Raw genomic sequence first — 54,655 nt, forward strand, 5'->3', positions numbered from 1 at the left:
TCGAAACCGGCGAGCAGCACGATCGGCGCGCGCTCGAGGCTGTCGTAGTCGACGGTCACGCCCTGCCCGGCAACGCGGGCGGCCAGGAAGTCCGCCTCCTCCGCCGAGTGCGCCCGGGTGCGGAAGTCGATGTCGTTGCTGCCCAGGGCGATTCGGGTGAACTTGCTGTAGGCGTAGGCGTCCTCCTCGGTGACGCGCCCGCCGACCAGCACGCCCGCGTTGCCGAACGCCGCGGCCAGCCCGCTCGCGGCGGCGGCCAGCGCCTCCGACCAGGACGCGGGTTGCAGCGTGCCGTCCCAGCCGCGCACCAGCGGGGTGGTGACGCGGTCGCGCTCGGTGGCGTAGGTGAAGGCCCACCGGCCCTTGTCGCAGTTCCATTCCTCGTTCACCTGCGGATCGTCACCGGCCAAGCGGCGCAGCACTTTTCCGCGCCGATGGTCGGTGCGCTGGGCGCAGCCGGAGGCGCAGTGCTCGCACACGCTGGGGCTCGAGACCAGGTCGAACGGGCGGGCCCGGAACCGGTAGCTGGTGCCGGTGAGCGCGCCGACCGGGCAGATCTGCACGGTGTTGCCGGAGAAGTAGGAGTCCAGCGGTTCGGCCTGCGCGATGCCGACCTGTTGCAGCGCACCGCGATCCATCAGTTCGATGAACGGGTCACCGGCGACCTGCTGGGAGAACCGGGTGCAGCGAGCGCAGAGCACGCAGCGCTCCCGGTCCAGCAGCACCGCCGTGGACAGCGGAATCGGCTTGGGGTAAGTGCGTTTCACGCCGTCGAAGCGGGTCTCCGGGCGTCCGGAGGACATCGCCTGGTTCTGCAGCGGGCATTCCCCGCCCTTGTCGCAGACCGGGCAGTCCAGCGGGTGGTTGATGAGCAGCAGCTCCATCACACCCTCCTGGGCCCGGTCGGCGACCTCGGAGGTGAGCTGGGTGCGCACCACCATGCCGTCGCTGACCACCTGGGTGCAGGAGGCGACCGGCTTGCGCTGGCCCTCCACCTCGACGATGCACTGGCGGCAGGCGCCGACCGGCTCCAGCAGCGGATGGTCGCAGAAGCGCGGGATCTGGATGCCGATCAGCTCGGCGGCCCGGATCACCAGGGTGCCGGCGGGCACGCTGACCGAGGTGCCGTCGATGACGACGGTCACCAGGTCGGCGGGCATCAGCCCGCTGTCGTTGGAGCTCACTGTGGCGGTCATTTCGCCACTCCTTCCGCCCAGGCGGTGCTGCGCGCGGGGTCGAACGGACAGCCACCAGAGGTCAGATGCTCGACGTACTCCTCGCGGAAGTACTTGAGCGAAGACACAATTGGGCTGGCCGCGCCGTCACCCAGCGCGCAGAACGACTTGCCGTTGATGGTGTCGCTGATATCGAGGAGCTTCTGCAGATCCGATTCGGTGCCCCGGCCCGCCTCGACGCGTTTGAGCAACTGGACCAGCCAGTAGGTGCCCTCGCGGCAGGGCGTGCACTTGCCGCAGGACTCGTGTGCGTAGAACTCGGTCCAGCGCAGCACGGCGCGCACCACGCAGGTGGTGTCGTCGAAGATCTGCAAGGCCTTGGTGCCGAGCATGGAGCCGGCGGCGGCGACACCCTCGTAATCGAGGGCGACGTCGAGGTGCTCGTCGGTGAACAGCGGCGTCGAGGAACCGCCGGGCGTCCAGAACTTCACCGTGTGCCCAGCCCGCACCCCGCCCGCGTAGGTCAGCAGCTCGCGCAGCGTAATACCCAGGGGCGCTTCGTATTGCCCCGGCCGCGCCACGTGACCCGACAGCGAATAGAGGGTGAAGCCGGGTGACTTCTCGCTGCCCATGGACCGGAACCACTCGATGCCGTTGACCAGGATCGGCGGCACCGAAGCGATGGACTCCACATTGTTGACCACGGTCGGGCAGGCGTAGAGACCCGCGACGGCCGGGAACGGCGGGCGCAGGCGCGGCTGACCGCGCCGCCCCTCCAGGGAATCCAGCAGCGCGGTCTCCTCGCCGCAGATGTACGCGCCCGCGCCCGCGTGCACGACCAGGTCCAGGTCGTAGCCCGAACCCAGGATGTTGCGGCCGAGATAGCCCGCGGCATAGGCCTGTTCGACCGCGGCCTGCAAGCGGCGCAGTACCGGAACCACCTCGCCGCGCACGTAGATGAACGCGGTGGCGGCCCGGATCGCGTACGAGCCGATGATCACGCCCTCGATCAGCGCGTGCGGGCTCGACAGCATGAGCGGAATGTCTTTGCAGGTGCCGGGTTCGGACTCGTCGGCGTTGACCACCAGGTAGTGCGGCTTGGTCACGCCGTCGGGGCCGGGGCCCTGCGGGATGAAGCCCCACTTCAGGCCGGTGGGGAAGCCCGCGCCGCCGCGGCCGCGCAGCCCCGCGTCCTTGACGAGCTGGATGACCTGATCCGGATCCATCCGCAGCGCTTTGCGCAGCCCCTGGTAGCCGTCGTGCCGGGAATAGGTGTCGAGGGTCCAGGACTCGGGATCGTCCCAGTAGCGCGACAGGACGGGAGTCAGAGCCGTGGTCATGCGTTCTCCTCCCGGGCGACCTTCAGGCCGGCCAGCGTCGCCTCACCCGCCGCGCCGTCGAGCACGCCGGGGCGCTCGTCGGGGAAGCCGGCCAGGATGCGGGCGGTCTGCTTGAACGTGCACAGCGTGGCGCCCCGGGTCGGTGTCACCTGCTGGCCGGCGCGCAGCGCGTCGACCAGGGCCTGTGCCGATTCCGGGGTCTGGTTGTCGAAGAATTCCCAGTTCACCATCACCACGGGGGCGAAATCGCAGGCCGCGTTGCACTCGATGTGCTCGAGGGTGACCGCGCCGTCCTCGGTGGTCTGGCCGTGCTCGATTCCCAGATGCTGTTCCAGCAGCGCGAGAATCGCGTCGCCGCCCATGACGGCGCACAGGGTGTTGGTGCAGACGCCGACGTGGTACTGCCCGGTCGGGGTGCGCCGGAACATCGAGTAGAAGGTGGCGACCGCGGTGACTTCCGCACCGGTCAGGCCCAGCAGATCGGCGCAGAAATCGATGCCGGTGCCGGAGACGAATCCCTCCTCGGCCTGCACCAGGTGCAGCATCGGCAGCAGCGCCGAGCGGGCCACCGGGTACCGGGCGATGATCGCCTTGGCATCGGTTTCGAGCCGCTCCCGCACAGACAGCGGGAACGGCTCCGGTCGCGTGGACAGTTTGAGCAGGATCTCGGTCATCGGTCGACACCACCCATCACCGGGTCGATGCTCGCGACCGCGGCGATCACGTCGGCGATCATGCCGCCCTCGCACATCGCCGCCACCGCTTGCAGATTCGTGAACGAAGGATCGCGATAGTGCACGCGATAGGGCCGGGTGCCGCCGTCGCTGACCATGTGCACGCCGAGTTCGCCGCGCGGGGATTCCACGGCCGTGTACACCTGGCCCGCAGGCACCCGGATGCCCTCGGTGACCAGCTTGAAGTGGTGGATCAGGCCCTCCATGGACGTGCCCATGATCTTGCCGATGTGCTTGGGGGAGTTGCCGAGTCCGTCCGGGCCCAGTTCCAGGTCGGCCGGCCAGGCGATCTTCTTGTCCTGCACCATGACCGGGCCCGGCCGCAGCCGGTCCAGGCACTGCTCGACGATCTTGAGCGATTCCTTCATCTCCTCCACCCGGATCAGGTAGCGGCCGTAGCAGTCGCACCCGGTGGTGGTGGGGATGTCGAATTCGTAGGTCTCGTAGCCGCAGTAGGGCTGCGACTTGCGCAGGTCGTGCGGCAGACCGGTGGCGCGCAGGCAGGGCCCGCTGATGCCCAGGGCCATGCAGCCGGTCAGGTCCAGGTAGCCGATGTCCTGGGTGCGGGCCTTCCAGATCGGGTTCTGGGTGAGCAGATGCTCCATGTCCCGCAGGCGTTTCGGCAGCAGGTCGAGCAGCTCGCGGACCTTCTGCACGCCGTCGTCGGGCAGGTCCTGGGCCAGGCCGCCCGGCCGGATGTAGGCGTGGTTCATGCGCAGGCCGGTGATGGTCTCGAAGACGTCCAGGATCAGTTCGCGTTCCCGGAAACCGAACAGCATCGGGGTGAGCGCACCCAGCTCCATGCCGCCGGTGGCCAGCGCCACCAGATGCGAGGAGATGCGGTTGAGTTCCATCAGCAGGACGCGCACGGTGGTGGCGCGCTCCGGGATCTGCTCGGTGATGTCGAGCAGCGATTCGACGGCGAGACAGTAGGCGGTCTCGTTGAAGAACGGCGACAGGTAGTCCATCCGGGTGACGAAGGTGACGCCCTGCGTCCAGTTCCGGAATTCGAGGTTCTTCTCGATCCCGGTGTGCAGGTAGCCGATACCGCAGCGGGCCTCGATGACGGTTTCGCCCTCGATCTCCAGAATGAGCCGCAGCACGCCGTGCGTGGACGGGTGCTGCGGGCCCAGGTTGACGACGATGCGTTCCTCGGCCATGCCCTCGACGGTCTCGGCGACCTGTTCCCAGTCCTGTCCGGCGACGGTGACCGTGGGGAGAGTGTCGATGTCGTTCACTAGCTGTATGCCCTCCGCTCGTCGGGCGGCGGGATGCGCGCGCCCTTGTATTCGACCGGGATCCCGCCGAGCGGGTAGTCCTTGCGCTGGGGATGACCGCGCCAGTCGTCCGGCATGGTGATGCGGGTCAGCGACGGATGACCGTCGAAGAGGATGCCGAAGAAGTCGTAGGTCTCACGCTCGTGCCAGTCGACGGTGGGGTACACGGCGAACAGCGACGGGATGTGCGGATCCGCGTCGGGCGCGGAGACCTCGAGGCGCAACCGGCGGTTGTGCGTGATCGACAGCAACGGGTAGACCGCGTGCAGTTCGCGGCCGGTGTCCTCGGGATAGTGCACGCCGCTGACGCCGGAACAGAACTCGAAACGCAGTGCGGGGTGATCCCGCAGGACCTGCGCGACGGCGACGAGGTGTTCGCGCCGGACGTGCAGGGTGAGCTGGCCGCGGAAGACGACGATCTTCTCCAGCGCGGTTTCCAGCGCGAGCGCGCCGGCCGCGAGGGCGTCGCGCAGCGCGGCGACCACCTCGTCGAAGTAGCCGCCGTAGGGCGGATGGCTGCCGCCGGGCAGGGCGACCGGGCGGACCAGGCGGCCGTAGCCGGAGGTGTCGCCGGTGTCGGTGCTGCCGAACATGCCGCGGCGCACACCGATCACCTCGTCGCCGCCGGCCTGCGGCTGGTCCGGCGGCAGCGTGCCCTCCGGTCCCGCGGTGGCGGCGGCGTCGGTCTCGGAACGGTTCTGGGTGTTCTGCGGGGTATCGAAGGTCATCGCAACAGACCCTCCATCCGGATGGTCGGGGTCGAGGCCAGCGCGGCCTGCTCGGCGGCGCGGATCGCTTCCTCCCGGTTCACGCCGAGCGGCATCTCCTGAATCTTGGTGTGCAGCGTGATGATCGCGTTCATCAGCATCTCCGGGCGCGGCGGGCAGCCGGGCAGGTAGATGTCGACCGGCACCACGTGGTCGACGCCCTGCACGATCGCGTAGTTGTTGAACATGCCGCCGGAGGAGGCGCAAACGCCCATGGCCAGTACCCATTTCGGCTCGGGCATCTGGTCGTAGACCTGGCGCAGCACCGGCGCCATCTTGTTGCTGACCCGCCCCGCGACGATCATCAGATCGGCCTGGCGGGGCGAGGCGCGGAAGACCTCCATGCCGAACCGGGCGAGGTCGAAACGGCCTGCGCCCGTAGCCATCATCTCGATGGCGCAGCAGGCCAGGCCGAAGGTGGCCGGCCACAGCGAACCCTTGCGCAGGTAGCCGGCGAAGTCTTCCACGGTGCTCAGCAGGAACCCGCTGGGCAGTTTTTCTTCGAGACCCATTGTCTTTTCAGTCCCAACTGAGCCCGCCACGGCTCCACTCGTAGGCATAGGCGACGGAGACATTGACGATGAACAGGGCCATGGCGGTGAAACCGAAGACGCCGAGGGCGTCGAAGTGCACGGCCCACGGATACAGGAACACGATCTCGATGTCGAAGATGATGAAGAGCATGGCGGTGAGGTAGTACTTCACCGGAAAGCGCTGGCCCGCAGCATTTCCGGGGCCACCGGAGACGGCGTGCGGTGTCGGTTCGATACCGCATTCGTAGGCCTCCAGCTTGGACCGGTTGTAGCGTTTCGGTCCGATCAGGGAGGCCATGATGATCGAGAAGATCGCGAAAGCCGCGGCTATCGCGCCTAGTACGAGGGTGGGCATCTCGAAATTCACGGGATCGGTTCCCCTCCTTGTGAGCTGGGACGGGTGAATGTCGACCGGTCGGTCGGGGCGGGTTTCATGCCGTGCCCGCGCTCGTGTGAGCTACGGCACAGAGTACAACTGAACCCGGGGCAGGCTACTCGATTGGTTCCCGGGTTTGATCGATATCGGAACTGCGATTCATGACAGAAACGGTGGTAATCCGCCCGCGTTGTCACGTGACGAACTCCGAGGTGGTTCCGGGGTGTCGGGAATGCCGTTGCTACTCACCGGTATCGGTGTTACCGATGAGTTGCGTACGGTGCGATCGATCATCGCCGCGCACTGCCACCCCCATTGACCGAGGTTGCTCATAGGTCGCTGGCGGGTGGCCGCGAGCGCGGCGCTGATCGTGAAATGCCTTGCGGCTATAGAAAGCCGGAGACTAGGCCGCCGCGCGGCTGCGCAGCAGGGACACCACGGCGTCGGTGAGCGCGATCGGATCGATCGGATGCGACACCGCGGCCTCGGCCCGCGACCAGTTCGCCAGCCAGGCGTCGTCGGGGCGGCCGGTGAGGACGAGAACCGGTGGGCAGTGCTCGATTTCGTCCTTGAGCTGCTTGGCGATGCCCAGGCCGCCGGTCGGGGCGGATTCGCCGTCGAGGATGGCCAGGTCGATGCCGCCCGCGTCCATCCGCTGGATCACCACCGGGCCGGTGGCGACCTCGACGTAGTCGAGTTCCGGTAGTTCCGGGTGCGGGCGTTTGCCCAGCGCCATGGTCACCTGGCGCCGGGTATCGGCATCATTGCTGTAGACCAGCACCCGCAAGGGGGCGGAACGGTTCGCGTCGGCCACGCAGGGATGGTACGTCCGGGAAAGCTCGCGGCGTGGCAGGTTCGGGAGAATCCGCGTGCGCGTCGCGGTCCGGGGCCGTTAGATGCCAAGCGTCCCTTAGGTTTCTGCCGGTACGATCCGGCGCAGGCGGCGGGGCTGGTCCCGGGATACGAGGGGACGGTGGCGGCGATCGAGAGCAGGCCCGACATCGAGGTGCTCGCGGGCACGCATCTGGTCGCCGTCACGAGCGGTGTGCTCATCGTGGTCGCCAACCGCGCGGACGCGCCCGCCACCCGGTCCTCGGCGGCCGGTGCCACCCTGCTCGAGGTGCGGGGGCTGGTGCGGGCGGCCGCGAAATCGGAGAAGCAGCGCAGCGGAAAGGCGTTCGCGCGCCTGGCCACCACCTGGCTGGTCGGACTCGGTGCCGAGGACGCCGTCGACTTCGGCGTGCTCACCCCGACCAGCACCGGCGTGGCGGTGTTCCTGCACGGCCGGGTCACCGCGGTCCTGGCGGGCGGCGAACGCGCGGAGGTGCTGCGCGGCGGCGAGGCCGGATTCACGGTGGACCGCTTGGTGTTCCCGGCGCCCGAGATCGGCGTCGGCGTCTTCGTGGACGAGGGCGACCAGGAGTTCGACCTGCCCGGGGTGCGCGGCGTCTGCGCCTTGGCCGAGGGCGCGGTGCCCGGTTCGGGCGGCGTGCTCTGGTACGGGCAGCCGGTCTATCGCGCGCCCGCCGAGCGGGCGACCACCCGCGATCCCGCCCGGCCCGACGCGGATCGCGCGGTCGCGCGGGCGCGGTCGCTGTCCAAGCCGCGTCCCGAGCCGCTGCCGGACGCGACGCCCACGCCCACCGCGCTCCCGATCGTCGCGCGCGAACTGTTCGGTGACCTCGCGGCGCCCGTGGTCGGCGGACCGGCGATCGTCAAGGGCTACAAGTGCGACCGGCAGCACCACAACGATCCGCGCGCCACTTTCTGCGCGGTCTGCGGCATGCGGATGGACCCGGACGCCGGTGTGCTCACCGACGGCGTCCGCCCGCCCCTGGGCCTGCTGCTCTTCGACGACGGCACCATCATCATCCTGGACGCGGACTGCGTCCTGGGCCGCGAACCCGAGTACTCGGACGCCGTCCGGCGTGGGGCGCGCCCGGTCCGCCTCGACGACGCCTCCGGCGGCATGTCGCGCACGCACGCCGAGATCCGTTTGGCCGACTGGGAAGTCAGTGTCCTGGACTGCGGTTCCGCCAACGGCACGCACGTGCGCGCGCCGGGCCGGGCGGACTGGATTCGCGTCCCGCCGGGCCGCCCGCTACCGCTGCGGCCGGGCGCCCAGATCCTGCTGGGCGCCCGCACCGCCACCTTCGACTCTCAGCACGGGTCGGTCTGAGCGCCGCGATCAGCCGATGCTGAAGGGCTGGCCCCACAGCACGACATTGCCGATGTAGTTGGTGCTGTCGATCTCGGCCGCCACGAACGAGCGGGCCTGGGCGTAGCCGCCGCAGCCGTCCACCGCGAAGGTCTCGTCGATCCAGGTCACGCTGGTGTGTGGGCCGGGAATCTTGTTGTAGCGCTTGTGCGATTCCTGGCCGTAGTCGTCGGGCATCTCCAGGTCGAGCATCAGGCGCGCGATGGCCTTTCCGGGCCCGAAGGTGATGCCGGCGCCGAAGGACTCCGTCGGCGCGATCGGCACCGTGTTGTTGGACAGGGTCGCGCTCTCGTTGTTGCTGCCGGTGATCCCGCCGATGTCCACCTGGCAGCCGACCACATAGCCCGGGCTGATCTTGATCGTCGCGGTCGAGGCGCTCGGCCCCGCGAGATCCACACTCGCGCGGGCGGTTACCCACACGTTGCGATGCACCGGCGTCGCACCCAGCGACGGGCTGACCTTGGCCGACTCGCGTTCGACGGTGACCGTCACGGTGGTGCCGTCGGCCAGTTCGCGCGTGATCGTGCCGCCGGGCAGCGGCACGAAGGTGTCGGCGGAGGCCACCGCCGTCTGACCCATCCCGAACACCGTCGCGGCCAGTGCCGCACCGAGAACCTTGCCGAACATGGGATCCCTTCCGTCGGAGCGGACCGTCAGCCGATGCTGAACGGCTGGCCGTAGAGCGTCGCTTTCACGTATTCCGGGCCGATGATCTCCACCACGGAGACCTGCCGGGCCTGCGCGTAACCGCCGCAGCCCTGAACCTCCATCGGCACATCCTGGTAGTTGATCGTGTAGGTGCCGCTCTTGACGAGCTCGATGTTGTTGATCGCCACCCACTGGATCTGCCCCGGGGCCAGCGGAAAGCTGAAACCGCCGGTGAGGCTGGGGGTCGCGCTGAGGGTGAACGCCGTGTTCGCGGTCAGGGCGGCCAGCGCCACCTGGCAGCCGACGATGTATCCGACGGTCAGATTGGACGAACCGTGGGTGCCCGAGTTGTTGGTACCCGGGTAGTTCTCGGGACCGTTGTTGGGGCCGACGACACCGTCGGGCGTCTCCACCTCGGCCGTCACGTCCCCGGACAGCCACGAGCTGCGCCCGGCGCCGTTGGCGGCGATGGACGGCGAAATGACCGCGCGCTCACGACGACTGGTGATCTTGATCCCGGGGCCCTCGATATGCCCGTCGGGCAGCGGCACCACGACATCGGCGGACGCGCCGCCCGGCGGGGCGACGAGTGCCACGGCGACGGCCGCCACCACCCACTTGCTCCATCGATACTTGCTCATTCACCCCTCGCTCATTGTCGCGCGGCCGCACACGCCCGAATCGGGCGGCGACCGCGCTGCGCCAACATTCACTGAGGTAAAGCATGAAAAGTGCCAGGACAGCCGAGGAAAAGGCGCGAAAGGCATGCGCCACTCCGGCGTCGGCGAATGAATCTAACCACAGATCTCGGTGAACAAGCGTTTGGCCCGAAACCGGCGGGTCCGCGCGGGAAAACGTTGCCGAACAATTGGACTGATAGCGGTAAATCGGCAATCGCTCACACACGGGGTCGTCGTTCCACCACCTCCACCATCTGCCGGCCCAGATAGTCGAGGTAGCGCGCGATCCCCTCGAGCCGGGCGCCCGCCGGGGTTGTCGCGCCGAGGAGTTCGGCGCCGCGGCGGGCGGCCTGGACGCGCACTTCGGCGGCGCGGGCCAGGTTCAGGGTGGTGCGGTACCAGGTGTCGTCGTCGATGCGGTAGTGGTCGCGGCGGCGCGAATCGCGTTCCCGGCGTAGGAGATCGCGTTGCTCGAGGGCGCGGACGGCGGTCGAGATGGAGGCGGGGCTGACTTCGAGGCGGTGGACGAGTTCGGCGGCGGTGAGGCTGCCGGAGTCGGTGAGATGCAGGCAGGTGAGGACGCGGGCTTGCATTCGGGGCATGCCGTCGTACACGAACAGGTCGGTGAAATGGGCGGCGAATTCGCGCAACGCGTCGTCATCGAAGTCCGCGGTGACGGGTCGGCGCGGCGAGGCCGTCGTGCCGCGGCGAGCGCGGGCGGCGGTGGCGCGGTGCGCTCGGTCGGCGCGGTACCGGCCGGGGCCGCCGTTGCGGGTGACCTCACGGCTGACGGTCGAGGCGGGTCGGTCGAGCCGGCGGGCGATCTCGGCGTATCCGAGGCCCTCGGCCAGTCCGGCCGCGATGCCTTCGCGCTCGTCCAGGGTGAGCCGGCCTCCGGGCATCGGGTGTCTGCCTTCCGGGTTCGTCGGATGGTGTCAGTATGCGTTCAGCGGCATCTCATTGCACGGCCAGTTGTGAGTCAGTGCATTCGGCGGCAAGGTCATTGCACGGATCGCATCGCATCTGCCTGCGATGATGGCGATTCGAGGCCGCACTCCCATTGAGTAGAACCTGAATGCACCCTAGCGTTCGGCACATGCTGAAACCCTCCGCCGGTCCGGAACCGTTGACCCGCATGGTGTTTCCGGACGGCCATCGCGGCTGGCTGGCCACCGGGTACGGCACCGTGCGCGCGATCCTGGCCGATCCGCGCTTCAGCGCACGCGCCGAGCTGACGCACTCGGCGCTGGCCGCTCTCGGCCCGTTGCCCCCGGCCCCGCCCGGCGTCTTCCTCAATCTCGACGCCCCCGAGCACACCCGCTACCGCACGCTGCTGACCGGCGCCTTCACCGTCCGGCGGATGCGGCTACTGGCCGGGCACGCGGGGGAGATCAGCGCCGAGTGTTTGGACGCGATGGAACACGCGGGCGGCCCGGCGGACCTGATGACGTCGTTCGCCCACCCGGTCCCCGCGCTGCTGACCTGTGAACTGCTCGGCGTGCCGGAAGCCGATCGACATCTGTTCCAGCGGTTGGTGGCCGATCTCGTTACCACGCTGAATGATCCGGACGTGCCCTTCGATCAGGGCTTCGCCGCACTCGAAGCGGCTCAGGAATACCTCCGGGACCTGGTCGACGCCAAGCGCGTCGCGCCGACCGACGACCTGCTCGGCGAACTGACCCGAACCGATCTCTCCGGCGCCGAACTCACCGGCGTCGCCGTCCTGCTGCTGATCGGCGGCTTCGAGACCACCGCGAACGCCCTCGCCCTCGGCACCGCCACGCTCCTGCGCCACCCCGAGCACCGAGCCACCCTGCGCACCAACCCCGACCGGACGGTCGAGGAGCTGCTCCGCCACCTGGCCATCATCCACACCCTGACCCGCGCCGCCCGGACCGATGTCGAACTCGACGGCCACACCATCGAAACCGGTGCGACAGTGGCTCTTTCCCTGCACACCGCCAACCGCGATCCCGACCGATTCACCGACCCACACCGTTTCGACCCCCTGCGCACACCAGGCCCCCACCTGAGCTTCGGCTACGGCATCCACCGGTGCCTGGGCCGCCAACTGGCCCGAGTCCAGCTACGCACCGCCCTCCCCGCGCTCTTCTCCCGCTTCCCGACCCTGCGTCTCACGATCCCGCCGGATCAGATCCCCCTGCGCCCGGACACCCTGGGCGTGCACCGCGTACGCCGACTTCCGGTCACCTGGTAGCGGAGTGAAATCGGTTTCCGCTCAACGATTGTCGATCAACTCGACCTGCGGCGCGATGGCCCGCAGCGTGGCCGCCAACTGCGCGGTGTCGAGTTTCCACCCGTTGATGGTTCGCCCGCATTCCAGCAACCGCGCGTCTGGTGCACCGCTGATCGCCGCTGCGGCAGAGTGCACGCGCCGACCTGTTGCTCCGGCCGGTGTGCTCGGCAGCGGTGGCGCGTCGACGCTACGGAGCACGCCGATCCAAGCAATCCCGGCGGCGCTGTGCTGACGCCACAGCACGACCGCCTGCACCTCGGCCCACGGAATCCGCAGTGTCCCCGACTCGTAACGCAGCGGCTGACCGCCGAGCGTGATCCCGGCCTGGTCCACTCGCAGGGCAACCTTGCGCGACAACGCGACCGCCACAAGCAGCAACCCCCCGCCGCCGAACAACAGCAATGTCGCGATCCGCAGCACCGGCGACATGCCCGGCACCAGAATCGCGGCCGCCACGAACAGCGCTGAACTCAGCACCACCGCCATAGTTTTCAGATCGAAGCCATAACGCTCTTGATAAATCATCCCCATAAATCCGGTTCGGAACCGGACCCTCCTCCCGATCCAAGATTAGCGCGAGTTCAGGCCGGCTCGACGTAACCTCGAGGCGCTGGGGGTGCGCGTCAGCCGCGGCCGATATAGGGCATGCCGGTCGCCATGACCGTCAGGAACGGGATGTTGGTGCTCGAGGGGAGGTCGATGGTGTGGGTGACGAGGCGGGCGACGTCCTCGGCGGCCATGGTGGGTTCGGGGCGGACGGTGCCGTCGGCCTGCAGGGCGCCGGCGGCGATGCCGGCGGTGAGATCGGTGGCCGCATTGCCGATGTCGATTTGGCCGACCGCGATGTCGTGGTTACGGCCTTCCAGGGCAAGGGCTTTGGTGAGGCCGGTGATGGCGTGCTTGCTGGCGGCGTACCCGACGGTGTGCGGGCGCGGGGTGTGCGCGGAGATCGATCCGTTGTTGATGATCCGCCCGCCGCGCGGCTGCTGATTCTTCATCTGCCGGAACGCGGCCTGGGCGCAGAGGAAAGAGCCGGTGAGATTGGTGTCGATCACGCGCCGCCAATCCTGCACCGACACTTCGTCGATGGGCTGGGTCGGGCCGAAGATGCCCGCGTTGTTGACGAGAACATCCAGCCGCCCCCAGCGTTCGGCGATCTGCTCGAACAGGGCGGTCACCGCGTCGGGGTCGGTGACATCGCAGGGGAGGGCCGTCACCGTGCCCGGCCCCGGCGCGGCCGCGACGGTGTCGTCGAGCGTCGCCGCGGTGCGCCCGGTGCCGACGACCTGATGCCCCGCGGCGGTGAGGGCGACGGTGATGGCGCGGCCGAGTCCGGATCCGGCGCCGGTGACGAGAACGATCTTCGAGGTGGGCACGAGCCGAGGGTAGTGGATTCCGGAGCCGGATCAGGGTGTGCGGGCCCGCAGATAGACGTCCAATTCGGCGGCCCCCGCGAGCAGCGCGCGGCCGCGCGCGGTGAGCCGGGCCTGCCAGTCGCGCAGCGTCGATTCCAGCGGACCGACACCGCCGGCCGCGCGGACCTGGGCGATGAGCGGTGCGATCTGCTCGAGCCGGTAGCCGCCGCGCCGCAGCTGGTGGGCGAGCCGGGCATCGCGGACATCGGTGGCGGTGTAGACCCGGTAGCCGGTGTGCGGGTCGCGGCGCGGCTGGATCAGACCGGCGTGCTCCCACTTGCGCAGGGTCGCCGGGCGAAGGCCGAGTTTCCCGGCCAGCGGGCCGATGAAGGTGTCACCCCGCTCCTGCGGGACCGGCGCGAGATCGCGGAGTGCGGTGTCGACGGTGCGCAGGGTGCGGCGATCGTCCATCAACTGGCCGTGACTCTCGTCGACCAGGCGCAGCGCCTCGTCGACCGCGCCGCGGTTGACGGCCCGCAGGATCGCGGCGGCCGCGCTGTGGCCGTGCCCGGGCACCAGCGCGAGGAACGTGCGCAGGGCTTGCGCGTGCAACGGTGTGTAGGTGCGGTAGTCGTGCGCGGTGCGTTCGGCGGACGGGAGGATGCCCGCGTCCTCGTAATTGCGGACCGCCTGCGTGGACAGACCGTGCTCCCGCGCCAGCTCCACCGGCCTCATGGATTACCCCTCTATTTGAAGCTTTCAGGGCTATTGACCAGCTGGTTCCGCCATAAGTCTCAACCGGCTGTTCAACGATACCGTTGAAGGCATGGATATCGACGACTCGGCAAGGCCGCTCGACGGAGCGGCCATCTCGGAATTCCTGCGGTCGCGTCCCACCCCGCCCCGGGTGCTCGGACTCGGCGAGGCCCGGCATTTCGTGCCGGAACTGGGCGCGGCCCGCAACGAGATCTTCCGGCACCTGGCCGAACACGAGGGCTACCGCACCTTCGCGCTCGAAAGTGATTGTCTCCTGGGTTTATTGGTGGACGACTACCTCCTGACCGGCACCGGCACCCTGGAGGACGTGATGGCGCGCGGCTTCAGCCACGGCTTCGGCGCGGTCCCGGCCAACCGCGAACTGGTGCGCTGGATGCGGGCCTACAACGCCGAACACGACGAGAAACTGCGGTTCGCCGGAGTCGACGGACCGCTGGAATACTGGGCGGCCAGCCCGCGTCAGGCCCTCACCGGCCTCTACGCGCTCCTCGAGGGCCCGATGCTCGAAGCGGTGGTGAGCGCGCAGACCCTGGACGCGCTGCTGGGCCCGGACGACCCCTGGTCGAACGAAGCCGCGGCCATGGACCCGGCCCTGTCCATCGGCCGCTCCGCCGAAGCCGTGCGCCTGCGGGTGATCGCCGACGACCTGGTGGCCCTGGCCGAGATGCAGTCACCCCAGCTGAGCGCCGCCGATCGGGAGCTGGCGGCGCTGTACGGCCGCACCGCCGTCGGCCTGCTGCGCTACCACTACTGGATGGCCGACGCCTCCCCGGCGCGCTGGACCCGGCTCTCGGCCCTGCGCGACGCGATGATGGCGGCCAACCTGCGCGCCGCCGCCGCGAACGGCCCGGTGCTGGTCTTCGCCTCGACCCTGCATCTGCAACGGACCAGGAGCGTCATGGCCTTCGGCGATCACCAGCTGGAATGGTGGAGCGCGGGAGCGATCGCCGAAACGACGCTGGGCGACGAATACGCCTTCCTCGCCACGGCTTTCGGCACCGCGGGCACCGACACCCCGCCGCCGGACACCGTCGAGGGCCGGCTGTCGGCACTCCCGTGGGAACGCGCTCTGATCGACACCGGCCGCCTGGCCGAGCGCGACCCGAAACCACGCACCTCGGACGACTTCGCCTATTTCCCCTTGGACCCGACTCGGCTCGGCACCCTCGACGGCATCGTCTTCCTGGCGCGGGCCACCTTCGACATGCCGTGGTGACTCAGAGTTTCACGACCTGCCGCACGATGGTGTGGCCGAGCCGGGCCGCGAGTTCCTGCTGGAACTCCTCGGTGAGCGGCGGCCAGTCCCAGAATTCGAAGGCGAGGGAACTCAGCGCGAAACCGGAGGACCAGCGCCACTCGGGAATCGGGCTGGTGGTGTCGCAGGCGGCGCAGCGGGCTGCGCCGACGCCCGTGCGCTGCCAGGCCTCGATGCCGGCCGCCAGCGGCTCCCAGGCCGCGCGGTCGGGTTCCCACTGGCCGGACGGGAAGTCGATGATGACGGTATCGGCCGCGCAGGCCGGGCACTTCGCGAACTCGGGGGTGTCCATACCCTGGCCCTCGGCGAACGTGTTGCGGCCCAGGGCGACGGCGACCGGGCCGGTGCCCCAATCCTCGAGGGTGATCCGGCGCCAGTTCGGGCCGGGTGCGTAGCCCTCCTCCGCATAGTCGCTGTATAGCTGCTCGCGCGTCATCTCGCGGGTCAGGATGCCCTCGGCCACAAGCCAATCGATGATCCGGGTCGCGAGCCGGGCCCCGTCCGCTTCGGTGGCCTCGAGGTCGACGATCCGTTCGCAATACACACCCATGCCCTGCATCTTGCCGGAGTGCGCCCGGTCCGTCACGGGGGGTAGAACGCGTCCCCGCCGACCTGGCCCGGGTCCAGCATGTGGGCCAGGAACAGCCGGGTGGTGGGCGTCGGGGTGCCGGTGGTGATGGCGTGCCACGGGCGATCGAGCGGCGTGCCGTCCACCGGGAGCACGGCCAGGGTCCCGGATTCCAGGTCCTGTCCGACGGCGTCGTTGTGAATCAGGGTGACGCCCAGGCCTTCCCGGGCCGCGGCGAGGACCGCGCCGTGCGAGCCCAGGGTCAGGGTGGGCGGGTAGATATCGAGGTGATCCAGCAGTTCCTGGGTGGCGTCGCGGGTGCCCGAGCCGCGCCCGCGCAGCAGCCAGGTGCTGCGCAGCGGATGCCGGTCGGGCGTGCCGACCACCACCAGCCGGCTCGGCCGCCGCGCCCGGGTGACCAGCCCGGCGTCCCGCGGCGGCCGGCCCGCGATCACCAAATCGCTTTCGTGGTGCTGCAATTCGACGAACAGCACGTCGCGCGGCTGCACCGACAGGCTGAGTTCCACGTCGGGATACCGCCGCCGGAACGAGGCCAGCGGGCGCAGCAGCACGTACTCACCGGCGGTGGCGACGACCCCGATCCGCAGCCGCCCGGTCTCGGCCTGCTGGACCGCGGCGTGCGCCTCCTTCATCAGGCCCAGAATGCTGCGGCAATACCCGGCATACACCCGCCCGGCCTCGGTGAGCGCGATCCCGCGGCCGGTCTTGGCGATCAGCTTGGCGCCCATCTGTTTCTCGATGTGCGCGACCGCGGCGGAGACGGCGGCCTCGGTGACGTGCAACTGCCCGGCGGCCTTGCGGATGCTGCCCTGGCGCGCGACCACCAGGAAGGTTTCCATCCGTGTCGCGCTGACCGTGCCCATGCCCTCGACGGTAGCAAAACTTAAAGAAAGCATTGAGTATTCGCAGGAACAATCAAATTGTTTGTGAACTACTCCGGCCTCATCCTGGAATTCCCCACCGACTCAGGAGGATTCATGGCCGAAGGAACCGAACGGGATCGCTGGGATCCGGGCGTACAGTCCTACGCGTCGATGGGATATTACGCGCCCGATTATCAGCCCTCCGATACCGATGTGCTGGCGGTATTCCGGGTGACGCCGCAGCCCGGCGTGGACCCGATCGAGGCCTCGGCCGCGGTGGCCGGCGAATCCTCCACGGCGACCTGGACGGTCGTGTGGACCGACCGGCTCACCGCGCACTCGAAGTATCAGGCCAAGTGCTACCGGGTCGAGGAGGTGCCCGGGCGGCCGGGGGAGTACTTCGCCTATGTCGCTTACGATCTCGACCTGTTCGAGGAGGGTTCGATCACCAACCTGACCTCCTCGGTGATCGGCAACGTCTTCGGCTTCAAACCGCTGCTGGCGCTGCGCCTGGAGGACATGCGCATCCCGGTCGCCTACGTGAAGACCTTCCAGGGCCCGCCGCACGGCACCGTCATGGAGCGCGAATATCTCAACAAATACGGGCGCCCGCTGCTGGGTGCGACAGTGAAACCGAAACTCGGCCTCTCCGCGCGCAATTACGGCCGGGTGGTCTACGAGGCCTGCATGGGCGGGCTGGATTTCACCAAGGACGACGAGAACATCAACTCCCAGCCGTTCATGCGCTGGCGCGACCGCTACCTCTACGCCATGGAGGGCGTGAACCGGGCGATGGCCGACACCGGCGAGATCAAGGGCCACTATCTCAACGTCACCGCCGCCACCATGGAGCAGATGTACGAGCGGGCCGAATTCGCCAAGGAACTCGGCAGTGTCGTCATCATGATGGACCTGACCGTCGGCTACACCGCGATGCAGTCGATGTCGCACTGGGCCCGGCGCAACGGCGTGCTGCTGCACCTGCACCGGGCCGGGCATTCCACCTTCACCCGGCAGAAGACGCACGGGGTGAGTTTCCGGGTGCTGGCGAAATGGTGCCGGCTGATCGGGGTGGATCACGTACACGCGGGCACGGTCGTGGGCAAACTGGAGGGTGATCCGGCGACCACCAGGGGCTTCTATGACACCTTGCGGGAGAACCACATTCCCGCCAACCCGGCCAACGGCATCTTCTTCGATCAGGACTGGGCCAGCTTGCCCGGCGTCATGCCGGTGGCCTCCGGCGGCATCCACGCCGGCCAGATGCACCAGCTGCTCGACCTGTTCGGCGACGACGTGATCCTGCAGTTCGGCGGCGGCACCATCGGCCATCCGCTCGGCATCGCCGCCGGCGCGGAGGCCAACCGGGTCGCGCTGGAGGCGGTGGTCAAGGCGCGCAACGAGGGCCGCGATCTGCTCAAGGAGGGCCCGGAGGTGCTGCGCAAGGCCGCCGAGTGGTGCCGCCCGCTCGAGGTCGCGCTGTCCACCTGGGGCGATGTCACCTTCGACTACACCTCCACCGACGCACCCGACGCGGTGCCCACGGCCACCCACTGAAAGGCCACGCCATGTATCTGCGTCACGGAACCTTCTCGTATCTGCCCGAATTCACCGATGCCGACATCGCCGCGCAGGTGCGCTACGCGCTGCTCAACAACTGGCCGGTGTCGGTGGAGTACACCGACGATCCGCACCCGCGCAACGCCTACTGGCAGATGTGGGGCCTGCCGCTGTTCGATCTCGACGAGCCCGACGGCGTGCTCGCCGAGATCAACGCCTGCCGAGCCACCTTCCCGCGGCACTACGTGCGGGTGCTGGCCTACGACGCCCGCTTCGGCCGCCAGACCACCGCGCTGAGCTTCCTGGTGCAGCGTCCGGCGAACGAACCCGGTTTCGAGCTGACCCGCACCGAGGGCTCGGACCGCCGCCAGACCTACGGCCTGCGTTCCTATGCCACCGGTCAGCCGCAGGGCGCGCGGTATGGCGCCTGAGGGCAACGGATTTCGACTGCACCGGCCCAGCGCCGAGGGGCCCGGGCCGGTGCAGACCGCCACCGAGGAACCGCCGCCGATCCTGGACGACGACGCGGTGCTGGATCTTTCGACCGATATCGCCGGCGACGACGTCGAACTGACCCTGCACCGGCTCGACCAGGAACTGGTGGGCCTGGCCAATGTGAAGCTGCGGGTCCGCGAGATCGCGGCGCTGCTGATGATCGACCGGGCCCGGCAGCGTTTCGGGCTGGAATCGGCCCGCCCGACCATGCACATGAGCTTCACCGGCGGACCCGGCACCGGCAAGACCACGGTGGCGCTGCGCATGGCCGAGCTGCTGCACACCCTGGGCTACATCCGTAAACCCAAGGTGCACACGGTGACCCGCGACGATCTGGTCGGCCAGTTCATCGGCCACACCGCCCCCAAGACCAAGGAGGCCATCGCCAAGGCCGCGGGCGGCGTGCTGTTCATCGACGAGGCCTACTACCTGTTCCGCCCGGAGAACGAGCGGGACTACGGGCAGGAGGTCATCGAGATCCTGTTGCAGGAGATGGAGAACGAGCGCGCCAGCCTGGTGGTGATCTTCGCGGGCTACCCGGACCGGATGGAGCGTTTCTTCGGCGCCAATCCCGGCCTGTCCTCCCGGGTGGCCCACCACCTGGAATTCTCCGACTACACCCACTCCGAGCTGCTGGCCATCGGCGGACTCATGGTGGCCGAGCAGAACTTCCGCTTCGACGACGCGGCGCAGTCCGCGTTCTCGGAGTATCTGTCGCGGCGGATGGAGCGCCCGCGCTTCTCCAACGCGCGCAGCGTCCGCAACGCCCTGGACCGGTGCCGGCTGCGGCAGGCCAAACGGCTGGTCGAACTGCACCGTCCGCTCACCAAGACCGACCTGATGACGCTGACCGACCGGGATGTCTACGGCAGCAGTGTCTTCGGAGGTCAGAGCCCGTAGAAACCGAGCCTATGCCAGAAGGATTGAAGACCCTCACCCGCTACACGATCGAGGAGGAGCACCGGCACCCGGGCTCCTCCGGTGAATTCTCCGCCCTGGTGAACGTGGTGGCCACCGCCACCAAGATGATCGCCAATCAGGTGACCCGGGGCGCGATCGTGGGTTCCCTCGGCGCGGCCGAACCCGACAACCTGCCGCCCACCGTGCACCGCAAACTCGACGCCATCGCCAACGACATCATGGTGTCGGAAACCCTGTGGACCGGCCATCTCTCGGCGTTGCTCTCGGAGCAGATCAGCGCCGTGCGCGCGGTGCCCGCGCGGCGGCGCGGCAAGTACCTGCTGGCCTTCGACCCGCTGGACGGTTCGTCCAATATCGACGTGAATCTGCCGGTGGGCACGATCTTCAGCGTGCTGCGGGCCCCGGCCACGGCCGGGGACGAACCGTGCGACGCCGACTTCCTGCAACCGGGCACCCAGCAGGTGTGCGCCGGGTTCACCCTCTACGGCCCGGCCACCATGCTGGTGCTCACCACCGGCCGCGGCGTGGACGGGTTCACCCTGGACCGCGACATCGGCGCCTTCGTGCTGACCCACCCGCGGATGCGAATCCCGGAGGAGACAACGGGTTTCGCGATCAACGCCGCCAACGAGCGGTTCTGGGAACGGCCGGTGCGCCGCTATGTGCACGAGTGCCTGGACGGCGTGGACGGCCCGCGCGCGCGGGATTTCAACATGCGCTGGGTGGCCTCGCTGGTCGCGGACACCTTCCACATCCTGACCCGCGGCGGGGTCTACCTGTACCCGTACGACACCCGGGTGCCGCAGCGGCCCGGGCAGGTGGCGCTGCTCTACGGCGCCAACCCGATCGCGTTCATCGTCGAGCAGGCCGGCGGCTGGGCCACCACCGGCGGCGAGCGGGTGCGCGAGGTGGCGCCCACCCACGTGCACCAGCGGGTGCCGCTGATCTTCGGCTCCCGCAACGAGGTGCAGCGCATCGAGCACTACCACAGCGAACCCGAGGAGGGGCCGCGCTTCGACAGCTCCCTGTTCGGGAACCGCTCACTGTTCCGACCCGCGGGCCGTGCCAAGCCCGGGTAAGCCAGGAGGTGCCATGTCGGTCAAACATCCCGTCGTCGCGATCACCGGATCCTCCGGTGCGGGCACGACCAGCGTCACCCGCACGTTCCAGGAGATCTTCCGGCGCGAGGGCGTCTACGCGGCGATCGTGGAGGGTGACTCGTTCCACCGCTACGACCGCAACGAGATGAAACTGGCGATGGCCGAGGCCGAGCAGAATCGCAACTTCACCTTCTCGCATTTCGGCGAGGAGGCGAATCTGCTCAAGGAACTGGAGACCCTGTTCCGCGAATACGGCGAGACCGGGGTGGGTTCGGTGCGCAAATACCTGCACGACGAGCACGAGGCCAAGCCGTTCGGCCAGCCCGCGGGCACCTTCACCCCCTGGGAGGATCTGGCGCCGGGCAGCGATCTGCTGTTCTACGAGGGGCTGCACGGCGCGGCGATCACCGACGGGGTCAATGTGGCGCGCTACGCCGACCTGCTCGTGGGCGTGGTCCCGATCGTCAATCTCGAATGGACCCAGAAGGTGATCCGGGACAAGACCGAACGCGGCTATTCCAGCGAGGCGGTGATCGACACGATCCTGCGCCGCATGCCCGACTACGTGAAATACATCTGCCCGCAGTTCTCCCACACCTACGTCAACTTCCAGCGGGTCCCCACCGTCGATACCTCGAATCCGTTCATCGCACGGACCATTCCGACCGCCGACGAGAGTTTCGTGGTCATCCGCTTCGCCGACCCGAAGGTGATCGACTTCCCCTACCTGCTCTCGATGCTGCACGACTCCTTCATGTCCCGCCCGAACTGCATCGTCGTGCCCGGCGGCAAGATGGAGTTGGCGATGCAGCTCATCTTCACTCCGCTCATCCTGCGGCTGATGGACAAGCGCCCCAAGCGATCCCGATAGCGCAGGTCACCCGTCGCGGCACCCCGTCCCGGCCAGGAGCAGAATGGGCGGCGTTTGTGGCGTGAGGTGAGCGGGTGAGGTGATGATCGGCGCGTTCGCGGGGACTCTGGTCAAGCTCGCGCCGGTGCTGCTGGTGTTCGGCGCGGGCTCGGTGTTCGGGGCGCGCAAGCTGCTCGGTGCCGACGCGGGGAAGGCGTTCAGCGACTTCGCGTTCCTGTTCGCCATTCCGGCCTACCTGTTCCCGCAGCTCTATCGCGCGGATCTCGGCGCGCTGTTCGCCCCCGCCGCCGTCGGCGGGTACGCGGTCACCACGCTGGCGATCTTCGGGTTGATCGCGCTCGGCGCCCGGTGGGCCGGGATGCCGGCGTCCGGCATCGCGCTGCGCTGTATGTGCGCGGTGCACACCAATGCCGCGTATTTCGCGCTGCCGGTGCTGGACTTCCTGTTCGGGGACGCCTCCGCGATCTTCCCGGTGGTGCTGTTCCAGGTGTGCGTGCTGACCGTCCTCGTGCTCGCGGTGCTCGAACACGGCCGCGCCGGCACCGCGGAGGGGCGCGGTGTGCTGCGGGCGGTGGGGTCCGCGCTCGCCACGCCCGTGGTGGTGGCCTGCACCGTGGGCGTGCTGGCCAACCTCGGCGGGCTCACGGTCCCCGCACCGGTGCTGGAGGCGCTGGAGTTCGCGGGCGCGGCGGCCTCGCCGGTGGCGCTGTTCGCGCTGGGCCTGCACGTCGGGACGCACGGCATGCGCTGGCGTCCGGCCGCTCGCGACGAGTACTTCCTGATCGCGATGAAGTGCGTCGGCTTCCCGCTGCTCATGTGGGCCTCGCTGCACTACATCTTCGGCTTGACCGGCAATACCCTGGCCATGTTCGTCGTGATCGCGGCCATGCCCGCCGCGCAGAACGCCTTCATCTACGCCCAGCGCTACGACGGCGATGTCGACCTGGTCGCCGCCGCGGTCGTGAAGTCCACCGTGCTGACCGCCGCGTTGCTCCCGGTCTGGATGCTGATTCTGACCTAGCGAGTTCCCGCCGCCGGGTTTCGTGGCTAGGGTGGGAGCTACCTATTCAACGAGTTGCATATGCGAGGTGGATCAGATGGAGGCGTTCCAGAAGGCCGTGGCGGCGCGCGACGAAGACGCGCTGGCGGCGACGCTGGCGGACAACGTGGTGTTCACCAGCCCGGTGGCGTTCAAGCCGTACCCGGGCAAGCCGATCACCGCGGCGATCCTGCGCGGCGTACTGCGGGTTTTCGAGGACTTCCGGTACGTGCGCGAGATCCGCAGCGCCGACGGCCGCGACCACGCCCTGGTCTTCGAGGCGACGGTTGACGGGAAGACGGTCAACGGCTGCGACTTCCTGCACCTGGACGAGAACGGCCTGATCGACGAGTTCACGGTCATGGTGCGCCCGCTCTCGGCGGCCCAGGCGCTGTCCGAGGCGATGGCCGCGCAATTCCCGCGTATCCAAGCCGAGGCGGCGCGCGGTATGGTGGGTTAAGTTAACCGCCATTCCAGGAGTTGCCATGCCTTCCGCTGTCATTGTCGACGTTGTCCGCACGCCTTCCGGCAAGGGGAAATCCGGTGGTGGACTGTCGGAGGTGCATCCGGCGACACTGCTGGCCGGTGTCCTGCAAGCGCTGCTCGCGCGCAATGATCTGGATCCCGCGCTCGTCGACGATGTGATCGGCGGATGCGTCACCCAGAGTGGTGAGCAGGCGTTCAACATCTCGCGCACCGCGGTGCTGGCGGCCGGATTCCCCGAGTCCGTGCCCGCCACCACCGTGGACCGCCAGTGCGGGTCCTCGCAGCAGGCCGCGCACTTCGCGGCGCAGGGCGTCATCGCCGGCGCCTACGACATCGCCATCGCCTGCGGCGTGGAGTCGATGAGCCGGGTGCCGATGTTCTCCAACGCCCAGGGCCAGGACCCCAACCGCGGCCCGATCGCGCACCGGTTCCCGGAAGGGCTGATCCAGCAGGGCATTTCGGCCGAGATCATCACCCAGCGCTGGAAGCTGGACCGGGAAACCCTGGACGCGTTCGCCGCCCGCTCGCACCGCTTGGCCGCCGCCACCGCCGCCGCGGGCGGCTTCGACCGCGAACTCGTCGCCGCGGGCACGCTGACCGCCGACGAGACGATCCGCGCGAACACCACGCCCGAGGGCCTGGCCGGGCTGCGTCCCGCGTTCGTCGACGAGGCGATGAAACAGCGCTTCCCCGAGATCGAATGGTCGATCACCCCGGGCAACTCCTCACCGCTCACCGACGGCGCCTCGGCCGCGCTGATCATGAGCGAGGAGATGGCCGCCCGGCTCGGCCTGCGCCCGCGCGCCCGCTTCCATTCCTTCGCCGTCACCGGCGACGACCCGCTGCTCATGCTCACCGCCGTCATCCCGGCCACCCGCAAGGTGCTCGCCAAGGGCGGCCTGACCATCGACGACATCGACGCCTACGAAGTGAACGAGGCTTTCGCGCCGGTGCCGCTGGTCTGGCAGCACGACCTGAACGCCGACCCGGCCAAGCTCAACCCGCGCGGCGGCGCGATCGCCCTCGGTCACCCGCTGGGCGCCTCCGGCACCCGCATCCTCGCCACCATGGTCAACCACCTGGAACAGACCGGCGGCCGTTACGCCCTGCAAACCATGTGTGAGGCAGGCGGACTCGCCAACGCCACCATTATCGAGCGGCTGTGACCACAGCTCGACAGACACCGGGGGCGTAGCAGGCACGATCGTGCACTATCGGGCGAAAAACCCGGCGAAACCCCTCGATTCGGCGGATCAGTGCACGATCGTGCCTGCGCGACCCTCAGTCGGGCAGTAGTGGTACCGACAGCCCTTCACCGCGATGCAGCAGCGCCGCCCGGGTGACGGCGGCGGAGCCGAAGCGCTGACGCAGATCGTCCAGGGTGGCATCGAGGGTGTTGTCGGCGCGCGGCTCGAGCGGCAGTGTCAGCTGGGCGGAGTCGGCGTCTTCGAGGTTGGTGAGCGCGAGGCCGATCAGGGTGATGCCGCGCTCGGTGATCATCGGCATGGCCGTGGCCAGCAGGGTGCGGGCGGCGGCCAGGATCGTGCTGGTCGAATCGGTGGCTTCGGCCAGCGTGTGTGACCGGGTGGCGCGGCTGAAATCGTCGAAGCGCAGGCGCAGCACCACCGTTCGGCAGACCCGGTCCGCCGCGCGCAGGCGGCGGCCGAGCCGGTCGGTCAGGCCGTGCAGGAAGGCTTCGATCTCCGCGGGCGGGCGGTGGTGGCGGCCGAGCGCCCGCTGCGCGCCGATCGAGCGGCGGCGGCGTCCCGTCTCCACCCGGCGCGGATCGCGGGCCATCGACAGCGCGTGCAGGTGCCGGGCCGCGGCGGGGCCGACGATGGCGCGCAAGGGGCTCTCGCCGAGCTCGGCGAGCTGGGCGATCCGGGTGATCCCGTGCTCGTGCAACTTGGCGGCGGTGACAGTGCCGACGCCCCACAGTCTTTCGACCGGCAGCGGGTGCAGGAACGCCAGTTCACCATCCGGCGGCACCAGGCGCAGGCCGTCGGGTTTGGCCACCGCGCTGGCGACCTTGGCGAGAAACTTGGTGCGTGCGATGCCGACCGAGATGGGCAACCCGACCTCGGCCTGGATCCGCGCGCGCAGCCGCTGTCCGATCTCGAGCGGCTCGCCCGCGATCCGGCGCAGGCCGCCGACGTCGAGGAAGGCCTCGTCGATCGAGATGCCCTCGACGAGCGGGGTGGTATCGCGGAACACCTCGAACACCGCCTTGCTGGCGTCGGCGTAGGCGTGCATCCGCGGCGGCACCACGATCGCGTGCGGGCACAGCCGCAGGGCGCGGCCGCCGTTCATCGGCGTGGTGATGCCGAACGCCTTCGCCTCGTAGCTGGCCGCCAGCACGACGCCGCCGCCGACGATCACCGGTTTCCCGCGCAGGCGCGGATTGTCGCGCTGCTCGACCGAGGCGTAGAACGAGTCGAGGTCGGCATGCAGGATCGAGGCCTCGGCTCGGGCCTGGATGCGTGGCGCACGGGATTCGGTGGTCATCAGGTATTCGAACATATGTTCGCATATCCCGCAATCTACGGTTCCGGTCCGTAGCAATCCCGTACGGTCGGTACTCTGGCGGCGGGGCCGGTGATCAGAGTTGAGGAGTTCGGCACGGTGCGTGGATTCGGAGAGCTGGAAGCCGTGATCATGGACCGGATCTGGGATCGCGACAGCGAGCACACCACCGTGCGCGACCTCTACGAGGAACTCTCCGCCGAACGCGAAATCGCCTACACCACCGTCATGTCGACCATGGACAACCTGCAGCGCAAGGGCTGGCTGGCGCGCGAACGCGCGGGCAAGGCCTACCGCTACTGGCCGACGCTGACCCGGGAGGAACACAGCGCCCGGGTCATGCTCGAGGCGCTGGGCTCCGGCGGTCGCCCGGATCTGGTGCTCAGCTACTTCGTCGATCAGATCAGCCCCGAGGAATCGGCCGGCCTGCGGGCGGCGCTGCGGCGCCTGACCGCCCGCCAGGGGCCACGCTAGAGGAGGAACAGTGCAGCTCACCTGGGATCAGGTGTTCACCTGGCGGCTGGCGCGCCACTACGTCTCCGAATCCGGCCCGGCGGTGCCCGCGATCGTCGAGCGGATCTGCGGAGTGCAGGCGCAGGTCGGTTCGGCCGCGGAAACCGCGGTGGCGTTGCGCAGCGCGAAACCCGAGCCGGGCGCGCTGACTCGGGAACTGGGCGCGGGCACCCTGCTCAAGACGTGGGCGATGCGCGGCACCCTGCATGCGCTCACCCCGCGGTCGGCCGCCGCGTTCCTGCCGCTGATGGCCGCCACCCGGGTCTGGGAGAAGGCCTCCTGGCAGAAGGTTTTCGGCGCGACACCCGCCGAGGTGGCGGCGCTGACCGAAGCGGTCCCGCAGGTGCTGGCCGATGGGCCGCTCACCCGCGAGGAACTGGTCGAGGCGCTGCTCGCGGACCAGGCTTTCCACAAGCTGGGGGAGGAGCTGAAGTCCGGCTGGGGCGCGCTGCTCAAGCCGCTGTCCTGGCAGGGCGCGCTGTGTCACGGTGCGGCGCAGGGCAATCGGATCACCTTCACCACGCCTGCCCAGCTGATCCCCGGCTGGACCGACTTGCCCACAGCCGAGGAGGCGGGCCCGGTCGCGGTCGCGGCCTACCTGGCGGCCTACGGCCCGGCCACTCCGGAGACCTTCGACGCCTGGCTCAGTCGCGGCAACAACCGCAAACCCGCGGTGCGCGCCTGGTTTTCGGCCCTGGGTGACGCGCTCACCGAGGTCGAGATCGAGGGCGTGCGGGCCTACCTCCGCACCGAGGACGTAGACGAGCTGGCCGCCGCCACACCGCGCGAGTCGGTGCATCTGCTGGGCGCCTTCGACCAGTACGTGCTCGGCCCGGGCACCAAGGACACCGAATTACTCCCTGCCGCCCATCGTTCCGAGGTCAGCAAGAAGGCCGGCTGGATCGCCCCGATCGTCGTGGTCGACGGCCGCATCGCGGGCACCTGGGAACTCGACGGCCCCGACCTTTCCGTCGCGCTGTTCGACGGCGCGAAACTCCCCGCGAAGCGGCTCGACCCCGCGGTGGCCCGGGTAGCCGCTGCCCTCGGCCTCGACGCGGTGAAAGTCCGCAGCGCACAGACTCGACCACCGTCGATACCGTCGACCGGGTAACCGGCCGTCAGGCCGGGCGGTTGCGCTGCTCGACCAGTACCTCGAAACCGTCCAGGATCCGCTGCAATCCGAAGCCGAAGTGGTCGAAGCTCTGGTCGAAGGCGTCTTCGGAGAGCGACGCCATCAGGGGGTAGCGGCCTGAGCTCAGGGCGCGTTCCAATGTCGGGGTCTGCGCCGCCCAGAATTCGGCGTCGGTGAGGCCGGTGGTGCGTTCGGCCTCGGCGGCGTAGAGCTGGGTGCGGGCGGTGCCGGTCACATAGCCGTCCAGGGTGACGATCACGGCGATCAGTTCGGCATCGGTGAGACCCATCGATTTGATCTGCCCGACAATCAGTTCCATGCCGAGGACCGCGGCCGGCCCCATCACGGGCCGGCTCTGGTTGACCTGGAGCAGCCACGGGTGCCGCTGGTAGAGCGCGAGGGAGTTGTAGGCGACGCGCTCGAGGGCGACCCGCCAGCCGGGTGCGCCCTCGTCGATCGGGGCGGGCTGCTGCACCCGGTCCAGCATGAGGTCGAGCAGTTCGCCCTTGCCTGGCAGATAGCGGTAGAGCGTCATGGTGCCGATGCCGAGTTCGGTGGCGACCCGGCGCATGGTGACCGCGTCCAGCCCTTCGGTGTCGGCGACGCGCACCGCGCCCTCGACGATCCGATCCAGGGTGAGTCCGGGTTTCGGGCCCCGGCTGGGCCGGGGTCCGGTGTCCCACAGCAGGTCTAGGGTGCGCGCGATATCTCCGCTTCCGCTGGCGTCCGTGCTGCTCATAAGGGTCAGCCTAACCGAATCGAAATTAACTGGGTACGTTGTACCCATAATAGGGTACGATGTACCCAGTTAGTTCGATTCGGGAGGATCAGGGTGCACGAATACGCGGTGCGGGCCGAAGGGTTGCGCAAGAAATACGGGGACAAGAACGCTTTGGCCGGGTTCGATCTAGCGGTGCGCCGGGGCACCGTGCACGGTTTGCTGGGGCCCAACGGCGCGGGCAAAACGACAGCGGTGCGCATTCTTTCGACGCTGGTGCGCCTGGACGGCGGGCAGGCCACCGTCGCCGGGCTCGACGTGGCGGCCGAGCCGCGCGCGGTGCGCGCCCGCATCGGCCTCACGGGCCAGTACGCGGCCGTCGACGAGGTGCTCACCGGGCGGCAGAACCTCGAAATGTTCGGCAGGCTCTTCCATCTGGGCGGTCGCCGTGCCGAGCGGCGGGCCGTCGAACTGCTCGACCGCTTCGAGCTCACCGACGCGGCCGACAAGGGTGTCGGCAAATACAGCGGCGGCATGCGCCGCCGGCTGGATCTGGCCGCGTCGATGATCCTGGCGCCGGAGGTGCTCTTCCTCGACGAGCCCACCACCGGCTTGGATCCGCGCAGCCGCGGCGAGGTGTGGGAATCGGTGCGCGCCTTGGTCGCCGACGGCACCACGGTCCTGCTCACCACGCAATACCTGGAGGAGGCCGACAAGCTGGCCTCCCACATCACGGTGATCGATCAGGGTCGCTCCATCGCCGACGACACCCCCGACGGCCTGAAGAACACCGTCGGCGGTGACCGGATCGAGGTGGTCGCCGCCGAGGTCGCCGACCTGCCCGCGGTCGCCAAAGTCGTGGCGCGCGTGTGCGACGGCGAACCCAGCACCGACGATCTCGAGCGCCGGGTGCACGCGCCGGTCACCGATCGCGTCGCCGCGCTCACCGAGGTGGCGCGCACCCTGCAGGACGAGGGCATCGCCGTCGAGGACATCGGCCTGCGCCGTCCCAGCCTCGACGATGTGTTCCTGCAGCTCACCGGGCACCGCACCGAGACCACCGAGGAGGCCGCGTGATGAGCGCCATCGAAACCCTGCCGAACCGCTCCCGCGCCTTCTGGGCGGTGGCCGACTGCTGGAATGTGGTGCGGCGCGGGCTGACCCACTATCAGCGCCAGCCGGTCAACATCGCCTGGCAGCTCGGCTTCCCGATTCTGTCGGTGCTGCTCTACGGCTATGTCTTCGGCAGCGCGATGACGGTGCCCGGCGGCGGCGACTACCGGGACTTCCTGATGCCCGGCATGTTCGCGATGACGATGGCGTTCGGGTTCATCAACACGGCCACGCTGGTCGTCTACGACGCCACCAACGGGGTGATCGACCGGTTCCGCTCGATGCCGATGGCCCCGTCCGCGGTGGTCTCCGGGCGCGGCGTCACCGATCTGCTGCTGGCCTGCGCCGAGCTGACCATCCTCATGCTCACCGCGCTGGCCATCGGGTGGCGGCCGGACGGCGGAATCCTGGGCGCGCTGGCCGCTTTCGCGCTGCTGCTGTGGCTGCGGTTCGCGCTGATCTGGGTGGGCGTGTGGCTCGGCCTGCTGGTGCCGAACCCGGAGGCGGCGGGCGGGCTGTTCGCGGTCGCGTTCCCGCTGACGATGATCTCGAGCATCTTCGTCGCCCCGCAGCTGATGCCGTCCTGGCTGGGCGCGATCGCGGCCTGGAATCCGATCTCCTCGACGGTCGCGGCCAGCCGTGAACTGTTCGGGACCCCGGTCGGCGCCGGTGATTCCTGGATCGAACAGCACGCGCTGCTGATGGGCGTGATCTGGCCCTTGGTCCTCACCGCGATCTTCCTGCCGCTGGCGGTCCGCCGGTTCCAGCGCCTGAGCCGCTGAGCGAACCCCGGGCGCCCGGTCTGATCACAGGCCGGGCGCCCGGGGCGGATCAGGCGCGGACGGCCTGCGCCGCCGGGGCGGTGGTGCTCACCGGACCGGGCAACCGCGCGGCCAACCCGACGAGTCCGGCCAGAATCGCGACACCCGCGACAACCCACCAGCCGCGCTGGAAGGCCTCGAGCGTGCCCTGCGGATCGGCGGGGGAGCCCAGCGCGACGACGAAGATCGCCACGCCGATCGCCAAACCGATCTGGCGCGACATGCTCAACACCGCGGAGCCGGTGGCGAAGCGCTGCGGCGGCAGCCCGCCGGTGCCGGCCGCGAACGAGGTGGGCAGCGTGAGCCCGACACCGAGACCGGTCAGCAGCATGCCGACGAGCCCGCCGGTCGCGTAGTTCGGCGTCAGGTCCAGCGCCACCGCCCACCAGATCAGGCCGGCCGCGAAAGTGATTCCGCCGGCGGCGATCACCGGCCCGGGACCGACCCGCGCGATGAGCTTGCCCGCGAGCACCGCGACGATCGGCACGATCAGCGGACCGGGCGCGATAGCCAGACCGGACCGCAGCGCCGACCACTCCCAGACCTGCTGGGACCACAGCACGAACGAGAGCAGCATCGCGCCGAAGGCCATATTGAACAGCACCCCGTTGCCCACCATCAGCGCGAAATTCGGAATGCGCAGCAGCGCGGGATCGACCACCGGGCTGGGATGGCGCGCCGAGGAGAACGCGAAGCCCACGCCCGCGGCCAGCGCCACCGCGAACGAGCCCAGCACGGCGGCCGAGGACCAGCCCCAGTCCGAGCCCTTCACCAGCGCCAGCACGAACGCCCCGATACCGCCCGCGAGCAGCAGCGCACCGGCCAGATCCGGGAATCTACCGCCGCCACCGGCGGGATTCGGCAGCTTGCGCAGGCCGATCACGAGCGCGGCCAGGCCGATCGGGACGTTCACCAGAAACACCCAGCGCCAGCCGAATTCGACGAGCACGCCGCCCAGTACCGGCCCGAGCGCCGCGCCGAGTCCACCGAAGGCGACCCACAGCCGCACCGCCATCGCCCGGCGCTCGGGCGGCGTCGCGGCCAGCACCAGGCCCAGCGAGGTCGGCGTCAGGATCGCCGCGCCGATCGCCTGGAGCACCCGGAAACTCACCAGCGAGCCGACGTCCCAGGCGGTGGCGCACAGGGCGGAGCCGAGCACGAACACTCCGAGCCCGATCAGGAACGCGGTGCGGATGCCGCCGCGGTCGCCGAGCCGGCCCGCAGGTACCAGCAGCGCGGCGAACACGATCGCGTAGGCGTTGAGCACCCAGGACAGTCCGGCGAGATCGGCGCCGCCGAAGTCCGCGGCCAGGTCCGGCAGCGCCACGTTGACGATGAACAGGTCCAGGCTCGACAGCAGCACACCGATCGAGACGATGGCGAGCACGAGCCGGTGATCGACGGCGGGCCGATCCGTCGGTGCGACAGGAACATTCACGACTGCGCTCCGCTCCACATAGTGAGTTGCATCATGAAACTCACCATAGGTCAGTGAGTTCTTTGAAGCAACCGACTAGGCTGGTGCGATGCGAAGGATGAGCTTCGAGGACATGAACTGTTCCGTGGCGCAATGCCTGGAAGTGGTCGGCGAGTGGTGGACGCTGCTCATCGTGCGGGACGCGCTGTTCGGGGTCACCCGCTTCGACGACTTCCGCAACCGCCTCGGCATCGCGCGCAATGTGCTCACCCAGCGGCTGGAACACCTGGTCGCGCACGGCGTCCTGACTCGGGAGCCCTACCAGCAGAACCCCGTCCGCTACGACTACCGCCTCACCGCGAAGGGCTACGCGCTCTGGTCGGTCGTCAACGCCATGCGCCAGTGGGGCGACGAATACGCGGCCCCGGACGGGCCCCCGCTGCGGGTGGTGCACGAGAAATGCGGCCACGTCACCACGGTCGAGCCGCACTGCGACAGCTGCGGCGCCCGGGTGCACAGCCGCGACCTGCGCACGGTCTACGGCCCCGGCGCTCGCGACCACACCCTGCTGCCGGGCTGACCCGGCCGCGTTAGGCTGCCGCGGTGGCGGAGCAGCGGCTGATCGATACGGTGGCGTGGGTGCGGATCGAGGACGGGCGGATCCTGTGCGCGCGCCCGCACGGCAAGGACGTCTTCTATATCCCCGGCGGCAAACGGGAAGGCGCCGAGACCGATCTGCAGACGCTGCTGCGCGAGATCGAGGAGGAGCTCACCGTGGCGCTGCTGCCCGAGACGGTGGCCCACGTCGGCACCTACGAGGCGGCCGACAACGGCCTGCTGGTCCGGATGAGTTGCTACACCGCCGAATACCGCGGCACCCTGACCGCGAGCAGCGAGATCGACGCGCTCGCCTGGTTCGGCTACGCCGACCGCGAGCTGGTGCCGCCGGTGGACCAGCTGCTGTTCGACGACCTGTCGGCCGCCGGGCAGCTGAGCTGAGCAACCGACTCGGCCCCGCCTCGAGCGAATCGAAGCGGGGCCGTATCGGCCCGGCGCGCGAGCGCGCCTGGCAAATTAGCTGGGAACCGGTGCGCGACCGGCCAATTCGATCAGGTGCTCCATCAGGACCAGCAGCGCGTTCTTGCACGAGTCCCGGCTGCGCGCGTCGCACAGCAGCACGGGGGTGTGCGGGTCCAGATCGAGCGCGTCGCGTACCTCGTCCACGGTGTAGCGGGGTGCCTCGTCGAAACAGTTCACCCCGACCATGAACGGCACGCCACGCCGCTCGAAATAGTCTACGGCGGCAAAGGAATTGCTCAGCCGCCGGGTATCGGCGAGCACCACCGCGCCCAGCGCGCCACGGGACAGTTCGTCCCACAGGAACCAGAACCGGTCCTGGCCGGGCGTGCCGAACAGGTAGAGCACCAGATCCTGGTCGATGGTGATACGCCCGAAGTCCAGCGCCACCGTCGTGGTGTGCTTCTGCTCGACGCCGGACAGATCGTCGACCCCGCTGGACACCTCGGTGATCAGCTCTTCGGTGCGCAGCGGAGTGATCTCACTGATCGCCGACACCATCGTGGTCTTGCCGACGCCGAAGCCGCCGGCGATGAGGATCTTCACCGACGCCGCCAGCCGGGGCGCGTTGTCAAAGTTTTCGGATGCCATCCAGAACCGCTCGCAATACGTTGAGATCGCCGGGACCGGTCTCCGGTTGCACCGGTGACCGGAAGATCAGATGTCCCTCGCCGATCAAATCTCCAACAAGGATCTTGGTCACTGCTAAGGGAAGTTTCAAGTTGGCAGATACTTCTGCCACCGCGTGGGGAACCTTGCACAGGTGGATGATTCGGGCGTACTCCGGTTCGATCCGGCGCAGTGTCGGCGCCGGATCGGTGATGACTACCACCGTGAGTATGTCCAGATCATGTCCCGCCCCCATGGTCCGGCCACGCGTGAGCGCGTACGGCCGGACCAACGGTCCGGCCGCCTCGTCGAACCAGGGTTCCCCCCTGCGTGTCATGGCAGGCGCGCAGGGGTGGACAAATAGTTGCCGACGCGTTGGACAGTGACATTCATTTCGTAGGCCACCATGCCGAGATTGGCGGTCTCCGAAGCCTGTAGTGCCAGACAGGCATTGGTGCCCGCGGAGGTGACGAACAGGACCGCGCGGTCCAGCTCGATCACCGCCTGCCGGACGCCGCCGCCGTCGAAGCGGGCCCCCGCGCTGCGGGCCAGCCCGTACAGCGTGGAGGACATGGCGGCGAAATGTTCGGCGTCTTCGCGGCTCATGGCGGTGGAGCGACCGAGCAGCAGGCCGTCGGTGGACAACACCACCGCGTGCCGAACCCCTGCCAGCCGGTCCACCAGATCATCCAATAGCCAGTTCAGATCACCGGTTTGGGGAGCGGTCACCGTAGCCTTCCTCATCTTTAGAATTGGACACTGTCTGTTGACCGGCGGGGTGGGCGCGCCGCCCCTGCCGGGTTCCGTTCTCGATCGCGGACATCAGGTCGCGGGCCTGCTCGGCCGAGCGCGCGCGTTCCACCAGCGGGGTGGGCGCGGTCGCGGGCGGCGGATCCTGGGCCAGCTGCGGCGCCAGGTTGGCCTGGCGGCTGCGCCGGGGCAGCAGCGGGCGGCCGTCCGGGCCGACACCGGTCTCCGAGCGCGGCGGCAGGCCGAGCGAGGTGTCCGTGCGCGGCCCCGCGCTCTGCGCGGCGTCGACATGCGGCGGCAGGCCGAGCGAGGAGGTCATCCGGGGCGGTTCCACCGCGGGCGGGCTGAAGGCCGGCGGCGACTGGTAGGACGGGGCCGGGTTGTAGGCCGGGGGCGCGGCCGGCGGCGCGGTCAGCACGGCCGTCGACTCCGATTCCAGCGCCCGCACGGGCGCCGCCTCGGGCAGCGATTCACCGGCGAACTGCACCGACTGCCGGTACCGGCGCCCCGGTTCGGGCAGCGTCGACTCCGGAAGCGGGACATGGGAATCCGGGGCCAGGATGGCCGAGGGGATCAGCACGATGGCACGGATGCCGCCGTAGTCGGAGTCGGACAGGCGCACCGAGACACCGTGGCGGGCGGCCAGCTGGGCGACCACGAACAGGCCGAGGCGGGAGTCCACCGACAGCGCGGCGACACCGAAATCCGGTGGGTTGCGCAGCATCTCGTTGACGCGCGCGAGCTCGCCCTCCGGCATGCCCATGCCCTGGTCGGTGATCTCGACGACCAGGCCCTTGCCGACCACGTTGCCGAACGCCTCGACCCGCGACTGCGGCGGGGAGAAGGAGGTCGCGTTGTCCACCAGCTCGGCGAGCAGGTGGATGAGGTCGGCCACGACCGAGCCCATGATGTGCGCCTCGGGCAGGCGCGAGACGCGCACCCGGGCGTAGTCGACGGTCTCGCCGACCGCGGAGCGCACCAGGTCGATCAGCGGCACCGGGCTGCGCCACTGGCGTCCCGGCTGGCCGCCGCCCAGAATGATCAGGTTCTCGGCGTTGCGGCGTTCGCGGGTGGCCAGGTGGTCCAGGCGGAACAGGGTTTCCAGCAGGGCCGGATCCTCCTGCCGGTTCTCGGCCTCGTCCAGGATCTCGAGCTGGCGGTGCACCACGATCTGGCTGCGGTGCGCGATGTTGAGGAACACCGCCTGCACGCCCTCACGGGTGCGGGCCTCGTTGATCGCGCCGTTCACCGCGGCGGCGTGTGCCTGCTCGAAAGCCTTTGCCACCTGGCCGATCTCGTCGCCGCCGAAGTCCAGGTTCGCCGATTCCGCCGCCGGATCGACCTTTTCGCCGGCCCGCAGGCGCGACATCAGCTCCGGGAGCCGGTCGTTGGCCAGGGCCAGGGTCTCCCCGCGCAGCAGCTTGAGCCGGCGGATGATCCGGTTCGCCAAGACCAGGGCGATGAGGAAGACGATGATACTGACCAGCACCACCGCCGCGCCGCCGTAGGCCGAGCGGGCCTCGTTGCTCTTGCCGAGCTCGCGGGCCTTTCCGTGCGCGTGTGTGTTCTGCGCGATCCAGAGTTGGGTCAGCGCTGTGCCCACCTGCGACGCGGAATCGGCCCATTCCTGCTGGCTCAGCGGCAAGGCGACCTCGGTCTTGCGGGCGTTCGGTGACCCGCTGCGCAGGGCCTCCGCGGTGAAGTACTGTGAGATCGCGGTTTCCATGCTGGACAGCCGCTGCCAGGCGGTGCTGTTGATGATGGCGTTCGCCGCGGCCACCTGGTCGGCTTCGAGGTCGGAGGACAGGAAGCTGAGCTCGGTGCGGTAGAACCCGACCTGCCGGCTGAACTCCTCGAGCGGGATCAGCGGGCCGCTCTCGGACCGGAAGTTGGCGGCGGCAATGGCGTAGCTGCGCGCCATGGCCTCGTTGGCGAACAGGATGCGGACGGCCTCGGTCAGTTCCATGGCGGTCTCGGGATCGGGCGCGGTCTCCTGGGCGATCTGCGCTCCGAGGCTGATGACATCGACCAGCCTGTTGTAGAAGCCGTAGGTCTCGAGCGGGGGCAGCATGCCGACGTCGATGGCACCGCGCGCCTGGGCGACCGCGGCGTTGAGCTGGCCGGAGTCCTCGATGGAGTTCTCGAAACGGGCCGGATCGATCTTGACCAGGCCGGTGGACACCTCGACCACCTGCCGCATGGCGTTGTCCAGACGGGTCCGAGCGGCGGTGATGGCAGGCCCGACCGAGGCGTCGCCTGCCATCCGTTGCAGCGTGAGGTGCCTTTCGAGCTGAATGCCCGCCATCATCTCGGCACTGGGTTCGATCACGCGCGACATCTCGGTCGCCCAAATCTTGGCGTAGTTGCCTTGTTTAACCAGGTATCCGGCAGCGCCGACGCCGACCACGAGCAGAGTCAAACTCGGGATGAGCGCGATCGCCAGAATCCGGGCGCGGACGCCGAGCCTCGCTCTGAACATTGGGACAACGTAATGCAGTCAAACCGGCATAAGGGATTCGGATTCCGGTGAGCGGGACCCGATTTGACAAACGACCTCCCGGCTGATCCTGAAAGCCCCGGTTTGCCATTTTGCACCGAGCTTTGTTCTGCCACATCGTGATTCGTCACAACAGATAATCCGGATGGGCGACCCGCCGCCGCGGGGTGTTCCGGCGTGGCGCTGGGCAGCGTAGATTGTGTGTACCCGCCAGTAACTACAAAATGAGGAGCGACGATGCCCGCGCCTGATGCCGGAGTCTTCGAGCGACTGAGCACGCTCGCGGCGATCGATGATCCCGCGGCCCGATCCAGCAAGACGATCGCCGAGACATTCACCGGCAAGGAGCTGGGCAGCGTGCCGGTCGGCACCGCCGAGGACGTCGTGGCGGCCTTCGACAAGGCCCGCAAGGCGCAGGCCCGCTGGGCCGCGGTCGCGCCCGCCGAGCGCGCGGCCGTGCTGACCCGCTACCGCGACCTGGTGGTGGAGAACCGCGAGTTCCTGATGGACGTGGTGCAGGCCGAGACCGGCAAGGCCCGCTGGGCGGCGCAGGAAGAAGTGATGGGCCTGATGTTCGCGGCCCGCTACTTCGCCAAGGCGGCGCCCAAGCTGCTGTCCGCGCAGTCGGTGCCGGGCGCGTTCCCGGTGCTCAACCGCGCCGCGGTGACCCCGCAGCCCAAGGGTGTCGTCGGCGTCATCGCGCCGTGGAACTACCCGATGCTGCTCTCCATCGGCGACTCCATCCCGGCCCTGCTGGCCGGCAACGCCGTCGTGGTCAAGCCGGACAGTCAGACCCCGTACTCGGCGCTGGCCAACGCCGAACTGCTCTACCGGGCCGGCCTGCCGCGCGACCTGCTCGCCGTGGTCACCGGCCCCGGCACCGTGGTCGGCACGGCTATCGTCGACCGCTGCGACTACCTGATGTTCACCGGCTCCTCGGCGACCGGCCGCACGCTGGCCCAGCAGTGCGGCGCCCGGCTGATCGGCTTCTCGGCCGAACTGGGCGGCAAGAACCCGATGATCGTCACCGCCGGCGCGAATCTGGCCAAGGCCGCCAAGGCCGCGGTGCGCGCCTGCTTCTCCAACGCCGGTCAGCTGTGTATCTCGATCGAGCGGCTCTATGTCGAGCAGTCGGTGGCCGCGGAGTTCACCGAGAAGTTCGTCGCCGCCGTCCAGGCCGCCAAGCTCGGCGCCACCTACGACTACTCCACCGATATCGGCAGCCTCATCTCGGTCGCGCAGCTGGAGACGGTGGCCAAGCACGTCGCCGACGCCACCGCCAAGGGCGCGGAGGTGCTGGCCGGCGGCAAGGCCCGCCCGGATCTGGGCCCGCTGTTCTTCGAGCCGACCGTGCTGTCCAAGGTCACCGACGAGATGACCTGCGGCCGCGAGGAGACCTTCGGCCCGCTGGTGTCGATCTACCCGGTGGCCGACGTCGAAGAGGCGATCCGGCTGGCCAACGACACCGAGTACGGCCTCAACGCCAGCGTGTGGGCGGCGAGCAAGTCCGAGGGCGAGAAGATCGCCCAGCGCCTGCACGCGGGCACCGTGTGCGTCGACGAGGGCTACGCCCCGGCCTGGGGCACCACGGGCGCGCCGATGGGTGGCATGGGCATCTCGGGCGTCGGGCGCCGGCACGGCCCTGACGGCCTGCTGAAGTTCACCGAGTCGCAGACGGTCGTGGTCACCCGGTTCCTGAACCTGGATGCCCCGCCGCTGGTTCCGCAGGACAAGTGGCAGCCGTTCCTGATGGCGGTGGCGCGGGTCATCCGCTTCCTGCCCGGCCGCTGAACCCACCGCGGGCCGGCCGACTCGGTCTGCGGCGAGTCGGCCGGCGCGGCAGGTAATGCACCGGTGCGAGGTTGCCAAGGGCCTCGCACCCGGTCATCACCGGGTATTGGGGGATCAGGTGAGTTCGTCGGCGCCGGTGCGCGGCGGCGGCAGGGCCGCGAGGGTGGACAGTTCGACCTCGGTCAGCAGCCGGGACCGGATCAGGAACCGCACGCCGTCGGGCGCCTCCAGCGAGAACCCGCTGCCGCGCCCCTCGACCACGTCGACCGTCAGGTGCGTGTGCTTCCAGAGCTCGTACTGGTCACCGCTCATCCAGAACTCGGTGTGCCAGGCCAGATGACCGAGCAGCACGTCCGCGCCGCCGACATGGAACTCCCGCGCCGGGAAGCACATCGGCGAACTGCCGTCGCAGCAGCCGCCGGACTGGTGGAACAGCACCGGCCCGTGCTGTTCGATCAGGCGGCGCAAGACGATTCGTGCGGCGTCGGTCATCCCGACCCGGTGGACCCTGCTGTGCATTTGGCGTATCCGGTTCTGCATCAGAAGAACCCGAGTTTGGCCGGGGAATAGCTGACGAGCAGGTTCTTGGTCTGCTGGTAGTGCTCGAGCATCATCTTGTGGTTCTCCCGTCCTATTCCGGACTTCTTGTATCCACCGAAAGCCGCGTGTGCCGGGTAAGCGTGGTAGCAGTTGGTCCACACTCGGCCCGCCTTGATCGCGCGGCCCATCCGGTAGGCGGTGTTCCCGTCCCGCGTCCACACGCCCGCGCCCAGCCCGTAGAGGGTGTCGTTGGCGATCCGGACCGCTTCCGCCGTGGTGTCGAAGCGGGTGACCGCCACCACCGGTCCGAATATCTCCTCCTGGAAGATGCGCATCGAATTGCTGCCCTCGAAGATGGTCGGCTGGATGTAATAGCCGCCGGGCAGCCCTTCGACCTTGCGTGCTTCCCCTCCGGTGAGCACGCGTGCGCCTTCCTGGCGGCCGATGTCGATGTAGGACAGGATCTTCTCGTACTGGTCGTTGCTGGCCTGCGCGCCGATCATGGTGGCGTCGTCGAGCGGATTACCGCCGACGATGGCCCGGGTGCGCTCGATGCAACGTTCCAGGAACTCGTCGTAGATGGAGCTGTGGACCAGGGCGCGCGACGGGCAGGTGCACACCTCGCCCTGGTTCAGCGCGAACATCACGAAACCCTCGACGGCCTTGTCCAGGAACTCGTCGTCGGCGGCCATGACATCGGGCAGGAAGATGTTGGGGCTCTTGCCGCCCAGCTCCAGGCTGACCGGGATGATGTTCTCGCTGGCGTACTGCAGGATCAGCCGGCCGGTGGTGGTCTCGCCGGTGAACGCGATCTTGGCGACCCGCGGGCTCGACGCCAGGGGTTTGCCCGCCTCCACGCCGAACCCGTTGACCACGTTCAGAACGCCCGGCGGCAACAGGTCGGCGATCAATTCCACCACGAGCAGAATCGAGGCCGGTGTCTGCTCGGCCGGCTTGAGCACGACGCAGTTGCCCGCGGCCAGCGCGGGCGCCAGCTTCCAGGCGGCCATCAGGATCGGGAAGTTCCACGGGATGATCTGGCCGACCACGCCGAGCGGCTCGTGGAAGTGGTAGGCGATGGTGTCCCCGTCGATCTCGGCGACGCTGCCCTCCTGGGCGCGCAGCGCTCCGGCGAAGTACCGGAAGTGATCGACCGCCAAAGGTAGGTCCGCGGCGAGGGTTTCGCGCACCGGCTTGCCGTTGTCCCAGCTTTCGGCGACCGCGAGCGGCTCCAGGCTGTTCTCGATCCGGTCTGCGATCTTGTTGAGGATGTTCGCGCGCTCGGTGGGCGAGGTGGCCGCCCAGCCGTCGGCCGCCAGGTGCGCGGCCTCCAGTGCCATATCTATATCCGCGGCGGTGGAACGCGCTACCGCGCAGAAGGTCTCGCCGTCCACCGGGGAGGGATTGTCGAAGTAACGGCCCTCGATCGGGGGCGCCCAGTCGCCCCCGATGAAGTTGTCGTATCGCGCGGCGTATCCGACAATCGCGTTGTCGGACCCCGGCTTGGCGTAAATCATGGCGCTCGCTCCTCACGACTGTTCACATCGTGCGGCTCACTATTACGCGCAAAGGTTGGAGCGAGGTTGGTGCGCCGGAACCTCAGCGCCGCATCGCGGTGTGCAGGCGGGCGTTGACCACGGCCCGGCGCACGTCGTCGCCCGGCAGCAGCCGCAGGGCGTGCTCGTGGATTTCGAGGTCGTCGGGCACCCGCTCACCGAAGGACACCGCGTGCTCGGGGCGGTCGCTGGCCAGCACCGCGCTGCGCACTCCGACATCGAGGTGATCGCGCCACTCCAGCACGCCCGGGGTATCGGAACCGGGCAGCAGCGGGCCGCGGTAGAGCCACACCGCCGCGCCGGTGTCACCGGACTGGATGGCCGAGAGCAGGTCCACCGCGTCGCAGGACAGCGGCCCGGTCAGGGTGTAGCGGCGGTTGGCGATCTCCCCGCCGGTGGCCCGGCGCAGGTGCGAGACATCGGCTTTGAGCGTGCTGGAGGACACCGGGCGGTCGCCGTAGACGGCGGTGTGCAACTGATCCGGGGTGTAGCCGTCGGGTTCGAGCGCGAGCAGCGCCAGGATCTCCAGCTGGCGCGGCGGCAGCGGCACCGGGCGGCCGTCGCGCAGCAGGCGCGCGGTGCCCAGGCATTCCAGGCGCACACCGGTCCGCGGCCCGGGATCGTTGGCCCGCAAGATGGTTTCGGCCGCGGTGACCAGCGCCCGCACCGAGGACATGACGGCCGGATGCGACCGTTCCCAGCGGCTGGACAGGTCGAGCACGCCGAGCTTGCGGCCGTCGGGCCCGTGGATCGGCGCCGAGTAGCAGACCCAGCCGTGCAGCGCGGCGACCAGGTGCTCGGCGGCGAAAACGGTGACCGGGCTGTCGGTTTGCAGGGCCAGCGACAGACCGTTGGTGCCCATATGGCTTTCGTCCCAGCAGCCGCCGGGTGCGAAGTTCACCGATTCACCCTGCCGGCGGATGGTGCGATCGCCGCAGGTCCACACGATGGTGCCGTCGTTGTCGGTGACCGCCGCGACGTATCCGGCGTCCTTACTGATACTCCGCAACTGCTCGGCGAGCTGGGTGACGGGTGCGCGCAACGGCGATTCGGCCCAGCGGTCGTCGGCGTCGTCGAGGCCCGGCGCGACGGTGCGCGACGGGTCCACGGTGTGCAGCGAGCGTTGCCAGGACTGCGCGACCTCGTTGCGTAGCAACGGCGTTCGCGGCGTCAGCTGGGCACCGGTCGTCGGGGACGTGGCCCACCTGGACCATTCCTTTTCCAGTTCTGCCCGCTGCTGGGTCAGAGTGCGGAACAGGGCCACCTCGTCAAACCTCATCGTCGGAAGGATCGAGCGACTCACATTCGTGCTCACATCATGGCGTATGCATGCCCGCCACGCCCGGCTTTCCTTGGCGGGTCACCACTCCGGGGTGTCACGAGGTACCCGCATCCGCTTCTAGTAAACATACGGCTATTCTTTGCCAGCGCTAGCGATCCCGCGCACCACAGCTCGTCAGCTCGATTCACCTCTCGTGCACATTCGAACGCATAAGGGAGCACATGATCAGCAGGCAGGGTAGTAAAAGCCACGCGCGCAAGGCCTTCGGCATCGGCATCGCACTGCTCGCGGTGTGGTGCGCCGCCCCGAGCGCGTCCGCGGAGACCTTCGTCGAGTTACCCGACGGGAAGATCACCCGCGATCTCGGCGACGGCACCCGGGTCACGGTACGGCTCACCGGCGAGTCCGCCAAGACCAACCCCGGGATGGTCGCGGGACGGCGCAACCTGTGGGTGAGCGGGCGCGGCGGGGTCGAGGTGGCCGGCTCGGACGCCGCGACCGCGGCGATGAAGATCTACCCCGGCTATGTCGTTGCCTGCCAAGCCGATATCGAAGCGCTGTCCGCGGTCGGCAACAGCGCGATCGCGCTCGCGCCGACCGACGCGCCGGAACGCTCGCGCATGATCACCCTGGCCTCCGGGCGCACCATCGCCCGGTATCTGCTCGATGTCCGTCCGCGCGAGGCGAGTTCGGTGCCGGGGCGGGTCTACCACCAGGTCGTCGGCCGGCAGGGCAGTGTCACCTGGACCGACGAGCCGTTCAGCATCGACGGCTGCAACGGCGGGACCACCCGGGCCCGGTCCTTCGTCCGGGTCGACGTCAGTACCGCGGGCGCCGAATCCCGGGTGACGCTGTGGGGTCAGCCGTTCGACATCGGCTGACAGCACACGGCGCCCGTCCAGAAGTGAACGGGCGCCGCGGGTGCTATTTGTTCAGGAAAATGCCTGCCACGTCGGCGTTCTTGATCGGGGTCTCGGCATTGCGCTGCGCGCCGCACAGCAGGTCGACCGAGATCAGGGTCGCGTCCACGACGGTGCCCGCGGGCTCGCGCTCCTCGGTGGTCTGCTGCTTGACGAACTTGGTGATGGTCACTCGCTTGGTGTCCTGATCCTGGGTCACATACTCACTGCAGGGGGTGTCGCCGCCACGGTTGAGCGCCTTCTGGATATCGGTGCAGCCGGCGAGCAGCACCGCGACCCCCAGAACCGCGAGACCGGTGCCTATTTTCATCTTTCCTCCTGGTGACCTGGAGCGGGACAACTCCCCGAGCCTAGATCAAGCCTGCCCGGTCTCGAAGCGGCTGATCTTCCCGTCGCGCACGGTGAATCGCCAGTTGGTGCGCATCGAGCCCCAGCGCGAATTGGTGTAATCGGCGACCAATTCGCGGCCGTTGTCGCCGACGGATTCGACTTTCATCCGCCCGTTGCTGTCGAAGATCTCCCGGGATGTCCATTGGCCGATATTGCGCGTGACACCGTCGTCCGACATCGTCGCGTCCTCGGCCAGCAAGGCGAACAACCGATCGTGGTCATGGGCGTTGAGTGCGTCGACGAACTCTCCGACCACCGGATCCAGTTGCGGTGCGGTCATCTGATCAACCCTTCGAATCGGCGTGCGCGGGTATGAACAGCAAATAATCAGCACTCACTCTAGGCGCAGAAACCTGTTAACCCGGCGCGACGCGGCCGGGTGCGGATTTCGAATGGCCGATCATTTGCCTTTGCTATTCCTGTGATTCGCGTCACTGACCACTGCGTATTTTGTCGGTATGCCGTGGCAGGGTGTTCGGCATGCCTTCCACTGATTCGGCCGTGCCCGACGCTGCCGTCATCCGCATCCTCGGCGCGCGTGAGCACAATCTGCGCAACGTGTCGCTGGATATTCCCAAGAACAAGATCACCGTGTTCACCGGTGTTTCCGGGTCGGGTAAGTCCTCGATCGTTTTCGATACCATCGCGGTGGAATCGCAGCGTCAGCTCTACGCCACGTTTCCGGCGTTCATCCTGAACTTCCTGCCGCGCTACGAGCGCCCGCACGCCGAGGCGATCGAGGGCCTGAACGCGCCGGTGATCATCGATCAGCAGCCGGTGGGCGGCGGGCCGCGCTCCACCGTGGGCACGATGACCGACATCTACTCGATGGTGCGGGCCATGTTCGCGCGCTTCGGTTCTCCGTCGTCGGGGCTGGTCTACGACTACTCGTTCAACGTGCCCCAGGGCATGTGCCCGGACTGTGACGGCCTCGGGTTCCGGGCCCAGGCCGATCCGGATCGGCTGGTGGACCGGAGCCGGTCGCTGAACGAGGGCGCGATCCTGCTGCCGGGATACGCGCCGGGCAGCGGTGATTGGCAGCTGTACGGCAATTCGGGGCGCTTCGACCTGGACAAGAAACTGGCCGACTACACCGCGGCCGAATGGCAGGACTTCCTCTACGGCAGCGGCGGCGAGCAGGTCGAGCTCACCTTCGCCAAGGGCTCCTGGAAGGCGAACTACGAAGGGCTGGCGGCGAAGTTCACCCGCACCCGGCTGCAGCGCGACACCTCCACGCTCAGCGAGAAGACCCGCGACCAGATCGCGAAATTCCTCACCGAGGGCGTGTGCGCCACCTGCGACGGCGCCCGGCTCAGCGCGGCGGCCCTGGCGACGAAGATCAACGGGCGCAATATCGCCGAGTGGTCGCGGTTGCAGATCACCGACCTGCAAGCGGTTCTCGACGAGATCACCGACCCGGGCGCGCTCGGCCTGGCCGAGGCGATCCGCACGGCACTGCGGCGCATCACCGACATCGGCCTGGGCTACCTGAGCCTGGACCGCGCGACCTCGACGCTGTCCGGCGGCGAGGGCCAGCGCCTGAAGATGATCAAGCACCTGTCCTCGACGCTGATCGGCCTCACCTACATCTTCGACGAGCCCAGCGTCGGCCTGCACCCGCGCGACGTCGGCCGGTTGAACGATCTGCTGCGGGCCCTGCGGGACAAGGGAAACACCGTGCTCGTGGTCGAGCACGATCCCGATGTCATCCAGATCGCCGACCACATCGTCGATGTCGGCCCGCGCGCGGGCGTGCACGGCGGGCAGGTCGTGTTCCAGGGCAGTTTCGAGAACCTGCTCGTGGCCGACACCCCCACCGGCGCCGGGCTGCGCCGCCCGTTCCGGGTCAAGGAGACCTTCCGCGCGGCCACCGGCGAACTGCTCATCGAGCACGCCGGCGTGCACAACCTCAAGGACGTGACGGTCGGGATCCCGACCGGCATCCTCACCTCGATCACCGGTGTCGCCGGATCGGGCAAGAGCTCGCTGATCCGCGACGTGTTCGTGCCCGCGCATCCGGAGGCGATCTTCGTCGACCAGTCCGCGATCGGCGCCTCCTCCCGGTCCACGCCGGCCACCTACCTCGGCCTGATGGACCCGATCCGTAAGTTGTTCGCCAAGGCCAGCGGCCAGCCGCCGGGCCTGTTCAGCTTCAACTCCGACGGCGCGTGCAAGCAGTGCGAGGGCCGCGGCGTGATCATCACCGAGATCGCCTACATGGATCCGGTGACCACGCACTGCGATTCCTGCGACGGCCGCCGCTTCTCCGACGAGGTGCTGGTGCATCAGTTGCGCGGCAAGTCCATCGCCGACGTGCTGCAACTCTCGGCCGAGGAGGCCCTGGAGTTCTTCACCGAGAAGGCGCTGAATGCCAAGTTGCGCACCATGAACGAGGTCGGCCTCGACTATCTCAGCCTGGGCCAGGCCATGAGCACCCTGTCCGGCGGCGAACGCCAGCGCATCAAACTCGCCACCCAGCTGGGTAATACGGGCTCGATCTATGTACTCGACGAACCCACCACCGGCCTGCACATGTCCGATGTCGACACCCTGCTCGCCCTGATGGACAACCTGGTCGAACGCGGCAACACGGTCGTGGTCATCGAGCACAACCTCGATGTGGTCGCGCACTCCGACTGGGTGATCGACCTGGGCCCCGACGGCGGCAAGGCGGGCGGCGAGATCGTCTGCACCGGAACACCGGCCGATCTGCTCGCCCACCCGACCTCGCTGACCGGCGAGTACCTGCGCAAGTACAAGGCCGCCTAGCTCACGGCCGGACGCGCCGTCCGATCGAGGGATAGTTTTCGACGAGCCCGTCCGCGTCGAAAACTATCTCCTCGGTGAAGCGTTCGCTCGCGTAGCTGACCACGCCGGGGCGGGCGTGCCGATAGGTCTGCCGCGACGGGAGCACCGCCAGGTCCGGCACCGACACCCAGGCCATCAGGTGCTCGGCCGCGCCGCCGCGCAGGAATCCGCCGCGCAGCACGGGCATCGAGTTGGTGAGCGGCGACAGGCCCAGGTCGCAGTCCAGCGCCCCGGTGACCGTCGCGGGGTCACCGCCCGGCGCCCGCAGGTCCACCGCGCCCTCGGCCTGCGCGTCGATCGTCCAGCGCCCGGCCGGATGGTTGATCAGCTCCAGCGTCCGGGACCAGCCCGCGCCGTGCGCGCGGACGAACAACCGCTCGGTGACCCACCCCGGACCCGTGCTGAGTTCGTACTCCAGCCGATACGGCAGGGGATCGCCCCCGATCGCCGTGCCGGTCGCGCGCAGCCGGTCCGCGCCGAGGTCGACCTCGGCCAGTTCGGCGCCCTCCGGTTTCACCCATACGATGCCTGTCATCGCACCGACGCTAGCCCGGATGCGAAGCGCCGGCACGGGATTCGGCGCTCGCGCCGACGAACCAGCAGGCGGCGGTGTAGCGCACCTCGGTGCCGTGCACGAACGGGTCGAAGGCGGCCCGGACGGTGTCGACGACCCGGGCCCGGGTGGCCTCGTCGACGCCGGGCAGCAGCGCGCTGAGCGGTCCGAGAGTGGTGAAATACCAGGTCAGCACCTCCTCGGGCATCGTGCACTCGACTTCGATCGGCGTCACGGTGACCTCGGCCCAGCCGCTCTCGCGCAGGATCCGCGCGGTGCGCTCGCCGTCGGCGAGGCCGAATTGCCCGGGGGCGTCCGGAATTCGGGCGGGGATATCGGGCAGCAGCCCGGCCGCCGCCCGTTCGGCCGTGGTCATGAACGGGTTCTCCTCGTGGCCGCGCCAGGCGACGAAACGCAGGGCGCCGGTCGCGGCCCGACGCAGGTTGGCGAAGGCGCGCACCGGGTCGTTGAAGAACATCACGCCGAAGCGGGACAGGATCAGGTCGAATTCCGCTGCGAAGGGCTCGGTCTGGGCGTCGGCGCGCAGGAAGGTCGCCGGGCTGTTCCGCTCGGCCGCGCGAGCCTGGGCGGCGCCGATCATCGGCTCGGAGATGTCCACTCCGAGTACGTGACTCGTCGCCGGCGCCGCGGCCAGCGCGACCGTGGTGCTACCGGTGCCGCAACCGACGTCCAGCACCCGCCGTGCGCCGAGGTCGCGGGCGGCGGCCACGAGGAGGTCCTCGAACGGCTGCAAGATCTGATCGAGCAGCTGCTGCGCCTCGACCCAGGCGTTGCCCGACTGTCCGTTCCAGCGTGTGCGCTGGTCTTCGTTCCGCTGCGTGGGGTCCATGCCTAAACTGTGTCGATTCAGATCGAGACGTCAAGCTCATAACGCTCTCGATATCGCCGAAGTCGGCGATCGATTCAGGAGCGGTAGGTGTCGAGCCAGGCCGGGAATTCGGTGAGGTCGTTCAGCACCACATCGGCCCCGGCCGCGCGGAGTTCCGCGCCGTCGCAGGGGCCGGTGGTGACGCCGACGGCGCACACCTCGGCCGCGCGGGCGCCCTGCATGTCACCGATGTGGTCGCCGACGTAGATCGAGGCATCGTGCGCGCGCAGCGCGTCCGCCTTGCCCGCCGACCACAGGTCGCCGACCAGCGCGTCCACCTGCCAGCCCAATTCGTCGAGGTGTAACCGGGCCAGCGGCTGGTGCTTACCCGTGACGACGAGGACCTTGCCGCCGCGCGCCCGCACGGCGGCCAGCGCCGCGTCCGCGCCCGGCATCGCCGGCACCAGCGCGACGATGCTCGGATACAGCTCGCGATAGCGGGTGACCATCCGGGGGATGAGCTCGGCCGGCGCACCCGCGTCGGCCAGCAGCATCGGCAGCGGGGGACCGAGCCGCGCGGCGAGCTGCGCGCCCTGCAACGGCAGACCGAGTTCGGCGGCGATGGTGTCGATCGCCTTGGCCACCCCCGGCTGGGAGTTGATCAGGGTCATGTCGAGGTCGAAACCGACGGTCCAGGTCACGCGCCAACCCTAGCGGCCGGCGGCGGCTCAGTTGCGGCAGCGGGTCCCGCGCGCGGGCAGCTGTCCGTCGAAGAAGTAGCCGAGCACGATCCCGTCCACACACTCCGATCCGTTGTCGAAGGCGATGTGCCCGTCGTGCTCGTTGACCACCAGCACCGCGTCGGCCAGCGTCTCGGCGACATGCTCGGCGTCGGCCAGCGGCGTCGCCGGATCCTCGGTGTTGTTGATCAGCACGATGGTCGGCGCGCCCGCCGCGTCCACCCCGGCCGATTTGCGGCTCGGCGGCACCTGCCAGAACAGGCACAGCGGCGTGCTGAACACCCGGTTCGCGCCGAACAGCGGGCCCGGCACCGCGTACCGGTCGGCGACACGGCTCAGCGCCGTCATGATCTGGTCCTCGGTCTTGGACCGGTAGTCGGCGGGCTCGTCGTTGGCGCACTGGATCGCCCAGAACGCGGGATCGGCGCTGGAGAACCGGCCGTCCGCGCCGCGGCCCACATACCGGTCGGCCAGCTCGGCCAGCGGCGTGCCGTCCCCGCGCCGCGCGGCCACGATGGCCTGCTCGAACCGGCGCTGATAGCTGGTGTCGTAGGTGGTTTCGAACAGGCCGAGCAGCGCCAGATTCGAGCCGAGCGACCGGCCGTCGTCGACCGGAAGCGGCTGCGCGTCGACCTTGTCGATCAGCGCGCGCAGGTCGGTCATGGCCGCGGCGGCGTCGTTGCCCAGCGGGCAGTCCGTGCGGGCCGCGCACGCGCTGAGCATGTCGTAGACGACCTGGTCGCGCGGGGCGAGCCGGGCCGCGACCGGCGTCGCGCCGGCCTCCTCGAACGCCCAGCGGTCGGTGCTCGCGCTCGGATCGTCCACCGAGTCCAGGACCATCCGCCCGACCCGGTTCGGGAACTCCTCGGCGTAATACAGGCCAAGCCGCGAACCGTAGGAGAAGCCCAGATAATTCAGCTTCGCTTCGCCGAGGGCCGAGCGCATGATGTCCATGTCCTTGGCGACGAACTCGGTGCCGACGAAACCGAGCAGCCGGCCGGTATTGCGCAGGCAGGCCGCGGCATACGTGCGGTGCGCCGTGGCCACCGCGGTCAGCTGCTCGGGCGTGGTGGGAGTGAAATCGGTGGCGAAGTAGGCGTCGGTGGCCTCGTCGTCCAGGCAGCGCACCGGCGCGGTGCGCCCGACCCCGCGCGGGTCGAAGCCGACCAGGTCGTAGCGGATGCGGAACTTGCGCAGCCCGGTGTCATCCGGATCCAGCGCGGCCAGCACCTGCTGATACCCGGATTCGCCGGGGCCGCCCGGATTCATGGTCAGCACGCCGAGGCGACTGTCGGGGTTGGTGGCGCGCAGCCGGATCAGCGGCATGGCGATGGCCTGATTACCCGGATCGGTGTAGTCGACGGGGATGCGGATCTCGCCGCAGTCGGCTTCGGGTTGCTCCGGGCACGGTTGCCACTGGACGCGCTGGGCGTAGTAGTCGCCGACGCTCGGCAGCGGCTGGGGCGCGGCCACCGGATGGCCCGGCACGGTGGTCAGGCTCGCGCACCCCGCCGTCAACGCGAGCGCCATGAGCGTGCCCACCAGTGTGAAACCGCGCCGCACGCTGCCCCCCGATCTCTTCGAAATCACTTGCCGCACGCTCTATTTTGCGGCACAGCGACGTCGCGAACGGTTGCAGTTCGGACGCGGGCTGCAGGCCGGTCAGTCGGATTGGGGTTCCAGGCTCTCGTCGGCGAACGAATGATGCTCGTGCAGCACCGTCCAGCGGTCGTCCTGCTTGCGCAGGCCGAGGGTGAGGCGCAGCCGCTTGCCGGGATTGTTCGCGAATTCCTCCGCGGTGCCGCACAGCAGCAACGCGTAGGCGAAGGCCACATCGCCGCCGGCGACGATGTCGAGCGAGACGATGTCGAAGCTGCCGCCGGAGGCCTGCCAGGCGAAGAACCCGGGCCAGACATCGCGGTAGGAATCCAGGCCGCGCACACCCTCGTACGGCGGCGGCACATCGAACATGACGATGTCGGGGGCGTGATCGGCGAGCACCGTCGCCAGATCACCGGCGTGCACCGCGGCCGCCCATCGCTCGATCAGGCTCCGGATCTGCTGCTGGTCATCGGACATTCCGGAATTTTGTCACATCAGGCGGCGAGCACCGAATTCCTTCGGCTGTAACCGAAATAGACGACCAGGCCCAGGGCCACCCACACCGCGAACCGCACCCAGGTCAGGCCGTCGAGGGTGAGCGCCATCAGCGCGCAGCCGACCAGCGCGAGGATCGGGACCAGCGGCACCAGCGGCGTGCGGAACGGGCGCTCGCGGTCCGGTTCCAGCCGGCGCAGCATGAGCACGCCCGCGCAGACCACCGCGAACGCCGAGAGCGCGCCGATGTTCACCAGTTCGACGACGATGTCGATCGGCACCAGCCCGGCGATCGCCGCGCAGCAGATGCCGAGCAGCACGGTGAGCCGGACCGGGGTGGCGTGCTCGCCGGTGGCGGCCAGCCGGCGGGGCAGCAGGCCGTCGCGGCACATCGCGAAGGCCAGGCGGACCTGCGCGTAGACGATCAGCAGCACGCCCTTGGTCAGGGCGATGATCGAGGCCACGACGATGACGTTGCCGATCCAGCCGATGCTCAGCTGCCCGAAGGCGGTCGCGATCGGCGCGCTGTTGTTCAGCGATTCGAATGGCGCGACGCCGGTGAGCACCGCGCTGACCAAGGCGTAGAGCAGTGTCGCGATCAGCACGGTGGCGATGATCGCGAACGGCACGTCCTTCTTCGGCTCGCGCGCCTCCTCCGCCGAGGCGGCCACCACGTCGAACCCGAGGAACGCGAAGAACGCGATCGCGGCGCCGCCGACGATGCCGCTCCAGCCGAACGGCGCGAACGGCGCCCAGTTGCCCGGATCGATGTGCGGGGTGCCCACCGCGACGACCAGGACCAGCACGCCGATCGTCACGCCCACCAGCGCCTTGGTGATCTTCGCGGTCAGCGTCACCTCGCCGGCCAGCACCGCGATGATCGCTACGATGATCAGCATCGCGGGCAGGTTCACCACCCCGCCCTCGGCCGGGGCCGCGGTGATCGCTCGCGGCAGCGTGATGCCGAACAGGGAATGCAGCGCCGAGACCGTGGTGCCGGACCAGCCGATCGCCACCGCCGACCCGGCGATGACGAATTCGAGCAGCAGATTCCAGCCGACCAGGAATGCCGGCGGCTCACCGAGCGTGGCGTAGGTATAGGTGTAGGCGCTGCCCGACACCGGGACCATCGCGGCCAGCTCGCTGTAGCAGAGCGCGACCAATACGCAGACCAGCCCCGCGAGCAGGAACGACAGCACGATCGATGGGCCCGCCTTCTCGGCGGCGGCCACGCCGGTGATGACGAAGATGCCCGCACCCACGATCGTGCCGACACCCATCGCGGTGAGATCCAGCCGGCCGAGGCTGCGCTTGAGCGTCGTCCCGCCGGTGCGCACGGCCTCGTCGGGGGTGCGCCGGCGCCAGCGCCGATCGTGTGCGGTGGTCATCGGCTCATTCTTGTCGATAACCCGCACGCATTCCGATAACCGAATATTTGCGAGAGTGTCAGATAAAGCCGCTTATACCCCGTAAATGGCGAGTACGGCTCTAAGATAGACAACAATCAGCAATCGACAGTTCGGCCTCACCGAGAGGAACCGCTCATGTCCCACTCATCCGAACCCGAGCACCCCGTACGCCAGGGTGTCGCCATGGGCACCGCGATCGGCGCCGCGATCCTGCTGTTTACCGTCGGCCTGCTCAACCTGTTCGAGGGCATCTCGGCCGTCGCCGACGACGACGTCTTCGTCGCCGGCCCCGAATACGTCTACCAATTCGACCTGACCACCTGGGGCTGGATCCACATCGCCCTCGGCGTCCTGCTCGTGCTCTGCGCCTTCGGCCTCGCCACCGGCACCACCTGGGGCCGCGTAGCCGCCATCACCCTCGCCGCCCTCTCCATCGTCGCCAACTTCCTCGCCCTGCCCTACTACCCGGCCTGGTCGATCCTGATCATCGCCCTGGACGTGGTCGTCATCTGGGCCGTCAGCACCTGGAAAACGTCCACGGACTGATTGCTTTTCACCCAGCTCGCTCGCCCGGTTACAGGCCGGGCGGGCGAGCTTTACTCTGCGGAGTGCGTTTCCAGCGCCGTTCTGATCAAGGCGCGAGCTGCGTTTCCGGTCGCCGACTGGCTTGCCAAAGTGTCGAAGGCGCGGCCATACAGCGCAATTTCCCGCGGCTGTGTGATGGTGAGCCCCGCGGTATGACCCTCGACCTTGACCATGCGATTGTCGAACATGAAAAAATTCTCCACGACGACCAGGCCGTCGGCGGTGCGTGGAACGATCCCCAGCGCCACTCGCGGCATGCCGATCACCGCGTGCAATCTGTCGAGCTGCCCGCGCATGACATGGTGGCCGCCGAAGGTGGTGTAGAGCGACTGCTCGGCCAGCAGGATATGGAACCGCTTGCCCTGCTGATAGAGAATCCGCTGTCGCTCCATGCGTTTCGCGACAGCGTCATTCAGATCATCCGGAATCCGATAGAAGTCGATGATGTTCTTCATGATCGCTGCCGCGTAGTCGGCGGTTTGCAGAAGACCGGAAACTATCGCGGGCTCCCAGTTCCGGATAAAGGTTGCCCGTGATTCCAGCTGCAACGTCTGCTGCTGCCGACGCCGCATCCCCGTGCCGAGTGCCTGACGCCACTCGACGTAGGCGGAGTCGATATTGTGCAGCGTCGCCAGCAGGTCTTCGAGCTGGTCATCGGCCCCGGTATGTAGACAGTACGCGCGGATATCGGCGGTCGACGGGCTGATCACGCCGTACTCCATTTTGCTGACTTTGCTTTCGTGCCAGCCTGCCAGGCGGGCAAGCTCCCGGCCGGTCACCCCGGCGCGACGTCGCATCTCCCGAAGTCGTTTGCCGAGAGCCTTCCTCGCCTCCTGTACCGAGTTGGTCACCGGCTGGAGATCACCCGGATGTATTCCGCGTACGGTATCGCCAACGGCTGAAGGCGATCTCTAACGCCGCGGCAGTAGGAAACAATCTGCGGATCACTGGTCACCGCCGAACCGCCGACCGCGCGACCATCCTCATCGGCGAGGTTGAACACGACGATCGAATCATCGACGAGCCACCAGTCGTCCGGTGGCACCTCCCCGGCGAGATGCCGGGGCAGATAGCGGATTTCTTCTCCTGCTTCGATATTGAGTGCCGTGAGCCTCAGTAGCCAGCGTTGATAGTCGCTGTGCGGAACAGTGACCACGCGAACCCGGCGCACGGAAACTCCACGCGCCGTGGTCTCTTGCACGAAGTCGTACCAGTCCTGAAACCATGCCCGGAGATCGAACGGCTCGTCCGCCAGGAAGGCTTGGAGGGCTTCGTCTTCCCCGGCCACTCCGTACGAGTCCCGGACCTCCAAGTGAAATATCTCGTTCCGGCTGTCACGCAAAACGTCAGTCGTCGGCCGGTACTCCACCGAAGTACGTCCTCTCCCGCTTCGGAACCTCGATCGCCGTCTCGTAGTCCGCCATCTTCAATTGATCGAGCGTTTCGCGATCCGTGACGGGCCGTCCGGTCAGCGTGAAAGTTCCGCGGCCCGTATCGGTCATCGGGGCGCCGATGAAGGTGCGAGGTTCGGCGAAACCCAGCAGCAGGTGCGGGATCTCGACCGTCTCGGGTCGATCGGTCCTCCACCCGACGAGTAGATAACCACCCCCATCGGTGGCGCAGAGTGCGGGACAGCCGTCCTTGCCGGACCCGCCCTTGCCGAGCATGCGAAAGCCCATGGCGCTCCTCCTCCGTAGTGCGTGCAGAAGCTTGCAGCAGTACGCACCCAGGGTGCCGCGAAACCCCCAGCTCCGCAGCTGAATCCACCGCATCGTGCAAGTCCTTGCAAGCTCATGGACCACGCCGTCCGCAGCTCCCTACCGTCTGGATCGACGACAGTGAAAACGCACTACGCAGAGCTCGGCTCGCCGGACGGACGGAGCGGATCGATGAGAACACGACCAACAGCGCTCGGCTACCTGCGCCGCGACATCTCCGGCATCTCCCAAACTTGGGATGAGATCCAAATCCGAAGCCGCGCAACCAGACTCGGCTACGACTACGCCAAGACCATCGTCTTCGACCTCTACACCCCCGACCGACTCCTGCGCCTACTCCGGGCGGTCGAGCGCGCCGACGTCGACGCCGTGATCATCCCTGCCGCGTCCCACCTGGGCGACCGGGTGCCGGCGGAACTGATCCAGCGTTGCGACGTGATCACGGTGAACCCCGAGTTCACCTATGCCCGAACGATCGCCCCACCCCTCTTCTCCGGTGACCTCTAGACACCGGCTACCCGCCTAGACCGCCGAGCGCGTCTTCTCCTGCTCGGCGAGCTCCGACTTCCACTGCCGGAACCCCTCTTCGGTGCGCCCACGCCGCCAGTACCCCGAAATGGAGGATGCCCACTCGGCGGAAACTCCGCGTTCCTTGCGGATGTAGGGCCGAAGTTCGTGCATCACCGACTGCGCTTCACCGTGGATGAAGACGTGCACCTGCCCCGCCCGCCACGGCTCGGCGCGCACAGCGGCGGCGAGCTTCGCGCCGGGTGCGGCGTCGCCCCGGTGCACCCAGGTGAGCTGCACGGATTCGGGCTTCTCGATGCTCAGTTCGTCTGCGGGACCGGCGATTTCGAGGAAGACATGGCCGACCGCGTCGGCGGGCAGCGCGGCGCAGGCCGCCGCGATGGCGGGGAGCGCGGAATCGTCCCCGGCGAGCAGGTGCCAGTC

60 protein-coding genes (1 of these 60 cut by a window edge) are annotated in these 54,655 nt (G+C 68.7%); 22 read left to right on the forward strand and 38 right to left on the reverse strand.

What is annotated here, in order from left to right; all coding sequences use genetic code 11:
• The 8 genes from AB0H76_RS32765 to AB0H76_RS32800 all read right to left on the reverse strand — a co-directional run.
• Positions 1 to 1,196 (reverse strand): NADH-quinone oxidoreductase subunit G (locus tag AB0H76_RS32765; RefSeq protein WP_357330942.1); only part of this gene is annotated, 1,196 nt, incomplete at its 3' end.
• On the reverse strand, positions 1,193 to 2,515 hold the full coding sequence (nuoF, locus tag AB0H76_RS32770) for an NADH-quinone oxidoreductase subunit NuoF (RefSeq protein ID WP_357330943.1): 1,323 nt from the start codon (positions 2,513 to 2,515) through the stop codon (positions 1,193 to 1,195). The genes nuoF and AB0H76_RS32765, both read right to left, overlap by 4 nt.
• Positions 2,512 to 3,189, reverse strand: a complete 678-nt coding sequence (gene nuoE, locus AB0H76_RS32775; protein WP_357330944.1) for an NADH-quinone oxidoreductase subunit NuoE — start codon at positions 3,187 to 3,189, stop codon at positions 2,512 to 2,514. The genes nuoF and nuoE overlap by 4 nt, the downstream gene beginning before the upstream one ends.
• Positions 3,186 to 4,478 (reverse strand): NADH-quinone oxidoreductase subunit D, encoded by a 1,293-nt coding sequence (locus AB0H76_RS32780; RefSeq protein ID WP_357331457.1) that lies wholly within the window; start codon positions 4,476 to 4,478, stop codon positions 3,186 to 3,188. Before AB0H76_RS32780 ends, nuoE begins: the two co-directional genes overlap by 4 nt.
• A gap of 8 nt (positions 4,479 to 4,486) precedes the next feature.
• Positions 4,487 to 5,254: an NADH-quinone oxidoreductase subunit C gene (locus AB0H76_RS32785; protein ID WP_357330945.1), complete on the reverse strand. Its 768-nt coding sequence runs from the start codon at positions 5,252 to 5,254 to the stop codon at positions 4,487 to 4,489.
• Positions 5,251 to 5,805 (reverse strand): NADH-quinone oxidoreductase subunit B family protein, encoded by a 555-nt coding sequence (locus AB0H76_RS32790; protein ID WP_357330946.1) that lies wholly within the window; start codon positions 5,803 to 5,805, stop codon positions 5,251 to 5,253. The genes AB0H76_RS32785 and AB0H76_RS32790 overlap by 4 nt, the downstream gene beginning before the upstream one ends.
• A gap of 7 nt (positions 5,806 to 5,812) precedes the next feature.
• A complete protein-coding gene (locus tag AB0H76_RS32795; RefSeq protein ID WP_357330947.1) occupies positions 5,813 to 6,193 on the reverse strand; it encodes an NADH-quinone oxidoreductase subunit A in 381 nt (126 codons plus the stop codon).
• Between the two features lie 412 nt (positions 6,194 to 6,605).
• Positions 6,606 to 7,016, reverse strand: a complete 411-nt coding sequence (locus tag AB0H76_RS32800; protein ID WP_357330948.1) for a hypothetical protein — start codon at positions 7,014 to 7,016, stop codon at positions 6,606 to 6,608.
• A gap of 159 nt (positions 7,017 to 7,175) precedes the next feature.
• Here AB0H76_RS32800 and AB0H76_RS32805 point away from each other — a divergent pair, with 159 nt between their 5' ends.
• Complete coding sequence (locus tag AB0H76_RS32805; RefSeq protein ID WP_357330949.1) at positions 7,176 to 8,381, forward strand: FHA domain-containing protein; 1,206 nt, start codon at positions 7,176 to 7,178, stop codon at positions 8,379 to 8,381.
• A 9-nt stretch (positions 8,382 to 8,390) separates the two neighbouring features.
• Here AB0H76_RS32805 and AB0H76_RS32810 read toward each other — a convergent pair whose 3' ends face one another.
• The 3 genes from AB0H76_RS32810 to AB0H76_RS32820 all read right to left on the reverse strand — a co-directional run bounded on the left by AB0H76_RS32810 (position 8,391) and on the right by AB0H76_RS32820 (position 10,650).
• Positions 8,391 to 9,047, reverse strand: a complete 657-nt coding sequence (locus AB0H76_RS32810) for an MspA family porin (RefSeq protein WP_357330950.1) — start codon at positions 9,045 to 9,047, stop codon at positions 8,391 to 8,393.
• A gap of 26 nt (positions 9,048 to 9,073) precedes the next feature.
• Complete coding sequence (locus AB0H76_RS32815) at positions 9,074 to 9,709, reverse strand: MspA family porin (RefSeq protein WP_357330951.1); 636 nt, start codon at positions 9,707 to 9,709, stop codon at positions 9,074 to 9,076.
• Positions 9,710 to 9,966: 257 nt separating this feature from the next.
• Positions 9,967 to 10,650, reverse strand: coding sequence for a helix-turn-helix domain-containing protein (locus tag AB0H76_RS32820; RefSeq protein WP_357330952.1), 684 nt, complete (start codon positions 10,648 to 10,650; stop codon positions 9,967 to 9,969).
• A 194-nt stretch (positions 10,651 to 10,844) separates the two neighbouring features.
• Here AB0H76_RS32820 and AB0H76_RS32825 point away from each other — a divergent pair, with 194 nt between their 5' ends.
• Positions 10,845 to 11,966, forward strand: coding sequence for a cytochrome P450 (locus AB0H76_RS32825; RefSeq protein WP_357330953.1), 1,122 nt, complete (start codon positions 10,845 to 10,847; stop codon positions 11,964 to 11,966).
• Between the two features lie 21 nt (positions 11,967 to 11,987).
• Here AB0H76_RS32825 and AB0H76_RS32830 read toward each other — a convergent pair whose 3' ends face one another.
• From AB0H76_RS32830 to AB0H76_RS32840, 3 genes are all read right to left on the reverse strand, one after another.
• Positions 11,988 to 12,485 (reverse strand): hypothetical protein, encoded by a 498-nt coding sequence (locus tag AB0H76_RS32830; protein ID WP_357330954.1) that lies wholly within the window; start codon positions 12,483 to 12,485, stop codon positions 11,988 to 11,990.
• Positions 12,486 to 12,628: 143 nt separating this feature from the next.
• The gene (locus AB0H76_RS32835; RefSeq protein WP_357330955.1) at positions 12,629 to 13,381 is read right to left on the reverse strand and encodes an SDR family oxidoreductase; all 753 of its coding nucleotides are present in this window, start codon (positions 13,379 to 13,381) and stop codon (positions 12,629 to 12,631) included.
• Between the two features lie 30 nt (positions 13,382 to 13,411).
• A complete protein-coding gene (locus AB0H76_RS32840) occupies positions 13,412 to 14,095 on the reverse strand; it encodes a TioE family transcriptional regulator (RefSeq protein WP_357330956.1) in 684 nt (227 codons plus the stop codon).
• Positions 14,096 to 14,186: 91 nt separating this feature from the next.
• Here AB0H76_RS32840 and AB0H76_RS32845 point away from each other — a divergent pair, with 91 nt between their 5' ends.
• Positions 14,187 to 15,353: an erythromycin esterase family protein gene (locus AB0H76_RS32845; RefSeq protein WP_357330957.1), complete on the forward strand. Its 1,167-nt coding sequence runs from the start codon at positions 14,187 to 14,189 to the stop codon at positions 15,351 to 15,353.
• Between the two features lies 1 nt (position 15,354).
• Here the strand turns inward: AB0H76_RS32845 and AB0H76_RS32850 are convergent, their stop codons facing one another.
• Together AB0H76_RS32850 and AB0H76_RS32855 are read right to left on the reverse strand one after the other, a co-directional pair.
• Positions 15,355 to 15,978: a hypothetical protein gene (locus AB0H76_RS32850; RefSeq protein ID WP_357330958.1), complete on the reverse strand. Its 624-nt coding sequence runs from the start codon at positions 15,976 to 15,978 to the stop codon at positions 15,355 to 15,357.
• Positions 15,975 to 16,844, reverse strand: a complete 870-nt coding sequence (locus AB0H76_RS32855; RefSeq protein WP_357330959.1) for a LysR substrate-binding domain-containing protein — start codon at positions 16,842 to 16,844, stop codon at positions 15,975 to 15,977. The genes AB0H76_RS32850 and AB0H76_RS32855 overlap by 4 nt, the downstream gene beginning before the upstream one ends.
• Positions 16,845 to 16,958: 114 nt before the next feature.
• Here AB0H76_RS32855 and AB0H76_RS32860 point away from each other — a divergent pair, with 114 nt between their 5' ends.
• From AB0H76_RS32860 to AB0H76_RS32895, 8 genes are all read left to right on the forward strand, one after another.
• Complete coding sequence (locus tag AB0H76_RS32860) at positions 16,959 to 18,401, forward strand: form I ribulose bisphosphate carboxylase large subunit (RefSeq protein WP_357330960.1); 1,443 nt, start codon at positions 16,959 to 16,961, stop codon at positions 18,399 to 18,401.
• 11 nt (positions 18,402 to 18,412) lie between these two features.
• Positions 18,413 to 18,835, forward strand: coding sequence for a ribulose bisphosphate carboxylase small subunit (locus AB0H76_RS32865; RefSeq protein WP_357330961.1), 423 nt, complete (start codon positions 18,413 to 18,415; stop codon positions 18,833 to 18,835).
• Positions 18,825 to 19,799, forward strand: a complete 975-nt coding sequence (locus tag AB0H76_RS32870) for an AAA family ATPase (protein WP_357330962.1) — start codon at positions 18,825 to 18,827, stop codon at positions 19,797 to 19,799. Before AB0H76_RS32865 ends, AB0H76_RS32870 begins: the two co-directional genes overlap by 11 nt.
• An 11-nt stretch (positions 19,800 to 19,810) precedes the next feature.
• A complete protein-coding gene (locus AB0H76_RS32875; protein WP_357330963.1) occupies positions 19,811 to 20,899 on the forward strand; it encodes a class 1 fructose-bisphosphatase in 1,089 nt (362 codons plus the stop codon).
• A 13-nt stretch (positions 20,900 to 20,912) separates the two neighbouring features.
• Complete coding sequence (locus tag AB0H76_RS32880; RefSeq protein WP_357330964.1) at positions 20,913 to 21,791, forward strand: phosphoribulokinase; 879 nt, start codon at positions 20,913 to 20,915, stop codon at positions 21,789 to 21,791.
• Between the two features lie 82 nt (positions 21,792 to 21,873).
• A complete protein-coding gene (locus AB0H76_RS32885) occupies positions 21,874 to 22,812 on the forward strand; it encodes an AEC family transporter (protein WP_357330965.1) in 939 nt (312 codons plus the stop codon).
• Between the two features lie 76 nt (positions 22,813 to 22,888).
• Complete coding sequence (locus AB0H76_RS32890; protein WP_357330966.1) at positions 22,889 to 23,290, forward strand: nuclear transport factor 2 family protein; 402 nt, start codon at positions 22,889 to 22,891, stop codon at positions 23,288 to 23,290.
• Between the two features lie 25 nt (positions 23,291 to 23,315).
• Positions 23,316 to 24,482, forward strand: coding sequence for a thiolase family protein (locus AB0H76_RS32895; RefSeq protein ID WP_357330967.1), 1,167 nt, complete (start codon positions 23,316 to 23,318; stop codon positions 24,480 to 24,482).
• A gap of 115 nt (positions 24,483 to 24,597) precedes the next feature.
• Here the strand turns inward: AB0H76_RS32895 and dinB are convergent, their stop codons facing one another.
• Positions 24,598 to 25,821 carry a DNA polymerase IV gene (gene dinB / locus AB0H76_RS32900; protein WP_357330968.1) on the reverse strand — a complete coding sequence of 408 codons (1,224 nt, stop codon included), beginning with the start codon at positions 25,819 to 25,821 and terminating at the stop codon, positions 24,598 to 24,600.
• Positions 25,822 to 25,938: 117 nt separating this feature from the next.
• Here dinB and AB0H76_RS32905 point away from each other — a divergent pair, with 117 nt between their 5' ends.
• Together AB0H76_RS32905 and AB0H76_RS32910 are read left to right on the forward strand one after the other, a co-directional pair.
• Entirely contained in the window at positions 25,939 to 26,313 is a 375-nt protein-coding gene (locus AB0H76_RS32905) for a BlaI/MecI/CopY family transcriptional regulator (RefSeq protein ID WP_357330969.1), read from the forward strand.
• A gap of 10 nt (positions 26,314 to 26,323) precedes the next feature.
• Complete coding sequence (locus tag AB0H76_RS32910) at positions 26,324 to 27,463, forward strand: winged helix DNA-binding domain-containing protein (protein ID WP_357330970.1); 1,140 nt, start codon at positions 26,324 to 26,326, stop codon at positions 27,461 to 27,463.
• A 7-nt stretch (positions 27,464 to 27,470) separates the two neighbouring features.
• On the opposite strand, the gene AB0H76_RS32915 is transcribed toward AB0H76_RS32910, so the two are convergent.
• Positions 27,471 to 28,223 (reverse strand): TetR/AcrR family transcriptional regulator, encoded by a 753-nt coding sequence (locus tag AB0H76_RS32915; RefSeq protein WP_357330971.1) that lies wholly within the window; start codon positions 28,221 to 28,223, stop codon positions 27,471 to 27,473.
• Between the two features lie 93 nt (positions 28,224 to 28,316).
• On the opposite strand from AB0H76_RS32915, the gene AB0H76_RS32920 reads away from it, so the two are divergent.
• Both AB0H76_RS32920 and AB0H76_RS32925 read left to right on the forward strand, forming a co-directional pair.
• On the forward strand, positions 28,317 to 29,279 hold the full coding sequence (locus AB0H76_RS32920; RefSeq protein ID WP_357330972.1) for an ATP-binding cassette domain-containing protein: 963 nt from the start codon (positions 28,317 to 28,319) through the stop codon (positions 29,277 to 29,279).
• Positions 29,279 to 30,097 carry an ABC transporter permease gene (locus AB0H76_RS32925; RefSeq protein WP_357330973.1) on the forward strand — a complete coding sequence of 273 codons (819 nt, stop codon included), beginning with the start codon at positions 29,279 to 29,281 and terminating at the stop codon, positions 30,095 to 30,097. Before AB0H76_RS32920 ends, AB0H76_RS32925 begins: the two co-directional genes overlap by 1 nt.
• Before the next feature lie 49 nt (positions 30,098 to 30,146).
• Here the strand turns inward: AB0H76_RS32925 and AB0H76_RS32930 are convergent, their stop codons facing one another.
• Complete coding sequence (locus AB0H76_RS32930) at positions 30,147 to 31,574, reverse strand: MFS transporter (protein WP_357330974.1); 1,428 nt, start codon at positions 31,572 to 31,574, stop codon at positions 30,147 to 30,149.
• Between the two features lie 88 nt (positions 31,575 to 31,662).
• On the opposite strand from AB0H76_RS32930, the gene AB0H76_RS32935 reads away from it, so the two are divergent.
• The gene (locus AB0H76_RS32935; protein ID WP_357330975.1) at positions 31,663 to 32,133 is read left to right on the forward strand and encodes a helix-turn-helix domain-containing protein; all 471 of its coding nucleotides are present in this window, start codon (positions 31,663 to 31,665) and stop codon (positions 32,131 to 32,133) included.
• Between the two features lie 23 nt (positions 32,134 to 32,156).
• On the forward strand, positions 32,157 to 32,552 hold the full coding sequence (locus AB0H76_RS32940) for an NUDIX domain-containing protein (RefSeq protein WP_357330976.1): 396 nt from the start codon (positions 32,157 to 32,159) through the stop codon (positions 32,550 to 32,552).
• A 75-nt stretch (positions 32,553 to 32,627) separates the two neighbouring features.
• Here the strand turns inward: AB0H76_RS32940 and AB0H76_RS32945 are convergent, their stop codons facing one another.
• Genes AB0H76_RS32945 through AB0H76_RS32960 form a run of 4 tightly spaced genes read right to left on the reverse strand, consistent with a single transcriptional unit; the run spans position 32,628 to position 36,468 of the window.
• Positions 32,628 to 33,221 carry an ATP/GTP-binding protein gene (locus AB0H76_RS32945; protein WP_357330977.1) on the reverse strand — a complete coding sequence of 198 codons (594 nt, stop codon included), beginning with the start codon at positions 33,219 to 33,221 and terminating at the stop codon, positions 32,628 to 32,630.
• Positions 33,202 to 33,576, reverse strand: coding sequence for a DUF742 domain-containing protein (locus tag AB0H76_RS32950; protein WP_357330978.1), 375 nt, complete (start codon positions 33,574 to 33,576; stop codon positions 33,202 to 33,204). The genes AB0H76_RS32945 and AB0H76_RS32950 overlap by 20 nt, the downstream gene beginning before the upstream one ends.
• Positions 33,573 to 33,968, reverse strand: a complete 396-nt coding sequence (locus tag AB0H76_RS32955; RefSeq protein ID WP_194813600.1) for a roadblock/LC7 domain-containing protein — start codon at positions 33,966 to 33,968, stop codon at positions 33,573 to 33,575. The genes AB0H76_RS32950 and AB0H76_RS32955 overlap by 4 nt, the downstream gene beginning before the upstream one ends.
• A complete protein-coding gene (locus tag AB0H76_RS32960; RefSeq protein ID WP_357330979.1) occupies positions 33,946 to 36,468 on the reverse strand; it encodes a nitrate- and nitrite sensing domain-containing protein in 2,523 nt (840 codons plus the stop codon). Before AB0H76_RS32960 ends, AB0H76_RS32955 begins: the two co-directional genes overlap by 23 nt.
• A gap of 255 nt (positions 36,469 to 36,723) precedes the next feature.
• Here AB0H76_RS32960 and AB0H76_RS32965 point away from each other — a divergent pair, with 255 nt between their 5' ends.
• Positions 36,724 to 38,277, forward strand: coding sequence for a succinic semialdehyde dehydrogenase (locus AB0H76_RS32965; protein WP_357330980.1), 1,554 nt, complete (start codon positions 36,724 to 36,726; stop codon positions 38,275 to 38,277).
• Positions 38,278 to 38,391: 114 nt separating this feature from the next.
• Here AB0H76_RS32965 and AB0H76_RS32970 read toward each other — a convergent pair whose 3' ends face one another.
• The 3 genes from AB0H76_RS32970 to AB0H76_RS32980 form a co-directional block, all read right to left on the reverse strand.
• Positions 38,392 to 38,796, reverse strand: a complete 405-nt coding sequence (locus AB0H76_RS32970; protein ID WP_357330981.1) for a DUF779 domain-containing protein — start codon at positions 38,794 to 38,796, stop codon at positions 38,392 to 38,394.
• Between the two features lie 20 nt (positions 38,797 to 38,816).
• The gene (locus AB0H76_RS32975) at positions 38,817 to 40,334 is read right to left on the reverse strand and encodes an aldehyde dehydrogenase family protein (protein ID WP_357330982.1); all 1,518 of its coding nucleotides are present in this window, start codon (positions 40,332 to 40,334) and stop codon (positions 38,817 to 38,819) included.
• A gap of 82 nt (positions 40,335 to 40,416) precedes the next feature.
• Complete coding sequence (locus tag AB0H76_RS32980; protein ID WP_357330983.1) at positions 40,417 to 41,652, reverse strand: transcriptional regulator; 1,236 nt, start codon at positions 41,650 to 41,652, stop codon at positions 40,417 to 40,419.
• A gap of 224 nt (positions 41,653 to 41,876) precedes the next feature.
• On the opposite strand from AB0H76_RS32980, the gene AB0H76_RS32985 reads away from it, so the two are divergent.
• The gene (locus AB0H76_RS32985; RefSeq protein ID WP_357330984.1) at positions 41,877 to 42,536 is read left to right on the forward strand and encodes an MspA family porin; all 660 of its coding nucleotides are present in this window, start codon (positions 41,877 to 41,879) and stop codon (positions 42,534 to 42,536) included.
• A 43-nt stretch (positions 42,537 to 42,579) separates the two neighbouring features.
• On the opposite strand, the gene AB0H76_RS32990 is transcribed toward AB0H76_RS32985, so the two are convergent.
• Both AB0H76_RS32990 and AB0H76_RS32995 read right to left on the reverse strand, forming a co-directional pair.
• Positions 42,580 to 42,885 carry a hypothetical protein gene (locus tag AB0H76_RS32990; RefSeq protein ID WP_357330985.1) on the reverse strand — a complete coding sequence of 102 codons (306 nt, stop codon included), beginning with the start codon at positions 42,883 to 42,885 and terminating at the stop codon, positions 42,580 to 42,582.
• A gap of 45 nt (positions 42,886 to 42,930) precedes the next feature.
• Complete coding sequence (locus AB0H76_RS32995; protein ID WP_357330986.1) at positions 42,931 to 43,245, reverse strand: nuclear transport factor 2 family protein; 315 nt, start codon at positions 43,243 to 43,245, stop codon at positions 42,931 to 42,933.
• Positions 43,246 to 43,445: 200 nt separating this feature from the next.
• Here AB0H76_RS32995 and AB0H76_RS33000 point away from each other — a divergent pair, with 200 nt between their 5' ends.
• Entirely contained in the window at positions 43,446 to 45,734 is a 2,289-nt protein-coding gene (locus AB0H76_RS33000; protein ID WP_357330987.1) for an excinuclease ABC subunit UvrA, read from the forward strand.
• Position 45,735: 1 nt separating this feature from the next.
• On the opposite strand, the gene AB0H76_RS33005 is transcribed toward AB0H76_RS33000, so the two are convergent.
• The 6 genes from AB0H76_RS33005 to AB0H76_RS33030 all read right to left on the reverse strand — a co-directional run bounded on the left by AB0H76_RS33005 (position 45,736) and on the right by AB0H76_RS33030 (position 51,380).
• Positions 45,736 to 46,308 (reverse strand): putative glycolipid-binding domain-containing protein, encoded by a 573-nt coding sequence (locus AB0H76_RS33005; RefSeq protein WP_357330988.1) that lies wholly within the window; start codon positions 46,306 to 46,308, stop codon positions 45,736 to 45,738.
• 10 nt (positions 46,309 to 46,318) lie between these two features.
• Positions 46,319 to 47,176, reverse strand: coding sequence for a class I SAM-dependent methyltransferase (locus AB0H76_RS33010; RefSeq protein ID WP_357330989.1), 858 nt, complete (start codon positions 47,174 to 47,176; stop codon positions 46,319 to 46,321).
• 74 nt (positions 47,177 to 47,250) lie between these two features.
• Positions 47,251 to 47,856 (reverse strand): HAD hydrolase-like protein, encoded by a 606-nt coding sequence (locus AB0H76_RS33015; protein ID WP_357330990.1) that lies wholly within the window; start codon positions 47,854 to 47,856, stop codon positions 47,251 to 47,253.
• Positions 47,857 to 47,883: 27 nt separating this feature from the next.
• The gene (locus tag AB0H76_RS33020) at positions 47,884 to 49,485 is read right to left on the reverse strand and encodes an alpha/beta hydrolase (protein WP_357330991.1); all 1,602 of its coding nucleotides are present in this window, start codon (positions 49,483 to 49,485) and stop codon (positions 47,884 to 47,886) included.
• A 72-nt stretch (positions 49,486 to 49,557) separates the two neighbouring features.
• Positions 49,558 to 49,974, reverse strand: coding sequence for an SgcJ/EcaC family oxidoreductase (locus AB0H76_RS33025; protein WP_357330992.1), 417 nt, complete (start codon positions 49,972 to 49,974; stop codon positions 49,558 to 49,560).
• 17 nt (positions 49,975 to 49,991) lie between these two features.
• Entirely contained in the window at positions 49,992 to 51,380 is a 1,389-nt protein-coding gene (locus tag AB0H76_RS33030; protein WP_357330993.1) for an amino acid permease, read from the reverse strand.
• 156 nt (positions 51,381 to 51,536) lie between these two features.
• On the opposite strand from AB0H76_RS33030, the gene AB0H76_RS33035 reads away from it, so the two are divergent.
• Positions 51,537 to 51,947 carry a hypothetical protein gene (locus AB0H76_RS33035; protein WP_357330994.1) on the forward strand — a complete coding sequence of 137 codons (411 nt, stop codon included), beginning with the start codon at positions 51,537 to 51,539 and terminating at the stop codon, positions 51,945 to 51,947.
• 50 nt (positions 51,948 to 51,997) lie between these two features.
• Here AB0H76_RS33035 and AB0H76_RS33040 read toward each other — a convergent pair whose 3' ends face one another.
• The 3 genes from AB0H76_RS33040 to AB0H76_RS33050 are packed head-to-tail and all read right to left on the reverse strand — an operon-like array spanning position 51,998 to position 53,665.
• Positions 51,998 to 52,837 (reverse strand): helix-turn-helix transcriptional regulator, encoded by an 840-nt coding sequence (locus AB0H76_RS33040; protein WP_357330995.1) that lies wholly within the window; start codon positions 52,835 to 52,837, stop codon positions 51,998 to 52,000.
• Positions 52,834 to 53,355 carry a DUF6879 family protein gene (locus AB0H76_RS33045; RefSeq protein WP_357330996.1) on the reverse strand — a complete coding sequence of 174 codons (522 nt, stop codon included), beginning with the start codon at positions 53,353 to 53,355 and terminating at the stop codon, positions 52,834 to 52,836. The genes AB0H76_RS33040 and AB0H76_RS33045 overlap by 4 nt, the downstream gene beginning before the upstream one ends.
• Positions 53,333 to 53,665, reverse strand: coding sequence for a hypothetical protein (locus tag AB0H76_RS33050; protein WP_357330997.1), 333 nt, complete (start codon positions 53,663 to 53,665; stop codon positions 53,333 to 53,335). Before AB0H76_RS33050 ends, AB0H76_RS33045 begins: the two co-directional genes overlap by 23 nt.
• A gap of 210 nt (positions 53,666 to 53,875) precedes the next feature.
• On the opposite strand from AB0H76_RS33050, the gene AB0H76_RS33055 reads away from it, so the two are divergent.
• Positions 53,876 to 54,211, forward strand: coding sequence for a hypothetical protein (locus AB0H76_RS33055; RefSeq protein WP_357330998.1), 336 nt, complete (start codon positions 53,876 to 53,878; stop codon positions 54,209 to 54,211).
• A gap of 15 nt (positions 54,212 to 54,226) precedes the next feature.
• Here the strand turns inward: AB0H76_RS33055 and AB0H76_RS33060 are convergent, their stop codons facing one another.
• Positions 54,227 to 54,655: the 3' portion of a siderophore-interacting protein gene (locus tag AB0H76_RS33060; protein ID WP_357330999.1), read on the reverse strand. The gene runs 333 nt beyond the window's last position; only the last 429 of its 762 coding nucleotides appear in the window; its start codon lies beyond the right edge, outside the window — the gene reads right to left on this strand; its stop codon occupies positions 54,227 to 54,229.

The sequence above is a fragment of the Nocardia sp. NPDC050712 genome (genome assembly GCF_040654295.1).
In the GTDB taxonomy this organism is placed as follows: domain Bacteria; phylum Actinomycetota; class Actinomycetes; order Mycobacteriales; family Mycobacteriaceae; genus Nocardia.

Coding starts and splice junctions, on each gene's coding strand:
- AB0H76_RS32840 (WP_357330956.1), bottom strand. CDS start 14,095: ATGAGGCCGGTGGAGCTGGCGCGGGAGCACGGTCTGTCCACGCAGGCG.
- AB0H76_RS33050 (WP_357330997.1), bottom strand. CDS start 53,665: ATGGGCTTTCGCATGCTCGGCAAGGGCGGGTCCGGCAAGGACGGCTGT.
- AB0H76_RS32950 (WP_357330978.1), bottom strand. CDS start 33,576: ATGACACGCAGGGGGGAACCCTGGTTCGACGAGGCGGCCGGACCGTTG.
- AB0H76_RS32810 (WP_357330950.1), bottom strand. CDS start 9,047: ATGTTCGGCAAGGTTCTCGGTGCGGCACTGGCCGCGACGGTGTTCGGG.
- AB0H76_RS32995 (WP_357330986.1), bottom strand. CDS start 43,245: ATGACCGCACCGCAACTGGATCCGGTGGTCGGAGAGTTCGTCGACGCA.
- AB0H76_RS32990 (WP_357330985.1), bottom strand. CDS start 42,885: ATGAAAATAGGCACCGGTCTCGCGGTTCTGGGGGTCGCGGTGCTGCTC.
- AB0H76_RS33055 (WP_357330998.1), top strand. CDS start 53,876: ATGAGAACACGACCAACAGCGCTCGGCTACCTGCGCCGCGACATCTCC.
- AB0H76_RS33000 (WP_357330987.1), top strand. CDS start 43,446: ATGCCTTCCACTGATTCGGCCGTGCCCGACGCTGCCGTCATCCGCATC.
- AB0H76_RS32855 (WP_357330959.1), bottom strand. CDS start 16,844: ATGGGCACGGTCAGCGCGACACGGATGGAAACCTTCCTGGTGGTCGCG.
- AB0H76_RS32925 (WP_357330973.1), top strand. CDS start 29,279: ATGAGCGCCATCGAAACCCTGCCGAACCGCTCCCGCGCCTTCTGGGCG.
- AB0H76_RS33035 (WP_357330994.1), top strand. CDS start 51,537: ATGTCCCACTCATCCGAACCCGAGCACCCCGTACGCCAGGGTGTCGCC.
- AB0H76_RS32935 (WP_357330975.1), top strand. CDS start 31,663: ATGCGAAGGATGAGCTTCGAGGACATGAACTGTTCCGTGGCGCAATGC.
- AB0H76_RS32885 (WP_357330965.1), top strand. CDS start 21,874: ATGATCGGCGCGTTCGCGGGGACTCTGGTCAAGCTCGCGCCGGTGCTG.
- AB0H76_RS32845 (WP_357330957.1), top strand. CDS start 14,187: ATGGATATCGACGACTCGGCAAGGCCGCTCGACGGAGCGGCCATCTCG.
- AB0H76_RS33025 (WP_357330992.1), bottom strand. CDS start 49,974: ATGTCCGATGACCAGCAGCAGATCCGGAGCCTGATCGAGCGATGGGCG.
- AB0H76_RS32790 (WP_357330946.1), bottom strand. CDS start 5,805: ATGGGTCTCGAAGAAAAACTGCCCAGCGGGTTCCTGCTGAGCACCGTG.
- dinB (WP_357330968.1), bottom strand. CDS start 25,821: ATGACCACCGAATCCCGTGCGCCACGCATCCAGGCCCGAGCCGAGGCC.
- AB0H76_RS32965 (WP_357330980.1), top strand. CDS start 36,724: ATGCCCGCGCCTGATGCCGGAGTCTTCGAGCGACTGAGCACGCTCGCG.
- AB0H76_RS32870 (WP_357330962.1), top strand. CDS start 18,825: ATGGCGCCTGAGGGCAACGGATTTCGACTGCACCGGCCCAGCGCCGAG.
- AB0H76_RS33030 (WP_357330993.1), bottom strand. CDS start 51,380: ATGACCACCGCACACGATCGGCGCTGGCGCCGGCGCACCCCCGACGAG.
- nuoF (WP_357330943.1), bottom strand. CDS start 2,515: ATGACCACGGCTCTGACTCCCGTCCTGTCGCGCTACTGGGACGATCCC.
- AB0H76_RS33010 (WP_357330989.1), bottom strand. CDS start 47,176: ATGGACCCCACGCAGCGGAACGAAGACCAGCGCACACGCTGGAACGGA.
- AB0H76_RS32985 (WP_357330984.1), top strand. CDS start 41,877: ATGATCAGCAGGCAGGGTAGTAAAAGCCACGCGCGCAAGGCCTTCGGC.
- AB0H76_RS32860 (WP_357330960.1), top strand. CDS start 16,959: ATGGCCGAAGGAACCGAACGGGATCGCTGGGATCCGGGCGTACAGTCC.
- AB0H76_RS32970 (WP_357330981.1), bottom strand. CDS start 38,796: ATGCACAGCAGGGTCCACCGGGTCGGGATGACCGACGCCGCACGAATC.
- AB0H76_RS32975 (WP_357330982.1), bottom strand. CDS start 40,334: ATGATTTACGCCAAGCCGGGGTCCGACAACGCGATTGTCGGATACGCC.
- AB0H76_RS32895 (WP_357330967.1), top strand. CDS start 23,316: ATGCCTTCCGCTGTCATTGTCGACGTTGTCCGCACGCCTTCCGGCAAG.
- AB0H76_RS32820 (WP_357330952.1), bottom strand. CDS start 10,650: ATGCCCGGAGGCCGGCTCACCCTGGACGAGCGCGAAGGCATCGCGGCC.
- AB0H76_RS32875 (WP_357330963.1), top strand. CDS start 19,811: ATGCCAGAAGGATTGAAGACCCTCACCCGCTACACGATCGAGGAGGAG.
- AB0H76_RS32825 (WP_357330953.1), top strand. CDS start 10,845: ATGCTGAAACCCTCCGCCGGTCCGGAACCGTTGACCCGCATGGTGTTT.
- AB0H76_RS32815 (WP_357330951.1), bottom strand. CDS start 9,709: ATGAGCAAGTATCGATGGAGCAAGTGGGTGGTGGCGGCCGTCGCCGTG.
- AB0H76_RS32945 (WP_357330977.1), bottom strand. CDS start 33,221: ATGGCATCCGAAAACTTTGACAACGCGCCCCGGCTGGCGGCGTCGGTG.
- AB0H76_RS32865 (WP_357330961.1), top strand. CDS start 18,413: ATGTATCTGCGTCACGGAACCTTCTCGTATCTGCCCGAATTCACCGAT.
- AB0H76_RS33005 (WP_357330988.1), bottom strand. CDS start 46,308: ATGACAGGCATCGTATGGGTGAAACCGGAGGGCGCCGAACTGGCCGAG.
- AB0H76_RS32980 (WP_357330983.1), bottom strand. CDS start 41,652: ATGAGGTTTGACGAGGTGGCCCTGTTCCGCACTCTGACCCAGCAGCGG.
- AB0H76_RS32785 (WP_357330945.1), bottom strand. CDS start 5,254: ATGACCTTCGATACCCCGCAGAACACCCAGAACCGTTCCGAGACCGAC.
- AB0H76_RS32960 (WP_357330979.1), bottom strand. CDS start 36,468: ATGTTCAGAGCGAGGCTCGGCGTCCGCGCCCGGATTCTGGCGATCGCG.
- nuoE (WP_357330944.1), bottom strand. CDS start 3,189: ATGACCGAGATCCTGCTCAAACTGTCCACGCGACCGGAGCCGTTCCCG.
- AB0H76_RS32915 (WP_357330971.1), bottom strand. CDS start 28,223: ATGAGCAGCACGGACGCCAGCGGAAGCGGAGATATCGCGCGCACCCTA.
- AB0H76_RS32880 (WP_357330964.1), top strand. CDS start 20,913: ATGTCGGTCAAACATCCCGTCGTCGCGATCACCGGATCCTCCGGTGCG.
- AB0H76_RS32890 (WP_357330966.1), top strand. CDS start 22,889: ATGGAGGCGTTCCAGAAGGCCGTGGCGGCGCGCGACGAAGACGCGCTG.